The 54,541-nt window shown below is 66.6% G+C and carries 50 protein-coding genes and 1 riboswitch (2 of these 51 running past the window's edge); of the genes, 27 read left to right on the forward strand and 23 right to left on the reverse strand.

The window, feature by feature from the left end; translation table 11 throughout:
* A protein-coding gene (locus ACNFIA_RS13775) for a PA4642 family protein (protein ID WP_017519723.1) crosses the window boundary here: on the forward strand, window positions 1-4 show its 3' portion. 284 nt of this gene lie to the left of the window's left edge; 4 of the gene's 288 nt are visible here — the last part of the coding sequence; the start codon falls outside the window, past its left edge; the stop codon is at window positions 2-4.
* Window positions 5-185: 181 nt separating this feature from the next.
* A complete protein-coding gene (locus ACNFIA_RS13780) occupies window positions 186-587 on the forward strand; it encodes a VOC family protein (RefSeq protein ID WP_259757244.1) in 402 nt (133 codons plus the stop codon).
* Between the two features lie 55 nt (window positions 588-642).
* On the opposite strand, the gene mqo is transcribed toward ACNFIA_RS13780, so the two are convergent.
* Complete coding sequence (gene mqo / locus ACNFIA_RS13785) at window positions 643-2,136, reverse strand: malate dehydrogenase (quinone) (RefSeq protein WP_259757243.1); 1,494 nt, start codon at window positions 2,134-2,136, stop codon at window positions 643-645.
* 804 nt (window positions 2,137-2,940) lie between these two features.
* Here mqo and ACNFIA_RS13790 point away from each other — a divergent pair.
* On the forward strand, window positions 2,941-3,528 hold the full coding sequence (locus tag ACNFIA_RS13790) for a YajG family lipoprotein (RefSeq protein ID WP_259757242.1): 588 nt from the start codon (window positions 2,941-2,943) through the stop codon (window positions 3,526-3,528).
* 61 nt (window positions 3,529-3,589) lie between these two features.
* Here the strand turns inward: ACNFIA_RS13790 and ACNFIA_RS13795 are convergent, their stop codons facing one another.
* Window positions 3,590-3,796, reverse strand: coding sequence for a hypothetical protein (locus ACNFIA_RS13795; RefSeq protein WP_416785640.1), 207 nt, complete (start codon window positions 3,794-3,796; stop codon window positions 3,590-3,592).
* 263 nt (window positions 3,797-4,059) lie between these two features.
* Here ACNFIA_RS13795 and ACNFIA_RS13800 point away from each other — a divergent pair, with 263 nt between their 5' ends.
* Window positions 4,060-4,338 (forward strand): hypothetical protein, encoded by a 279-nt coding sequence (locus tag ACNFIA_RS13800; RefSeq protein ID WP_416785642.1) that lies wholly within the window; start codon window positions 4,060-4,062, stop codon window positions 4,336-4,338.
* 37 nt (window positions 4,339-4,375) lie between these two features.
* On the opposite strand, the gene ACNFIA_RS13805 is transcribed toward ACNFIA_RS13800, so the two are convergent.
* Window positions 4,376-5,536, reverse strand: coding sequence for a 1-acyl-sn-glycerol-3-phosphate acyltransferase (locus ACNFIA_RS13805; protein WP_259757238.1), 1,161 nt, complete (start codon window positions 5,534-5,536; stop codon window positions 4,376-4,378).
* A gap of 138 nt (window positions 5,537-5,674) precedes the next feature.
* Here ACNFIA_RS13805 and ACNFIA_RS13810 point away from each other — a divergent pair, with 138 nt between their 5' ends.
* The 3 genes from ACNFIA_RS13810 to ACNFIA_RS13820 are packed head-to-tail and all read left to right on the forward strand — an operon-like array spanning window position 5,675 to window position 6,768.
* Complete coding sequence (locus tag ACNFIA_RS13810) at window positions 5,675-5,857, forward strand: CPXCG motif-containing cysteine-rich protein (protein WP_192430807.1); 183 nt, start codon at window positions 5,675-5,677, stop codon at window positions 5,855-5,857.
* Window positions 5,857-6,123 carry a DUF2007 domain-containing protein gene (locus tag ACNFIA_RS13815; protein ID WP_259757237.1) on the forward strand — a complete coding sequence of 89 codons (267 nt, stop codon included), beginning with the start codon at window positions 5,857-5,859 and terminating at the stop codon, window positions 6,121-6,123. Before ACNFIA_RS13810 ends, ACNFIA_RS13815 begins: the two co-directional genes overlap by 1 nt.
* Window positions 6,124-6,156: 33 nt before the next feature.
* A complete protein-coding gene (locus tag ACNFIA_RS13820; protein WP_416785647.1) occupies window positions 6,157-6,768 on the forward strand; it encodes an SOS response-associated peptidase in 612 nt (203 codons plus the stop codon).
* A gap of 623 nt (window positions 6,769-7,391) precedes the next feature.
* Here ACNFIA_RS13820 and ACNFIA_RS13825 read toward each other — a convergent pair.
* Entirely contained in the window at window positions 7,392-9,524 is a 2,133-nt protein-coding gene (locus ACNFIA_RS13825) for a methyl-accepting chemotaxis protein (RefSeq protein WP_416785650.1), read from the reverse strand.
* Between the two features lie 428 nt (window positions 9,525-9,952).
* Between ACNFIA_RS13825 and ACNFIA_RS13830 the strand changes: the two genes are divergently transcribed.
* Window positions 9,953-10,774 carry a M48 family metallopeptidase gene (locus ACNFIA_RS13830; protein WP_259757233.1) on the forward strand — a complete coding sequence of 274 codons (822 nt, stop codon included), beginning with the start codon at window positions 9,953-9,955 and terminating at the stop codon, window positions 10,772-10,774.
* A 92-nt stretch (window positions 10,775-10,866) separates the two neighbouring features.
* Complete coding sequence (locus ACNFIA_RS13835; RefSeq protein WP_259757232.1) at window positions 10,867-11,850, forward strand: NAD-dependent epimerase/dehydratase family protein; 984 nt, start codon at window positions 10,867-10,869, stop codon at window positions 11,848-11,850.
* A gap of 697 nt (window positions 11,851-12,547) precedes the next feature.
* Here the strand turns inward: ACNFIA_RS13835 and ACNFIA_RS13840 are convergent.
* The 6 genes from ACNFIA_RS13840 to ACNFIA_RS13865 form a co-directional block, all read right to left on the reverse strand.
* Entirely contained in the window at window positions 12,548-12,991 is a 444-nt protein-coding gene (locus ACNFIA_RS13840) for a ketosteroid isomerase-related protein (protein ID WP_416785654.1), read from the reverse strand.
* A 99-nt stretch (window positions 12,992-13,090) separates the two neighbouring features.
* Window positions 13,091-13,672, reverse strand: coding sequence for a TMEM165/GDT1 family protein (locus ACNFIA_RS13845; protein WP_259757229.1), 582 nt, complete (start codon window positions 13,670-13,672; stop codon window positions 13,091-13,093).
* Between the two features lie 15 nt (window positions 13,673-13,687).
* Window positions 13,688-13,881, reverse strand: a riboswitch (yybP-ykoY riboswitch).
* A gap of 43 nt (window positions 13,882-13,924) precedes the next feature.
* Window positions 13,925-15,382: an amino acid permease gene (locus tag ACNFIA_RS13850; protein ID WP_259759727.1), complete on the reverse strand. Its 1,458-nt coding sequence runs from the start codon at window positions 15,380-15,382 to the stop codon at window positions 13,925-13,927.
* A 120-nt stretch (window positions 15,383-15,502) separates the two neighbouring features.
* Window positions 15,503-16,504 (reverse strand): class I SAM-dependent methyltransferase, encoded by a 1,002-nt coding sequence (locus ACNFIA_RS13855; protein ID WP_259757228.1) that lies wholly within the window; start codon window positions 16,502-16,504, stop codon window positions 15,503-15,505.
* Between the two features lie 51 nt (window positions 16,505-16,555).
* Window positions 16,556-17,320, reverse strand: a complete 765-nt coding sequence (locus ACNFIA_RS13860; RefSeq protein ID WP_416785658.1) for a DUF1835 domain-containing protein — start codon at window positions 17,318-17,320, stop codon at window positions 16,556-16,558.
* On the reverse strand, window positions 17,317-18,282 hold the full coding sequence (locus ACNFIA_RS13865; RefSeq protein ID WP_416785661.1) for a 2-hydroxyacid dehydrogenase: 966 nt from the start codon (window positions 18,280-18,282) through the stop codon (window positions 17,317-17,319). Before ACNFIA_RS13865 ends, ACNFIA_RS13860 begins: the two co-directional genes overlap by 4 nt.
* Before the next feature lie 220 nt (window positions 18,283-18,502).
* Between ACNFIA_RS13865 and ACNFIA_RS13870 the strand changes: the two genes are divergently transcribed.
* Together ACNFIA_RS13870 and ACNFIA_RS13875 are read left to right on the forward strand one after the other, a co-directional pair.
* Window positions 18,503-19,951, forward strand: a complete 1,449-nt coding sequence (locus tag ACNFIA_RS13870) for a DUF1266 domain-containing protein (RefSeq protein WP_416785663.1) — start codon at window positions 18,503-18,505, stop codon at window positions 19,949-19,951.
* An 81-nt stretch (window positions 19,952-20,032) separates the two neighbouring features.
* Complete coding sequence (locus ACNFIA_RS13875) at window positions 20,033-20,662, forward strand: LysE family translocator (protein ID WP_416785666.1); 630 nt, start codon at window positions 20,033-20,035, stop codon at window positions 20,660-20,662.
* A gap of 132 nt (window positions 20,663-20,794) precedes the next feature.
* Here ACNFIA_RS13875 and ACNFIA_RS13880 read toward each other — a convergent pair whose 3' ends face one another.
* Window positions 20,795-21,970: a thiolase family protein gene (locus ACNFIA_RS13880; RefSeq protein ID WP_416785668.1), complete on the reverse strand. Its 1,176-nt coding sequence runs from the start codon at window positions 21,968-21,970 to the stop codon at window positions 20,795-20,797.
* A gap of 258 nt (window positions 21,971-22,228) precedes the next feature.
* Here ACNFIA_RS13880 and ACNFIA_RS13885 point away from each other — a divergent pair, with 258 nt between their 5' ends.
* The 4 genes from ACNFIA_RS13885 (at window position 22,229) to ACNFIA_RS13900 (ending at window position 30,533) form a co-directional block, all read left to right on the forward strand.
* Window positions 22,229-23,911, forward strand: a complete 1,683-nt coding sequence (locus ACNFIA_RS13885; protein WP_416785669.1) for a fatty acid--CoA ligase — start codon at window positions 22,229-22,231, stop codon at window positions 23,909-23,911.
* A gap of 207 nt (window positions 23,912-24,118) precedes the next feature.
* Window positions 24,119-26,041 carry a DUF1302 domain-containing protein gene (locus ACNFIA_RS13890; protein ID WP_416785672.1) on the forward strand — a complete coding sequence of 641 codons (1,923 nt, stop codon included), beginning with the start codon at window positions 24,119-24,121 and terminating at the stop codon, window positions 26,039-26,041.
* Between the two features lie 166 nt (window positions 26,042-26,207).
* Window positions 26,208-27,575, forward strand: coding sequence for a DUF1329 domain-containing protein (locus tag ACNFIA_RS13895; RefSeq protein ID WP_259757220.1), 1,368 nt, complete (start codon window positions 26,208-26,210; stop codon window positions 27,573-27,575).
* A 231-nt stretch (window positions 27,576-27,806) separates the two neighbouring features.
* Complete coding sequence (locus ACNFIA_RS13900) at window positions 27,807-30,533, forward strand: LuxR C-terminal-related transcriptional regulator (protein ID WP_416785674.1); 2,727 nt, start codon at window positions 27,807-27,809, stop codon at window positions 30,531-30,533.
* A gap of 382 nt (window positions 30,534-30,915) precedes the next feature.
* On the opposite strand, the gene ACNFIA_RS13905 is transcribed toward ACNFIA_RS13900, so the two are convergent.
* The gene (locus tag ACNFIA_RS13905; protein ID WP_416785676.1) at window positions 30,916-31,788 is read right to left on the reverse strand and encodes a hypothetical protein; all 873 of its coding nucleotides are present in this window, start codon (window positions 31,786-31,788) and stop codon (window positions 30,916-30,918) included.
* Between the two features lie 162 nt (window positions 31,789-31,950).
* Between ACNFIA_RS13905 and ACNFIA_RS13910 the strand changes: the two genes are divergently transcribed.
* The gene (locus tag ACNFIA_RS13910) at window positions 31,951-32,889 is read left to right on the forward strand and encodes an alpha/beta fold hydrolase (RefSeq protein ID WP_259757216.1); all 939 of its coding nucleotides are present in this window, start codon (window positions 31,951-31,953) and stop codon (window positions 32,887-32,889) included.
* Between the two features lie 482 nt (window positions 32,890-33,371).
* On the opposite strand, the gene ACNFIA_RS13915 is transcribed toward ACNFIA_RS13910, so the two are convergent.
* A complete protein-coding gene (locus ACNFIA_RS13915; RefSeq protein WP_259757215.1) occupies window positions 33,372-34,211 on the reverse strand; it encodes a metal-dependent hydrolase in 840 nt (279 codons plus the stop codon).
* 122 nt (window positions 34,212-34,333) lie between these two features.
* On the opposite strand from ACNFIA_RS13915, the gene ACNFIA_RS13920 reads away from it, so the two are divergent.
* The 3 genes from ACNFIA_RS13920 (at window position 34,334) to ACNFIA_RS13930 (ending at window position 36,874) form a co-directional block, all read left to right on the forward strand.
* Window positions 34,334-35,353 carry an AraC family transcriptional regulator gene (locus tag ACNFIA_RS13920; protein ID WP_416785680.1) on the forward strand — a complete coding sequence of 340 codons (1,020 nt, stop codon included), beginning with the start codon at window positions 34,334-34,336 and terminating at the stop codon, window positions 35,351-35,353.
* Window positions 35,354-35,433: 80 nt separating this feature from the next.
* A complete protein-coding gene (locus ACNFIA_RS13925) occupies window positions 35,434-36,075 on the forward strand; it encodes an MBL fold metallo-hydrolase (RefSeq protein WP_416785683.1) in 642 nt (213 codons plus the stop codon).
* Window positions 36,076-36,160: 85 nt separating this feature from the next.
* On the forward strand, window positions 36,161-36,874 hold the full coding sequence (locus ACNFIA_RS13930; RefSeq protein WP_259757212.1) for an OmpA family protein: 714 nt from the start codon (window positions 36,161-36,163) through the stop codon (window positions 36,872-36,874).
* Between the two features lie 150 nt (window positions 36,875-37,024).
* On the opposite strand, the gene ACNFIA_RS13935 is transcribed toward ACNFIA_RS13930, so the two are convergent.
* The 4 genes from ACNFIA_RS13935 to ACNFIA_RS13950 all read right to left on the reverse strand — a co-directional run bounded on the left by ACNFIA_RS13935 (window position 37,025) and on the right by ACNFIA_RS13950 (window position 41,740).
* Window positions 37,025-37,933, reverse strand: coding sequence for an acyltransferase (locus ACNFIA_RS13935; RefSeq protein ID WP_416785685.1), 909 nt, complete (start codon window positions 37,931-37,933; stop codon window positions 37,025-37,027).
* A gap of 81 nt (window positions 37,934-38,014) precedes the next feature.
* Window positions 38,015-40,141 carry a phosphate acetyltransferase gene (gene pta, locus ACNFIA_RS13940; protein WP_416785688.1) on the reverse strand — a complete coding sequence of 709 codons (2,127 nt, stop codon included), beginning with the start codon at window positions 40,139-40,141 and terminating at the stop codon, window positions 38,015-38,017.
* Window positions 40,142-40,214: 73 nt separating this feature from the next.
* Complete coding sequence (locus tag ACNFIA_RS13945) at window positions 40,215-41,405, reverse strand: acetate kinase (protein ID WP_259757209.1); 1,191 nt, start codon at window positions 41,403-41,405, stop codon at window positions 40,215-40,217.
* A 2-nt stretch (window positions 41,406-41,407) separates the two neighbouring features.
* A complete protein-coding gene (locus ACNFIA_RS13950; RefSeq protein ID WP_416785692.1) occupies window positions 41,408-41,740 on the reverse strand; it encodes a DUF3565 domain-containing protein in 333 nt (110 codons plus the stop codon).
* On the opposite strand from ACNFIA_RS13950, the gene ACNFIA_RS13955 reads away from it, so the two are divergent.
* The 3 genes from ACNFIA_RS13955 (at window position 41,709) to ACNFIA_RS13965 (ending at window position 43,754) form a co-directional block, all read left to right on the forward strand.
* On the forward strand, window positions 41,709-42,194 hold the full coding sequence (locus tag ACNFIA_RS13955) for an FKBP-type peptidyl-prolyl cis-trans isomerase (RefSeq protein ID WP_259757207.1): 486 nt from the start codon (window positions 41,709-41,711) through the stop codon (window positions 42,192-42,194). The genes ACNFIA_RS13950 and ACNFIA_RS13955 overlap by 32 nt on opposite strands.
* A 218-nt stretch (window positions 42,195-42,412) precedes the next feature.
* On the forward strand, window positions 42,413-42,901 hold the full coding sequence (locus tag ACNFIA_RS13960; protein ID WP_259757206.1) for a glutathione peroxidase: 489 nt from the start codon (window positions 42,413-42,415) through the stop codon (window positions 42,899-42,901).
* Window positions 42,902-43,013: 112 nt separating this feature from the next.
* Window positions 43,014-43,754, forward strand: a complete 741-nt coding sequence (locus ACNFIA_RS13965) for a nitroreductase family protein (RefSeq protein WP_416785696.1) — start codon at window positions 43,014-43,016, stop codon at window positions 43,752-43,754.
* On the opposite strand, the gene ACNFIA_RS13970 is transcribed toward ACNFIA_RS13965, so the two are convergent.
* Together ACNFIA_RS13970 and ACNFIA_RS13975 are read right to left on the reverse strand one after the other, a co-directional pair.
* The gene (locus ACNFIA_RS13970; protein WP_416785698.1) at window positions 43,741-44,148 is read right to left on the reverse strand and encodes a tautomerase family protein; all 408 of its coding nucleotides are present in this window, start codon (window positions 44,146-44,148) and stop codon (window positions 43,741-43,743) included. The genes ACNFIA_RS13965 and ACNFIA_RS13970 overlap by 14 nt on opposite strands.
* Before the next feature lie 4 nt (window positions 44,149-44,152).
* On the reverse strand, window positions 44,153-44,458 hold the full coding sequence (locus ACNFIA_RS13975) for a carboxymuconolactone decarboxylase family protein (RefSeq protein ID WP_259757203.1): 306 nt from the start codon (window positions 44,456-44,458) through the stop codon (window positions 44,153-44,155).
* A gap of 107 nt (window positions 44,459-44,565) precedes the next feature.
* Between ACNFIA_RS13975 and ACNFIA_RS13980 the strand changes: the two genes are divergently transcribed.
* From ACNFIA_RS13980 to ACNFIA_RS13995, 4 genes are all read left to right on the forward strand, one after another.
* Window positions 44,566-45,453 (forward strand): LysR substrate-binding domain-containing protein, encoded by an 888-nt coding sequence (locus ACNFIA_RS13980; RefSeq protein WP_416785700.1) that lies wholly within the window; start codon window positions 44,566-44,568, stop codon window positions 45,451-45,453.
* A 90-nt stretch (window positions 45,454-45,543) separates the two neighbouring features.
* Window positions 45,544-46,134 carry a TetR/AcrR family transcriptional regulator gene (locus tag ACNFIA_RS13985; RefSeq protein ID WP_259757201.1) on the forward strand — a complete coding sequence of 197 codons (591 nt, stop codon included), beginning with the start codon at window positions 45,544-45,546 and terminating at the stop codon, window positions 46,132-46,134.
* Between the two features lie 82 nt (window positions 46,135-46,216).
* Window positions 46,217-47,329, forward strand: coding sequence for an NADH:flavin oxidoreductase (locus ACNFIA_RS13990; protein WP_416785702.1), 1,113 nt, complete (start codon window positions 46,217-46,219; stop codon window positions 47,327-47,329).
* A 354-nt stretch (window positions 47,330-47,683) separates the two neighbouring features.
* Window positions 47,684-48,643 carry a DegV family protein gene (locus ACNFIA_RS13995; protein WP_259757199.1) on the forward strand — a complete coding sequence of 320 codons (960 nt, stop codon included), beginning with the start codon at window positions 47,684-47,686 and terminating at the stop codon, window positions 48,641-48,643.
* A 3-nt stretch (window positions 48,644-48,646) separates the two neighbouring features.
* On the opposite strand, the gene ACNFIA_RS14000 is transcribed toward ACNFIA_RS13995, so the two are convergent.
* The 3 genes from ACNFIA_RS14000 to ACNFIA_RS14010 form a co-directional block, all read right to left on the reverse strand.
* Window positions 48,647-49,843 carry a glycosyltransferase family 4 protein gene (locus tag ACNFIA_RS14000; RefSeq protein ID WP_416785706.1) on the reverse strand — a complete coding sequence of 399 codons (1,197 nt, stop codon included), beginning with the start codon at window positions 49,841-49,843 and terminating at the stop codon, window positions 48,647-48,649.
* 83 nt (window positions 49,844-49,926) lie between these two features.
* Entirely contained in the window at window positions 49,927-50,667 is a 741-nt protein-coding gene (gene cysZ / locus ACNFIA_RS14005) for a sulfate transporter CysZ (RefSeq protein ID WP_416785709.1), read from the reverse strand.
* A 97-nt stretch (window positions 50,668-50,764) separates the two neighbouring features.
* Complete coding sequence (locus ACNFIA_RS14010; RefSeq protein WP_416785711.1) at window positions 50,765-52,696, reverse strand: diguanylate cyclase domain-containing protein; 1,932 nt, start codon at window positions 52,694-52,696, stop codon at window positions 50,765-50,767.
* 419 nt (window positions 52,697-53,115) lie between these two features.
* On the opposite strand from ACNFIA_RS14010, the gene trxB reads away from it, so the two are divergent.
* On the forward strand, window positions 53,116-54,060 hold the full coding sequence (gene trxB / locus ACNFIA_RS14015) for a thioredoxin-disulfide reductase (protein ID WP_416785714.1): 945 nt from the start codon (window positions 53,116-53,118) through the stop codon (window positions 54,058-54,060).
* A gap of 325 nt (window positions 54,061-54,385) precedes the next feature.
* Here trxB and ACNFIA_RS14020 read toward each other — a convergent pair whose 3' ends face one another.
* On the reverse strand, window positions 54,386-54,541 hold the final stretch of the coding sequence (locus tag ACNFIA_RS14020; protein WP_259757194.1) for a HopJ type III effector protein. Its footprint extends 183 nt past the window's final position; 156 of the gene's 339 nt are visible here — the last part of the coding sequence; its start codon lies beyond the right edge, outside the window; its stop codon occupies window positions 54,386-54,388.

Genomic DNA, 54,541 nt, shown 5'->3' on the forward strand with positions numbered 1-54,541 from the left:
CTGATCGCAGCGAGCCGCTGAAAAGCCCGCCATGTGCGGGCTTTTTCGTTCAGGGCGGTTCGCGAGCAAGCTCGCTCCTACAGGATGGGGTCGCTTTTCGTAGGAGCGAGCTTGCTCGCGAACGAACGCCAAATCCCCGCCTAGACTTCTCCTCAGAACGATAACGACAAGGCGAGGATGAAGCCGTGCACGTACAGCCCTATCTGTTTTTCCATGGCCGCGCCGATGAGGCCATTGCCTTCTACCAGCGCGCGGTGGGCGCGCAACTGGGGGCGCTGATGCGCTTCGAAGAGGCACCGGGCCCGTCGCCGGTGCCCGATGGCTGGCTGGACAAGGTGATGCACGCCAGCCTGCAGATCGGCGAGACGGAAGTCTTCTTGTCCGATGGCCGCGGCGAGCACAACGCCGCCTTCAATGGCTTCTCCCTGCACCTCACGCTGCGCAGCGTGGTCGCCGCGGAAAAGGCGTTCGCCGCCCTGGCGGAGGAAGGGCGCGTGGAGACGCCGCTGGAGAAGACCTTCTGGGCGCAACGCTTCGGCATGCTCACCGACCGGTTCGGCGTCGGCTGGATGGTCAGTTGCCAGTGAGTCCACGGAAACGAAAAAGCCCGCCGGATGGCGGGCTTTTTCATGAGCGCACGGCTCAGGACGCGGCGACGATCTGCAGGCGGTCGGCGGTCATCTGGTTGACTTCGCGGTAGGCCGCGGCGTCGGTCTCCAGCTGCTTCTCGCGGGCCGGGAAGATCTCCTTGAGCTTCGCGGTCCACTCGGCCGACTTGTAGCGCTCGGGGAAGCAGCGCTCCAGCAGGCCCAGCATGATCGACACGGTGACCGAGGCGCCCGGCGAGGCACCGAGCAGGGCGGCGATGCTGCCGTCCTGGGCCGCCACCAGTTCGGTACCGAACTGCAGGATGCCGCCTTTCTTCGGGTCCTTCTTGATGATCTGCACGCGCTGGCCGGCGGTTTCCAGACGCCAGTCGGCCGGATTCAGCTGCGGGTAGAACTTGCGCAGGGCCTCGATACGCTGGTCCATGGACTGCATGACTTCCTTCACCAGATAGCGGGTGAGGTCCATGTTGTCGCGGGCCACGGCGAGCATCGGCAACAGGTTGCTGGTGCGTACCGAGAGCGGCAGGTCGAGGAACGAACCGTGGCGCAGGAACTTGGTGGAGAAACCGGCGTAGGGGCCGAACAGCAGGGAGGTCTTGCCCTCTACCACGCGGGTGTCCAGGTGCGGCACGGACATCGGCGGGGCGCCCACTTCGGCCTGGCTGTAGACCTTGGCCTGGTGCTGCTTGACCACCTCGGGGTTGTCGCAGCGCAGCCACTGGCCGCTCACCGGGAAGCCGCCGAAGCCCTTGCTTTCCGGGATGCCGGACATCTGCAGTAGCGGCAGCGCGCCGCCGCCAGCGCCGAGGAAGACGAACTTCGCCTTGACCTTGCGGGCGTCGCCGGTCTGGGTGTTCTTGATGTCCACCAGCCAGCCGTCACCGTTGCGCTGCAGGCCCACGACCTTCTGGAAGTAGCGGACTTCGCTGCCTTCGCGGCTGGCGAGATAGCCCAGCAGCTGGTTGGTCAGGGCGCCGAAGTTGACGTCGGTGCCGCTTTCCACGCGGGTCATCGCGACCTGCTCGTCGGCCGGGCGGCCGGGCATGGTCAGCGGGGCCCAGTCGGCGATCTTCGCGCGGTCCTCGGTGTATTCCATCGAGGCGAAGGCGTGGTGCTGGCTGAGCAGCTCGAAGCGCTTCTTCAGGAACGGAATGTCCTTGCCGCGCACGAAGCTCATGTGCGGAACGGGATTGATGAAGTTGCGCGGCGCGCCGAAGGCGTCCTTCCCGGTCAGGTAGGCCCAGAACTGCTTGGACACCTCGAACTGGGCGTTGATGTTCACCGCCTTCTTGATGTCGATCGAGCCGTCGGCCGCCTGCGGCGTGTAGTTCAGCTCGCAGAGGCCGGCGTGACCGGTGCCGGCGTTGTTCCACGGGTTGGAACTCTCGACGGCCCCGGACTCCTGCAGTTCGACGATCTCGAGCTTGACGCCCGGATCGACTTCCTTGAGCAGGACAGCCAGGGTTGCGCTCATGATGCCGGCGCCGACCAGCAGCACGTCCATCGATTCGATTTCGTTCTGCGCCATTAACGCGTCTCCAAAACTATCAGCAGCCAGTTGTGACAGGGGACTTTCGCTCAGGTGCGTAAAAGTTGCCTGTCCGAATTCTTCTCAGGTCACGAAGGACCTTTCGCGAATGTGTCGGGCCGGGATCGGAGGAGGGGAAATGCGCACCTTCTCGGCAGTCCACGGCGGACATGTGCATCCGCTAGTGCATCCGAAAGTGGCGCTCAGGCGCGGCTTCCGGTGCCGAAAAAGCGATTCAGTGCTGCGGGGTCAGACGTCAATGGTGCTACCAACGCAAAACTCTTCATTGCTCGCCACACTCTCGTGAAGTAGTGAAAAACCTTCGATCACGCTCTTTTGGAGGCGTGAAGCTCAAAGGGGATCGTCGTCGCGGGCCGGTCCGGTCTCCGTACGGAGGGGAGCGGCTGCATCCTTGCCAAGTTCTGCGCAACGAACGTACAAAGCGCGACGGCCAGTGACCGAGGCGAGTGGCGACTCTCTTTGAGGGGTGGCAGCGGCGAGACACGGCGTGTCGGCATCGTGCGGGGCCCGACCAGGAGGCGTCCTTATAATCGGGGGGCGATTATAACGGCGAAACAGAAAAAAAAGCTCTGCACCTTAGACTTTTTTCCTAGTGTGTGCCCCTTGATTTGCCATTTGTGCCCCCTCCCGGTGCGTGTCGCCTGCGGGTGGGTCAAGGCGGCGTATCGACGCGTGGCCAGGGAACCCTGAGAACGGGTTCCGCGTCCAATGGCCAAGCGCTATCTGACCGCGCTGCCCGCCGGTATACTGCCGGCCATCGCTTAACCCCATGGAGAGATGAGCATGCTGCCTCGCCTGTTGCTCGGCTTTATCGCTGCCGCCAGCCTGACCTTGACCGGCTGCGCCCTCAGCCCGCAACAACTCAACCCGACGCCCGAATTCAAGGGGCCGGTCGCCGCCGTTGGCCAGGGCCAGCCGGTGGTGGTGCGTGTCGTCGACGGTCGCCCGAGCACCGCGCTGGGCACCCGGGGCGGCCTGTATTCGGAAACCAGCCAGCTGACCGTGCGCAGCGAAGACGTGATTCCCAAGCTGCAGCTGCAGGCCGAAACCGCCGTGCGCCTGCTGGGCTTCACCCCGTCGGCCAACGCCTACAACGCGCCGCAGCTGACCCTGACCCTGTCCGAGCTGAAGTACCAGTCGCCGAAAGAAGGCGTGTACGTCACCGAGGCCGACATCGGCGCCACCTTCCGCGCCGACGTGCAGAGCGGCACCCGTCGCTACAGTGGCCGCTACGGCGCTTCCACCAACCAGCGCTTCGGCATGGCGCCCAACCAGGCGACCAACACCAAGCTGGTGAGCGACGTGCTCAGCGATGCGCTGACCCGCGTGTTCAAGGACCCGACCATCGGCCAGACGCTGAACCAGCGCTGAGCGAACCGGCCATGAAAAAGCCCGCCAGTTGGCGGGCTTTTTCATGGGCCGCTGATAGCGGTCAGGCGGCCTGGCGATACGGGTCGACTTCGAAGAAACGCATGCGCTCGTCGGTTTCCGGCAAGTCCAGGTGTTCGTGGCCGCAGGCCTGGGTGTAGACCAGCCAATGGTCGTCCTGGACGTTGAACGAGAGTTCCACGACCACGGCTTCGATTTCATCGAGGTGGTCGATCAGGTAGGCGTTTTCGTGGGGGATGATGTCGAGCATGGCGAATCTCCTTGGCGAAAGACCGGATAGGCAACAGTCGTTGAAGCCAGCAACGTGCCAGGGCGCAGGAAAGGTCTTAGACCATTTCTCGATAATTCTTACGCTCGTCGTAAATAAGCGTTGTGCGCTGGCTGCAAGGGCGGCCCAGCGGATAAAATGCGCGTCGATTGTTTCTCATCCATGACGGGCCATGCCCGTTCGTCCAGACTGACCCCCGCTTTGCTTCGAAGTCGATGGTGTGCAGTTCTGAAGCGGAGGTTGTGATGTCGCTGCAGGCGCTCTGGAGTCTGTTCCAGGCCCATCCCGGTCGTATCGTGAACGACCTGGCCCTGTTCTTCGCCCTGGCCGGAGGCTGGCTGTTGCTGGCGACCCGCCGCCGTGAACGCCTTGCCCTGGCGCGCCTGGCCGCCGAAAGCGAGATTGCGCCGGTGCCGCTGGACAGTGTCGAGCCAACCGCGCGGATGAACCGCTTCTTCTACCGCTTCGGCTTCGCCTGCATGGGCCTGGCCGTGGCGGTGAGCTGGTACAGCACCCAGCTCTGAGCCGAGAAACGAAAAAGGCGCCCGAGGGCGCCTTTTTTCATGCCTGCTGCTTGAGCCGGTACTGGTTCAGCACCGGGTTGGCGTACTGCAGGATGAGGTGGCCGCGCTGCTCCGCGGGGCATTCGCCCAGGCGACGCTCCCATTCGGTGCGCGCGCGCTGCAGTTCCTCGGCCTTGAACAGGGTTTCGGCGCGGGGCACGTCGAGGGCCGCGTCGCGCAGGTCGGACGCCTCGTAGGCCAGGTAGTGCACCGGGAACAGCCGATAGTTGCCGAGGATCTGCCGGTCCAGTTCGGCGGCGAGCTGCTTGGCGTCGGCGAAGTTGCCGGTGATCTCCTCGCCGAAATTGATGTGCACCCGTCCCTTGTAGCCGGTGATGCCCTGCACGATGCTGCGATCGTCTTCGCCCGGCGCCTTCTTGTACTCGCCGGTGGTGGCGCGGGTGAACAGCTCGCGGGCCTTGGCGGCATCGCACGGGTCGTACTCGTAGCTGATCGACACCGGGATGAGGTGCAGCTCGCGGATGACGTCGGCGAACGGCTCGTCCTTGCGGCTCATGTGGAACATCTTGAGGATCGCCGAATCGGTGCGGTCGTCACCGTCCTTGGCGCGGCCCTCGGCCTGGGCGATCCAGATCGACTGGCCGTCGTTCCTGATCGAGTGGTTGATGTAGGCCGACAGGTTCTGGTACGCCGCCAGCTTCTCGCGGCGGCCGCTGATGGAGCGGTGCACGATGAAGCTCTTGTTCAGGCGCATCAGGTCGCTGACGAAGGGCTTCTGCAACAGGTTGTCGCCGATGGCGATGCGCGGCGTCGGCAGCTTGGCGTGGAAGATCGCGTAATTGCAGAAGGCCGGGTCCATCACGATGTCGCGGTGGTTGGCGATGAACAGGTACGCGCGGCCGGATTTCAGGCGCTCGACGCCGGAGTAGGTGACGCCGTCGGTGGCGTGCTCGATGGTCCGGTCGACGTAGGGCTCGAATTTGTCCTGCAGCGCGACGACGCTGCGGATGCCGGTGACCTCGCGGGCCAGCCGATGGGCTATAAGTGGTCTGAGCAGCCAGCCGAACGGTCCGGACAGACGCGGGAAACGGTAACGCGCCAGCGCGCCGAGAAAGGCGTCATCGCTCAGCAGGCGTTGCAGGACAGCCGGGACTTCGGCGTCATTGTACGGTCGGATGGCTTCGAACTCGCCCATCATGCTCTCTAATGAATTTTTCGGGGTGTCACGGCCGGGCCGCGACGTAGACGGCTCGGAAGGGGCCCAATGAACGGACGGTCCGGCTGGGCACCCAAAAAGACCGCGCGATTATAAACGGAAGTCACGGGGGAACCAGCGATGCTCGAAAGTCAGGCGTATTCCTGCCCCTATTGCGGCGAGCCGGCCGAGGCCGTACTCGATCTCTCCGGGGGCGACCAGAGCTACTATGAAGATTGCCCGGTGTGTTGCCGGCCGATCCTGTTCCAGCTTCACACCGATGGTGTGGAGTGGACCCTGGAAGTCCAGCGCGAGGACGACTGATGCAGCGAATCTACGAACCTGCCGACCTGATCGAAGCCGAACTGCTGGGCGGCATGCTGGCCAACGAGGGCATTTCGTCGCACCTGGGCGGCCGCCACCTGGTCGGCGGCATCGGCGAGCTGCCGGGGCTGGGGCTGCTGCACCTGTGGGTGGAGGATGAGGTGGCCGAGCGGGCGCGGGAGCTGATCGCCGCGTACAATGCCGCGCAACCCTTGCCGGGTGCCTTCGATGATCACGAGGGAGGCCCTGGCGTCCTGCTGTGCTGACCGCCGTCCACGTCCTGCGATGACCCTCCGCCCATGACCAGCCGTTATGCCCTGTTCCGCTGGAACCGCGAGCTTGCCGACAGCGCCGGCTTCCCGGCTGACCTGCAGCCGCAGTGGAGCGTCGCGCCCGGCGCGCGGGTGCTGATGCTGCGCGAGGAGGAAGGCCGGCGCCAGGCCGACCTGGCGCGCTGGGGCCTGACCCCGGCCTGGCTGAAGGACCTGTCGCGCACCCCGGCCCATGCCCGCGCGGAAACCATCGCCGAACAGCCGATGTTCCGTGACGCCTTCGCCCAGCGCCGCTGCCTGCTGCCGGCCAACGGCTTCTACGAATGGCGCGGGGTGCGCAAGCGCCCGCACTGGATATCCGGTGGCGGGCTGATCTGTTTTGCCGGGGTGTGGGAGGCGTATCCGGTGCAAGGCCACATCTATTACAGCGTGGCGATGCTGACCCAGGCGGCGGGCGAGATGCGCCGGCCGCTGATCCTCGATGTGCAGGAGCAGGCGCAGTGGCTGTCGAACCAGACGCCCATGGCGCGGCTGCTGGAATTGCTGCAACTGCCCCAGGCACGGCTGCGCGAGCAGGCGCTGGCGAACTTTGTCAACGATCCGGCCTGCAACGGGCCGGAGTGCTTGACGCCGGCGTGATATGGCGGGCCAAGCCCTGCCCTCACCCTAGCCCTCTCCCGGAGGGAGAGGGGACCGATCGATGCAGGATGAAACCTTGGCATCAGCCGGCACGGACGGCTCCCTCTCCCTGGGGAGAGGGCTGGGGTGAGGGGGAAGGACGGCAGCGGGGACGCTAGGACCGTAGGGCGGATAACCCGGAACGGGTTATCCGCCGATTGCCCCACGCGGATAACGCTGGCGCGTTATGCACCCTACGCCTGAATCGAATTCCCCGTAGGAGCGGACCTTGTCCGCGAAGGCTTCTTCCCGCCGGGCCAGGTGCGTGGGTGGTTCGCGAACAAGGACTAGGGCGTCCCCCTCGGTCCTACGAAAAGCGGCGCCGCTTCTGCTCGTTAGATTCGCAGGACCGTAGGGCGGATAACCCGGGGCGGGTTATCCGCCGATTGCCCCGCGGTGGATAACGCTGGCGCGTTATGCGCCCTGTGACCTGATCGGGGGGAGGATAAACTCGTGGCATCAGCCGGCACAGACGGCTCCCTCTCCCTGAGGGAGAGGGTTGGGGTGAGGGGGCTTCGCCGTGGGGCGGGTTCGCGAGCAAGCTCGCTCCTACAGGGGCGAGCGCCCGGCCAGGCCGAACAACCTTACACCTTGAACTGATTCACCAGCCGGCGCTGCTGCTCGGCCAGCTTGGTCAGCTCGGCGCTGGCCTGGGAGGCTTCGTCGGCGCCGCCGGCCACCTGGTTGGCGACCATGCCGATGTTGCTGACGTTGCGGTTGATGTCCTCGGCCACCGCGCTCTGCTCCTCGGCGGCGCTGGCGATCTGGGTGTTCATGTCGTTGATCACCGACACCGCCTGGGTGATCGACTCCAGCGCCTGGGCCGCTTCGCCGGCGTGGCGCACGCTGTCCTCGGTCTTGTCCTGGCTCTGCTGCATCACCTGCACCACTTCGCGGGTGCCGTTCTGCAACTGCTGGATCATCGACTGGATTTCCTCGGTGGCCTGCTGGGTTTTCTGCGCCAGGTTGCGCACCTCGTCAGCGACCACCGCGAAGCCGCGGCCCTGCTCGCCAGCGCGGGCCGCCTCGATGGCGGCGTTGAGCGCCAGCAGGTTGGTCTGCTCGGCGATGCCGCGGATGGCCACCAGGATCGCGTTGATGTTCTCGCTGTCGCGGGCCAGCGACTGGACCACGCCCACGGCGCGGCCGATCTCGCTGGCCAGCGCCTGGATCGCCTCGGAGCTGCTCTCGACGATGCGCTTGCCGTGGTGCGCAGCCTGGTCGGCGTGGTTGGCCGCTTCGGCCGCGTGGGTGGCGTTGCGCGCGACGTCCTGGGCGGTGGCCGTCATCTCGTGGACGGCGGTGGCCACCAGCTCGATTTCCGCCAGCTGCTTCTGCACGCCCTGGTTGGTGCGGATGGCGATGTCGGCGGTGTGCTCGGAGGAATCGCTGACGTGCTGCACCGAGGTCACCACCTGGCCGATCATGCCCTGCAGCTTGCCAAGGAAGGTGTTGAAGCCCTTGGCGATGGAGCCCAGTTCGTCGGCGCGGTCGCTGCTCAGGCGGCGGGTGAGGTCGCCTTCGCCCTGGGCGATGTCGTCGAGCATGCCCACCAGTTGGCGCAGCGGACGGGCGATGCCGTGGCCGACCAGCCAGATGACGACCAGGCCGATGGCGGCGATGATCAGGCCGACCAGGGTCATGCCCAGGGTGTCGCTGTCGCGCTGGGCCTTGAGGTCGCTCTGCAACCGGTTCAGGTCACCCAGCACGGCGCCTTGGGGCAGTTGCAGCATCAGCGTCCAGCGCGCGCCGGAGTCGGCGATGGTGAAGGGCAGGAACAGCTCGATGTGGCCGTGTTCCTTGTCCACCGAGGTCAGCGGCTGGTCGAGGGTGAGCTTGGTCAGGTTGGCCACTTCGTTGGCGTCCAGCACACTGCTGGCCGGCTCGCCGAGCTTGGCCGGGTCCTTGGTGTAGGCGACCAGGCGGCCGTTGGTGGAGATCAGCGCCATCTCGCCGGCACCGTCATACAGCTGGCTGTCGGCGGCCTTGAGCAGGTCCTGGATGAAGTCCAGCGACAGGTCCACGCCGACGGTGCCCTTGAACTGGCCCTTGACCATGATCGGCGCGTTGAACGAGGACATCAGCACCATCTTGCCGCCCATCTCGTAGGGCGCCGGGTCGATGATGCAGGGCTGGTGCTTCTCTTTCGGGCACAGGTAGTACTCGCCCTCGCGCACGCCGGTGGGCTGCATCTTCTGGCTTTCCAGGGTGTCGCCCATGGCTTCCACGGTCAGGCTGCCGTCCTTGCGGTACCACCAGGGCATGAAGCGGCCGCTGGCGTCGTAGCCGGGCAGGCCGACGTACTGGCTGTCGTTGCCGGCGAAGGCGTTGGGTTCCCAGCCGGCGAAGGCGTCGAGCAGCTTGGGGTTCTGCGCCACGGTCTGGCGCAGCAGGTTGGACATGCCGGCGCGGCCGATGCCCAGCAGCGGCTGGCCGTTGGCGTCGGTTTCATCCAGCAGGGCGTTGGTGCTGGCCAGCTCGCGGGCGATGGTAAGGGGGTATTCCAGCTCCCGCTGGATCTGGCTGACCTGGCCGCGCGCCAGCGCCACCAGGCGCTCATTGATCACCTGCTCGAGCAGCGCCTGGGTGCGTTCCTGCACCAGCGCCTGGGTCCGCGAGCCGGCGAACAGCGCATACAGCACCAGCGCCGCGACCACTGCCAGAACGCTGGCACCAGCCAGCGCCACCACGGAAAACTGGATCGACTTGAATTTCATACGCGTACCCGGAATGTGCCAGAGACCTGCTTGTCTATCTGTATCGGCAGGCCCCGGGATTTTCCTTAGGCGGCCGTTGTAATGGGTTGTAACGCCGCTGTTGGCTGCCTGTTGCAGGATTGTCGGCGCTGACCGGGAGGTCTAGCATGTGATGTCAAAATGAAATTATCGGGTCGCGCACAGCGCTCAAGGCTCGCCGTTTTGCCGGCGGGCGGAACGCTGTGGCGACGCTCGCGCGGCTGTGCACCGAGGGTTTGCCCAGGCGCAGCGCGAACACCACGACCGGTGGCGCAGGGCGTCATCCGGTGAGCCGGTCCGCTTTCCTAAGTCACTGCTGCACCGGCTGTTTCCTGCCAGTTGCCGGGCATCGGGGGTGGGCCTACCATGCGCGCTGTTCGTGGGAGATTGCATTGTTTCGGGAGAGCAACATGCCCAGAGTATTTCGTGTCGCAGGCCTGGCCGCAGCCCTGCTCCTCACCGCTTGCCAGCAGGTGAACACCACCAGCGGCGGGGTCGTCGGCGTCGATCGCAAGCAGAACATGTTCAGCATGTTGTCCAGTGCGCAGGTCGACCAGATGTATGCGCAGTCCTACCAGCAGACGCTCGGCGAGGCCTCCAAGGCCGGCAAGCTGGATGCCAGCAGCAGCGACGCCAAGCGCGTGAAGGCCATCGCCGCGCGGTTGATTCCGCAGACCGGCGCCTTCCGCTCCGACGCGCCGTCCTGGCAGTGGGAAGTCAACGTGATCAAGAGCGACGAGCTCAACGCCAACTGCGGTCCGGGCGGCAAGATCATCGTCTACACCGGGCTGATCGATCAGCTCAAGCTCACCGACGATGAACTGGCCGCCGTGATGGGCCACGAGATCGCCCACGCCTTGCGTGAGCACGGCCGCGAGGCCATGTCCCGCGCCTACGCGGAGCAGATGGGCCTGGGCATCGGTGGCGCCTTGCTGGGGCTGGGTCAGAACAGCGTGGACCTCGCCCACCAGGTGGTCGAGTACAGCCTGACGTTGCCCAACAGCCGGCAGAACGAGAACGAAGCCGACCTGATCGGCCTGGAATTGGCGGCGCGAGCCGGCTATAACCCCAACGCCGCGATGACCCTCTGGCAGAAGATGGGCCAGGCATCGAACGGCGAGGCGCCGCCGGAAATCCTCAGCACGCACCCGGCGGACAGCACGCGGATGGCCAACCTGCAGGCCGCCATCCCGAAGGTCATGCCGCTCTACGAGCAGGCCAAGGCCCGCTGAGCATTGGTTTTGCAGCAGTGGTTCGTGATTCTCTCGAACGGCCAAGGGCGGCGTAAGGTTGCGCCGCCCGATCCAGTGAACAGGGAGCACCCGTGAAAATCGCTGTACTCGGAGCCACCGGGCTCCTGGGCCACCATGCCGCCCGCGCGATCAAGGCGGCCGGCCACCAGTTGGTGCTGATCCATCGACCCTCGTCGCAGATCCAGCGCCTGGCCTACCTCGAGCCGGAGTGCCGGGTTGCCGAACTCTTCGATCACCAGGGGATGGCCCGCGCGCTCAGTGGGTTGGACGCGGTGATCTTCAGCGCCGGGTATTACCCGGTGCGCCCCCGTCGCTGGCAGGAGGAGGTCGCCAGCGCGCTGGACCTGACCAATCACTTCTACGCCGCCTGCCTGCAGGCGAAGGTGCCGCGCATCCTCTATGTCGGCTCCGCCTTCGCCATGCCCTTGCACCCGCAGGGGCTGCCAGGGCACGAGGGGCTGTTCTACGAAGGGCTGCCCACCGGCAAGAGCGCCTACGTGATGTGCAAGTGGGCGCTGGATGAACAGGCCCGCGAGCAGGCTCGCGGCGGATTGCCGGTGGTCATCGGGATTCCCGGCATGGTGCTGGGCGAGCTGGACATCGGCCCGACCACCGGCCGCCTGATCACTGCCATCGGCCGCGACGAGATGCTTCACTACGTGCCGGGCCGGCGCAACGTCATCGACGCCTCCGAGGCCGGGCGCGGTCTGCTCATGGCGCTTGAGCGCGGACGGGTGGGCGAGCGCTACCTGCTCACCGGGCACAACATCGAGATGGCCGCGCTGACCGCCACCATCGCCAAGTTGCTGGGCAAGCCGGCGCCGACCCCGATGCCGCTGCACCGTGCCCGTGCGCTGGCCACCCTTGGCCGCTGGCGCTACCGCCTGACCGGCAAGATGCCGCTGCTGGACGACACGGCGATCGAAGTCATGGCCGGCGGGCAGTTCCTCGATGGCCGCAAGGCGCGCGAGGAACTGGGCTTCGAATCCCATGTGCCGCTGGAGGACACGCTGGAGCGGGCGATTTCCTGGTTCCAGGCCAACGATTACCTCTGAAGCGGGCTCAACCCCTCTGTGGAGGAGCGGAGTTTCTCCGCGACCACCTTGCCTGAGCCCCGGCCTGCCGGCCGGATTCGCGGATAAGATCCGCTCTTGCAAGAGCCCCTCACCCTAACCCTCTCCCGCAAGCGGGAGAGGGGACCGTTCGGCGCAGGAGGAACCCACGGTGTCAGCCGGCATGGTGTAGGAGCGAGCTTGCTCGCGAACCGCACGGCACCGAGTGGCGCCTTGTTCGCGAGCAAGGGCTGGGCGTCCCCCTCGGTCCTACGAAAAGCCGCTGCCGGGCAGGCTCGGGTTCCCCTTGTAGGAGCGGAGCTTCTCCGCGATCACCTTGCGGCGGTGCCTTGCCCGAGCCCCGGCCTGCCGGCCGGATTCGCGGATAAGATCCGCTCTTGCAGGAGCCCCTCACCCTAGAGGGGACCGTTCGGCGCAGGAGGAACCCACGGTGTCAGCCGGCACGGTGTAGGAGCGAGCTTGCTCGCGAACCGCACGGCACCGAGTGGCGCCTTGTTCGCGAGCAAGGGCTGGGCGTCCCCCTCGGTCCTACGAAAAGCCGCTGCCGGGCTGGCTCGGGTTCTCCTTGTAGGAGCGGGCCATGCCCGCGATCGCGCGCATGGCGCGCTCCGGCAGTTCGTGGACGTGGGTGACAGGCGCACAGAAAAAAGCCCGGCTCATGGCCGGGATTTTTCGGGGTTCAGGGCAGCGCCTTTTCGGCGAACGAGCGGTTGGGCAATCCCATCTGTGCGCGGAAGCTTTCCATGTCGAACAGCGTACACAGCTCCTGCACCTGGTTCTGGCTGTTGAACACCCAGAAGCCCATGGCCGAGATGCTGACGATACGGTCGCTGACCGGATACCCCAGCACCGGGCGGGCGATGCTGCCCATCAGGGTGCTCCAGGTGAAGACCTTGTGGCCCTCGCGGATGCATTCCTCCACCGCCACCTCCAGGTCTTCCATGCCACTGCGAATCTCCTCCACCAGCGCGCGGTAGCCGGCGTTGTCCAGCGGCTGGGCGGTGAAGGCGCTCTTGTAGATGAAGTCCGGGCTGTGCAACTGCTCCACCAGCGCCAGGTGTCCCTTGTTCCAGGCCAGGTCGATGTGCTGGCGGGCAATCTTCTTCAGGTCTTTTTCCGGCATGGCGACATCCTTTGTCGGGGAGGCTCAGGCGCCACTGTGTATCGCGGGCGATACACAGGCATTGGCCGGCGCGCCAGCCCCCCGACGAAAAGCGGCCGCTCAGAGCACCCCGGAGAGCTTCAGCGCGTGGTAGACGGCGGCCAGGCCGAGGACGGCGAAGGCAGCGGCGGCCAGGCGGCGGATCAGGTTCAGCGGCAGGCGTTCGGCGGCGAAGTTGCCGGCCAGTACCACCGGTACGTTGGCGATCAGCATGCCCAGGGTGGTGCCGATCACCACCAGCCAGAAGTGCGGGTACTGCGCGGCCAGCATCACCGTGGCGACCTGGGTCTTGTCGCCCATTTCGGCGAGGAAGAAGGCGATCAGGGTGGTGAGGAACGGGCCGAATTTCTTCAGCGAACCTTCTTCGTCGTCATCGAGCTTGTCCGGAATCAGGGTCCAGCCGGCGACGGCGAGGAACGACACGGCCAGTACCCAGCTCAGGGTGCTTTCCGAGAAGAACGAGGCGACCCAGCTGCCAACGGCGCCGGCGGCGAAGTGGTTGGCCAGGGTGGCGGCGATGATCCCGGCGATGATCGGCCAGGGCTTGCGGAACCGCGCGGCGAGGACGAGCGCAAGCAATTGCGTCTTGTCGCCGATTTCCGCCAGGGCAACGATCAGGGTAGGGACGAAGAGGGATTCCATCAGGCTTCCTAAGGGGCGGGTCGACGAATCACCATGACACGCGCCACCTGCCCGCCCCGGGTCAGGTTGCTCGTGTCATAGGTCTTGTCAAACCCCGGCCTGAACGCTGCAGGCCTGGATCGTACGCGCCATGGTCTGCGGACCAAGTGTGTTGACGCGTACCGGGCGAGCTGGGCGCTCGCGGGAGACTACTCCCCTAGGACGGGGCGCATTCTGCCCAAGTCGTAGGACTTGGGCAAGCCGCTTGTAGGATCAATCGTGCTTCGGACGAATGTCCATTTCCTCGTAGCGCACGAAGCGGGTGCCGTTCTTGAACCGGTAGCCCAGCCAGATCGCCAGGAACAGCGGGATGGTGATGTAGGTGGCGACCAGCCCCGCCCAATCCACGTGCTCGCCGACGAAGGCCTGGTAGTTCTGCCCCAGGGTGATGATCAGGCACAGGGTGAAGGCGAACAGCGGGCCGAGGGGGAACCACTTGGCGCGGTAGGGCAGGTCATCGAGGTTGCCGCCCTGGACGACGAAGCCTTTGCGGAAGCGGTAGTGCGACACCGCGATGCCCAGCCAGACGATGAACCCGCACATGCCCGAGGCGTTGAGCAGCCAGGTGTAGACGGTCTTGTCGCCGATGAAGCTGGTGAGGAAGCACAGCGCGCCGATCAGCGTGGTGGCATAGAGCGCATAGCGCGGCACGCCGCTCTCGGACACCTGGGTGAACAGGCGCGGCGCCTTGCCCTGGGTGGCCATGGTGTAGAGCATCCGGGTCGAGGCGTACATCCCCGAGTTACCCGCCGAGAGGATCGCCGAGAGGATCACCGCGTTCATCACGCCGGCCGCGGCGGCAAGGCCCGCGCGCTCGAACAGCAGGGTGAAGGGCGAGGTGCTGATGTCGGTGCTGTCGGTCTTGAGCAGGTTCGGATCGGTGTAGGGGATCAGCATGCCGATGACGAAGATCGACAGGATGTAGAACATCAGGATTCGCCAGAACACCTGGCGGATGGCAATCGGAATGGACTTGCGCGGGTTCTCCGACTCGCCCGCGGCGACGCCGATCAGCTCGGTGCCCTGGAAGGAGAAACCGGCGATCATCGCCACCCCGATCATTGCCTGGAGGCCGCCGACGAAGGGCGCATCCCCCGTGGTGAAGTTGCTGAAACCAGGGCTGTCGATGCCGTGCATGATGCCGATGATGCTGGCCAGGCCAATGCCGATGAAGATCACCACGGCCACCACCTTGATCAGCGCGAACCAGAACTCGCTCTCGCCGAACCCCTTCACCGAGAAGAAGTTGAGCATGAACATGATGGCCAGGAAGCCGGCGCTCCAGTACATGCCGGCGACCTCCGGGAACCAGAACTTCATCACCAGCTGCGCGGCCACCAGCTCGGCGGCGATGGTCACCGCCCAGTTGTACCAGTAGTTCCAGCCCATGGCGAAGCCGAAGCCATCGTCGATGAAACGGCTGCCGTAGGTGCAGAACGAGCCGGAGTCGGGGATGTACGCCGCCAGCTCGCCGAGGCTGGTCATGAGGAAGAACACCATCAGGCCGATCAGCGCATAGGCCAGCAGCGCGCCGCCGGGGCCGGCGGTGGCGATGGTGCTGCCTGAGGCGACGAACAGGCCGGTGCCGATGGAGCCGCCGATGGCGATCATGTTCAGGTGGCGCGGCTTGAGGGAGCGCTTGAGATGATGCGGCTTCTCCTTCGGCCCCATGGCGAATGTCAGTTCGACGTCATCTTTGATTCTGCGATTCACGGGTGTCCTCGATAGTTCAGGGCGAGCGGCGATGCGCCGATCCGGGCGGGCTCGGTGGAGTGTAGTGCGAGCCGTGGATCAGCGCCGGGCGCTGTAGATTCGGAAGCCGTCGGCCTCGGCCAGAGTGCGGCAGGGGCCCAGGTGCTGTTCGATCAGCGGCGGGTATTTCAGGAAGCTGTTGGCCACCAGGCGCAGCTCACCGCGGGGCGCCAGGTGGCGGGCCGACTGGCGCAGCAGCTGTTCGGTGGCGGCGTAGCTGGTGTGCACGCCCTGGTGGAAGGGCGGATTGCTGACGATGGCGGCGAGATCCTGCGGCGCGGCGTCGATGCCGTCGCCGGCGATCACCTCGCCCTCCAGGCCATTGGCGGCCAGGGTCAGGCGGCTGCTTTCGACCGCGAAGGCATCGACGTCCAGCAGGGTTAGCCGGCTCTGTGGATAACGTCGCTTGAGCGTGGCGCCGAGTACCCCGGCGCCACAGCCGAAGTCCAGCAGATGGCCGCTTGGCAGGTCGGCTAGGTGTTCCAGCAGCAGCGCGCTGCCGCGATCCAGCCTGCCATGGCTGAACACGCCGGGCAGGGTGATGACCTGCAGCGGGCCGTCGGCCAGCGGCAGTTCGTAGCGTTGCGCCAGGCCATGCAGGTCGGGCGCGGCCGGCGCGCCGTCGATGTGGGTGTGCCACAGCTGGCAGTGACGGGCGCTGTCCAGCTTGCTGGCGCGGCCGAATTCGCCCAGCTGCTTGCTGGCGCGTTCGACGCCGGCGCGTTTCTCGCCAACCAGGTACAGCTCACCATCGGGCACGGCGCTGGCCAGGGCGGCCAGCAGGTAGTCGGTCAGCTCGCGGGACTTGGGCAGGAACAGCACGGCGGCGTCGAACTGGCCCGCCGGCGGCGTGGCGCCGAAGTGGCAGCGGCCGGTATGGCGGTTTTCAAGCTGTCGGGCATCGCCGGCGTGCCAGCTCCAGCCCTGGGCATGGGGTAGCTCGCCGAGCAGGCCGTCGGCGGGCAGGCCGGCGAGCAGGACGCGGCCCTGGAAGCGCTCGATCTGGCGCAGCAGCACTTCACTGGTGGGGGCGTTGGACATGCGGCCTCCTCGAAAAAGGGCGCGAGTTTAGCAGGGCTGCCGCGGCCGGGCCTAGGCGAGCCGCACCTCGGCGTTCTTCCAGAAGTCGTCGCCGCGCAGCTGCAATACGCCTGCCGCGACCTGTTCGCGCAGGCGCCAGGCGGCCAGCAGGTCGCTGACGAACAGGCCGTCGACATAGGCCATGGTCGGGCCGATCAGTGATTGCACCGGGCGCCAGGATTCGCTGGCGCTGTCCAGCAGGATGCGGTCGATGTGCGCATAACCGGTGCCGCTCAGTTGACCGTCCAGCCACAGGCGCAGCTCGGCGTTCTGGGCCAGCGCCTGCTGCCAGTCGGCGCCCAGGCGCTGGCGCTCGGCGGCGTCCAGTTCGTGGCTGGCGGCCAGGGCGTTGGCCAGCTCCACGGGTTTGAGCATGGCGATGGCGTGACGGTCCTCGCTGCGGCACTGGCCGCTGCCGGCGCCGACGCTGCGCACGCTCACGTGGGCCGGCAGGAGCGCGCAGACGCGGCGCAGCAGCAGTTGCTCGCTGGCGCTGTCGCCGTGCCAGAGGGTGATGCTGGCGGCGTCCGGGTTGCGCAACCAGGTGGCGTCGCTGGCCAGTTCGCTGGCGATGGCCCGCTCCCGCAGGACGTCGCCGCCCAAGGTATGCCAGAACGCGGCGCGCTGCTGGCAGGGCGGCTGATCCACATCGCCCAGCGGGCCGACGGCCAGGTCGTCCGGCATTACGCGGATTTTCTTCTCGGTCAGCACGCCGTCGGCCACTGCCCGGCGCAGGGCCTCGGCGGCGCCATCGCCGCACACCAGGTGCAGGCTCATGCTGCCACCACCCGGCGCGGCTCGCCGGCGAGGAAACCGGCGGCGTTCTCGCTCAATTGGCCGACGATGCGCTGCCGGGCTTCACGGCTGCCCCAGGCGCTGTGCGGGGTGAGGATGAAGCGCGGGATATCGCCGGCCAGCAGCGGGTTGCCGTCGCGCGGTGGCTCGACGCTGAGCACGTCGAACGCCGCGCCGCCCAGGTGGCCGCGGCGCAGGGTATCGGCCAGCGCCTGCTCGTCCACCAGCCCGCCGCGGGCGGTGTTGATCAGGAAGGCGCCGGGTTTCATCAGGTCCAGTTCGCGCTGGCCGATCAGGTTGCGCGTGGCGTCGGTCAGCGGGCAGTGCAGGGTCAGAGCGTCGACTTGCGGCAACAGCTCGTCCAGCGCCAGCCGATCGGCGCGCGCGGGGCGGCCCGGCAGCGCGCCCAGCAGCACGCGCATGCCGAAGGCCTCGGCCAGTTTTGCCACCGCGCCGCCCAGCTCGCCGTGGCCGAGCAGGCCGAGGGTCTTGCCTTCCAGCTCGACGATGGGGAAGTCCAGCAGGCAGAACTGCGGGGCCTTCTGCCAGCGGCCCTCGCGGATCGCCGCCTGGTAGTCCGGCAGGCGGGTGGCCAGGGCGAGCAGCAGCATCAGGGTGTGCTGCGCCACCGACGGGGTGCCGTAGCCCTGGCAATTGCTCACGGTCACGCCGTGGCGGCGCGCGGCGTCGAGATCGACGTTGTTGGTACCGGTGGCCGCCACCAGGATCAGCTTGAGTTGCGGGCACTGCGCGAAGACATCGGCGTCGATCCGCGCCTTGTTGGTGATCGCTACCTGCGCCCCCTGCAGCCGCTCCGCCACCTGGTCCGCCGTGCTGCCCGCGTGCAGCAGCAGTTCGCTGAACACCGCGCGCAGCGGTGCCAGGTCGAGGTCACCGAGGTCGAGGGAGGCATGGTCGAGGAAGACGGCGCGAGCAGGATTCATGAGCGATGACACCTTGATCGAAAGGGCGTGATGAAGGGGATTCTCGGCACAACCGGTGGCGAGGACAACCCGGTCTGCCCGCAGACGGAGGCCCGGAATGGCGATTCAGTGATGGTAGTTGTTTGAGTGAAAAGTCTGACAGGCGTTTCGGGTTTCCCTCATCTGCGCGGTGGCGGCGACTTCGTAGAGTCCCCTCATCGACGATTCGAGGTGACTCACGATGATGGGGTGGATCCTTTCCGGCCTCGGTGCCGCCGGCCTCACCGCGCTGGGCTTCATGGGCGCATGGGCCTGGTCCCGGGCGGGGGCGCCCGTGGCTCACGCCGGTGCTCAGCGGAACAATCGGGTGTATTCGGCAGGTACCGAACCCCTGTTGTGCTTCGGCGCGCTGATGGCGGCGTGCAGTGTCGGGGACGGCAGCGCGCCGCCGCACGAGCAGTTGCAGCGCTGGGGCATCCGCGATGCCGGGTCGGCGCGCAGCATCCTGCAGGACCTGTTCATGCAGGCGCAGAGCCGCACGCTGGACGATGACTTCCTGCGCTTGCAGCGCAAGGAGCCGAGCGCCTTCGACGGCGAACAGCGGTTGCGCTGGAAGCAGGCCCGACGCGCGTGGAGCCGGGCGGGGCTGCGTGTTCCGCAGGACCTGTCGATGTCCGCCTATGAACTGGAGCGCATCGCCTGGCTGGCTCGGCGCAGTCATGCCTGTGCGTATCTGGACGAGTCGGCGTTCTGGCTGACCCTGACCTGGGTGGCGGAGGCCGCGCGCCGCACCTTCACCGACTGGCAGGCCTACGCCGCCTCGTTCGTGCTCGCGCGCGCCGTGCTGCTGCGGGAGGAGTGCTCTGCCGGCGAAGCCATCAGGGCATTCAAATCCCTGCTGGACGACCCGCGTGGCGCGCCGGCGGGCCTATGGCGCAGCCACCCCTTGGCGGAGATCGAGGTGCGCGATGTGCTATTGCAGCTGGAACGCTACGACGCCGCGCCGCAGCGCCCGTCGCGCGACGCCTTGCTCGCCTTCGGCGCGCTGATCGCCACTTGTGGCGGCGCGCGCATCGACCGGTTGGCCATTGCGCCGCATCAGCACGAGCAGCACCGGCAGTGGCTGGCGCGGCACTGGCAGGCCGCCGATTCGGTGCAGGTGCGCAAGCGTTTGGCGTGGCTGCTGGAGACCGGCAGCCGCAGCCGTCTCGACGCGATTCTGCGGCAGGCTGCCAACGCGGAAGGGGCTTCGCCGCCCGCGGGCGGGCAAGGCAGCCCCGCCGCCCGTTACGAGCAGGGGCGGCGCGCCTTACTCAAGGCGGGGCACGACCCTGAGTGCATCGATCATTGTCGCAGCGTGCTGGGCTACGACCTGGAGCGCGCGGCGTTCGGCGCCCGGCTGGCGTTCAGTGCGGGGCTGCTGGATGAACAGCGCCTGTGGAATGCCCTGCGGCATATCGCCCGCCTGGCGCGCGACGCCTTCGAGAGCTGGGAGGATTACCTGGTGTCGGTGGTGCTGGGGCATGCCCTGGCGAACGACAACCGACAGGCGAGCCAACAACTGATCCGCAGCGCAACGACGCTGCTCGACGGCATCTGTCCGTTCCCCGAATACCGCTCGCCCTGGCAGGCCTGCAGCCTGGCGCGCCTGCCATTGCTGCACAGCGTGCCTCAAGCCGTCGCGCAGTGAGCGGTCGTGCGCCGTTGCCCTTGTCGCGCCCCCGGCGATTCGTATAGAACCTGAGCTTTTCCACGGGTATTCGGAGGCGCGATGTACTGGGCGGAATTTCTCACGGTGGCGTTCATTCACCTGCTGGCGGTGGCCAGCCCCGGCCCGGATTTCGCCGTGGTCGTGCGCGAGAGCGTGACCCACGGCCGGCGCGCCGGCACCTGGACGGCCCTGGGCGTGGGCAGCGCGATCTTCCTCCACGTCACCTATTCGCTGCTGGGCATCGGGCTGATCGTGTCGCAGTCCATCGTGCTGTTCAATGCACTGAAATGGCTGGCGGCGGCCTACCTGCTGTACATCGGCTTCAAGGCGCTGCGCGCGCGCCCGGCGGGCCCGGCGGCCGCCGAAACGCTCGCCGCGCCGGTAGCCCGCAGCGCGCGCGGCGCCTATGTCGCCGGCTTCGTCACCAACGGTCTGAACCCCAAGGCCACGCTGTTCTTCCTCTCGCTGTTCACCGTGGTGATCAACCCGCACACACCGCTGGCGGTGCAGGCCGGTTACGGCGTTTACCTGGCGTGCGCGACCGCCGCCTGGTTCTGCCTGGTGGCGCTGCTGTTCAGCCAGCAGCGCGTGCGCGCCGGCTTCGCCCGCCTCGGCCACTGGTTCGACCGGCTGATGGGCGTGGTGCTGATCGGCCTGGGGATCAAGCTGGCGTTCACCGAACTGCGCTGAGGATCGCTTTTCGCAGGAGCGAGCTTCTCGAGAACAGCTTCGCGGCGGGGCGGGTTCGCGAGCAAGCTCGCCCCTGCAATGCACCATGAAAAAGGGGCGCCTCGGCGCCCCTTTTTCATGTGCGGCCCGGGATCAGACCAGCTCGATCGCCACTGCGGTGGCTTCGCCGCCGCCGATGCACAGCGAGGCCACGCCGCGCTTGCCGCCCTTCTTCTGCAGGGCGTTGATCAGGGTGACGATGATCCGCGAGCCGGTGGAGCCGACCGGGTGGCCCTGGGCGCAGGCGCCGCCGTAGACGTTGACCTTGGCGTGGTCCAGGCCGTGTTCGCGCATGGCGAGCATGGTGACCATGGCGAAGGCTTCGTTGATCTCGAACAGGTCCACGTCGTCCTTGCTCCAGCCAGCCTTCTTGAACAGGTTGGTCATGGCGCCGATGGGGGCCAGGGTGAACTCGGCCGGGTCCTGGCTCTGGGTGGCGTGGGCGACGATCTTCGCCAGCGGCTTCAGGCCACGGCGGGCGGCTTCCTCTGCGGTCATCAGGACCAGCGCGGAGGCGCCGTCGGAGATGGAGCTGGCGTTGGCGGCGGTGATGGTGCCGTCCTTGCGGAACGCCGGACGCAGGCCGGGAATCTTCTCCAGGTTGGCGGTCAGCGGCTGCTCGTCGTCCTTCACCACAGTCTCGCCCTTGCGGGTGGTGACGGTGACCGGGACGATTTCCGATGCCAGCGAGCCGTCGGCGATGGCGGCCTGGGCGCGCTTGAGCGATTCGATGGCGTAGGCGTCCATTTCTTCGCGGGTGACGTTGTATTGATCGGCGGTTTCCTGGGCGAAGGAACCCATCAGGCGGCCGGTGCGGGCGTCTTCCAGGCCGTCGAGGAACATGTGGTCCTTGATCTCGCCGTGGCCCATGCGCAGGCCGGTGCGGGCCTTCTCAAGGACGTAGGGGGCATTGGACATGCTCTCCATGCCGCCGGCGACCATCACGCTGTTGGTGCCGGCCTTGAGCAGGTCGTGGGCCAGCATCACGGCCTTCATGCCCGAGCCGCAGAGCTTGTTGATGGTGGTGCAGCCGGTGGCGGCGGGCAGGCCTGCGTTCAGCGCCGCCTGGCGGGCCGGGCCCTGTTTCAGGCCGGCGGGCAGTACGTTGCCCATGATCACTTCCTGCACGTCCGCGGGCTGGATGCCGGCACGGGAAATGGCTTCACGGATGGCGATGGCGCCCAGGTCGACGGCGGAAACGCCGGACAGGCTGCCCTGGAAGCCGCCCATGGGAGTACGGGCGCCGCTGACGATGACGATCTCGGACATGAAACTAACCTCTTCGCTCTTGTTGTAGAAGTCCGCACGGGGCCGCGTGCTCGGCGGCCGCAGGCCCATGCGTGCTCCGGGTAAAAGGTACCGGTCGTGAACGACCGGGCGCGGGGATTCTACCGCGTGACCGGATGTGGCCAAAGAGTCATCGGCAAATCACTCTTTTGACTGATGAATGGACACCCGCGGCGCTCTAGAGTCGGTCTCATCCTCATAAGACTCAACTCGACGTCCAGCCTTGAGAGTGCGCACGCCATGCTGAAAACCCGTGTTATCCCTGCTGCACAGAACGCCTATCAGTACCCGCTGTTGATCAAAAGCCTGCTGCTGTCGGGCAGCCGTTACGAAAAGGGCAGGGAGATCGTCTACCGCGACACCGTGCGTTACAGCTATGCCACCTTCAACGAGCGCGTCGCCCGGCTGGCCAACGTGCTCAGCGAGGCCGGCGTGAAGGCCGGTGACACCGTGGCGGTGATGGACTGGGACAGCCACCGTTACCTCGAATGCATGTTCGCCATCCCGATGATCGGCGCGGTGCTGCACACCATCAACATCCGCCTCTCGCCGGAGCAGATCCTCTACACCATGAACCACGCCGACGACCGCTTCGTGCTGGTCAACAGCGAGTTCGTGCCGCTCTACCAGGGCATCGCCGGGCAACTGACCACGGTGGAAAAGACCCTGCTGCTCACCGACGGCGCCGACAAGAGCTGCGCGCTGCCCAATTGCGTGGGCGAGTACGAGACCTTGCTGGCCGCCGCCAGCCCGCGCTATGCGTTCCCCGACTTCGACGAGAACTCGGTGGCGACCACCTTCTACACCACCGGCACCACCGGCAACCCCAAGGGCGTGTACTTCACCCACCGCCAACTGGTGCTGCACACCCTGGCCATGGCCTCGACCATCGGCAGCCTGGACAGCATCCGCCTGATGGGCACCAACGATGTGTACATGCCGATCACCCCGATGTTCCACGTACATGCCTGGGGCGTGCCCTACGTGGCGACCATGCTGGGGGTGAAGCAGGTGTATCCGGGGCGCTACGAGCCGGAACTGCTGTGCAAGCTGATCCGCGAGGAGAAGGTGACCTTCTCCCACTGCGTGCCGACTATCCTGCAGATGATGCTCAATGCCGCCAGCGCCAAGGACCACGACTTCGGCGGGCTGAAGATCATCATCGGCGGCAGCGCGCTCAACCATGCGCTGTACGACGCCGCCAAGGCGCGCGGCATCCAGCTCACAGCCGCCTACGGGATGTCCGAGACCTGCCCGCTGATTTCCTGTGGTTACCTCAACCAGGAACTGTGCGCCGGCAGCGAGGACGAGCGCACCACCTACCGCATCAAGGCCGGGGTGCCGGTGCCGCTGGTGGAAGCGGCGATCATGGACGAGCACGGCGAGTTCCTCCCGGCCGACGGTGAATCCCAGGGCGAACTGGTGCTGCGCGCGCCGTGGCTGACTCAGGGCTATTTCCGCGAGCCGCAGAAGGGCGAGGAACTCTGGGCCGGCGGCTGGCTGCACACCGGCGACGTGGCAACCCTGGACGGCATGGGCTTCATCGACATCCGCGACCGCATCAAGGATGTGATCAAGACCGGCGGCGAGTGGCTGTCCTCCCTGGAGCTGGAAGACCTCATCAGTCGTCATCCGGCGGTGCGCGAGGTGGCCGTGGTCGGCGTCCCCGACCCGCAATGGGGCGAGCGCCCGTTCGCCCTGCTGGTGCTGCGTGATGGCCAGGCGCTGGACGCCAGGGCGCTGCGCGAGCATCTCAAGCCTTTCGTCGAGCAGGGCCACATCAACAAGTGGGCGATTCCCTCGCAGATCGCCGTTGTTACTGAAGTTCCCAAGACCAGCGTCGGCAAGCTCGACAAGAAGCGTATCCGGGTAGACATCGCCCAATGGCAGGAAGCCGGCAGCGCTTTCCTCTCCACGGTGTGACCGACGACCGGCAAGTCACGGTTTTCGCGCGCCGTGCCAAGCAAGCGCTTGGCACGGCGCAGCCCAGTGGCGACGCCGCCTCAGCGCCAGCGCAAGCGTCTAGTCAGGGGCTTTGTAAGCGAAATCACACTTTCGAGCGATCAAGGCGGTCAGGTCGCTGGATATAGTCGGTGTTACTCATAACAAAAAACACATGGAGTAGCGTCGATGAAAACCATGAAACATATCTGGCGCCTCGCGCGGCTGCCGCTGGCAGTCAGCCTGGCGTCCTCGCTGGCGGCTCCGGCTTCCGCCGTCAGTTTCAACATCGGGGAAATCGAAGGTTCGTTCGACTCGACGCTGTCCGTGGGGGCCAGCTGGTCGACGCAGAATCCGAACAAGAACCTCATCGGCGTCAACAACGGCGGCAAGGGCCTGTCCCAGACCTCCGACGACGGCCACCTGAACTACAAGGCCGGCGAAACCTTCTCCAAGATCTTCAAGGGCATCCACGACCTCGAGCTGAAGTACGAGGACACCGGCGTGTTCCTGCGCGGCAAGTACTGGTACGACTTCGAGCAGAAGGACGAGAGCACCGAGTTCAAGCCGCTGTCGGACCACAACCGCAAGGAAGCCGCCCAGGCCTCCGGCGCGGAGCTGCTCGACGCCTTCATCTACCACAACTACACCATCGGCGAGCTGCCGGGCACCGTGCGCCTGGGCAAGCAGGTGGTGAACTGGGGCGAGAGCACCTTCATCCAGAACGGCATCAGCGTGATCAACCCGTTCGACGTCACCGCCTTCCGCCGTCCGGGCTCCGAGATCAAGGAAGCCCTGGTGCCGGTGAACATGTTCTACCTGTCGCAGAACCTCACCGACAACCTGTCCGCCGAAGGCTTCTACCAGCTGGAGTGGGACCAGACGGTGGTCGACAACTGCGGCACTTTCTTCTCCCAGCCGGACGTGGTGGCTGACGGCTGCACCCAGAACCTCGCGGTGCTGACCAACAACGCGGCATCGATCCGCACCCTGAACGGCCTGCTCGGCCCGAACCTGGCGGTCACTCCGTCGCCGTGGAACGAAGGCCTGGTGGTCAAGCGCGGCCCGGACCGCGACGCCCGCGACAGCGGCCAGTACGGCTTCTCCCTGAAGTACTTCGCCGACAGCCTGAACACCGAGTTCGGTGGCTACTACATGAACTACCACAGCCGCCTGCCGATCTTCTCCGGCCGTGGCGCCGACACCTCCAAGGTCGCGCAGATCAACCAGCTGATCACCAACATCGCGCGGATCAGCCCGTCCCTGGCGGCCCAGGCTGGCGCGGCGGCGATGGCGGGCAACTCCAGCTACTTCATCGAGTACCCCGAAGACATCCGCCTGTACGGCCTGAGCTTCTCCACCACGCTGCCCACCGGCACCGCCTGGCAGGGCGAGATCAGCTACCGGCCGAACGCCCCGGTGCAGCTGAACACCACCGACATCCTGTATTCCGGCCTGGACCCGGTGTCCATCGGCGGCAACCACGTCTACGACAATGCCTCCGTGCTGACCGGCAATGCCGGCCAGGACCTGCACGGCTACCGCCGCAAGGAAGTCACCCAACTGCAGACCACCTTCACCCACTTCTTCGACCAGGTCATGGGCGCCGAGCGTCTGACCCTGGTGGGCGAAGTCGGCTGGACCCACGTCGGCGGCCTGGAAAGCCAGAACAAGGCACGCTACGGCCGTGACCCGGTCTTCGGACCCGGCCCGCTGAACGGCTCCCTCAACGGCATGGCCACCTGCGAGGCGCTCAACGCCTCGACCCTGGGTACCCCCAACGCCAACAACGTCAGCCGCAACTGCGAAAGCGAAGGCTTCACCACTGCCGACTCCTGGGGCTACCGCGCCCGCGCCATCTGGGACTACAACGACGTCTTCGCCGGTGTGAACCTCAAGCCCAACGTGGCCTGGTCCCACGACGTCGACGGCTACTCCCCCGGCCCGGGCGGCAACTTCGAGGAAGGCCGCAAGGCCGTCAGCCTGGGTATCGACGCCGACTACCTGAACACCTACACCGCCAGCTTGGCGTACACCAACTACTTCGATGGCAAGTACTCCACGGTCGACGATCGCGACTTCGTCAGCCTCAGCTTCGGTGTGACCTTCTAAGCCGGCCGTTCAACCGGCAAGCGGCCCGCCCTTGCGGCGGGCCACCCGCGCGGCCGGGTGACCTGGCCACGCGAGCAGCAGACAAGACCCGCGACCCGCCCTGGCAGCAGCATCCGGCTGGGGCGGCCATCGCGGCGGGCAAAGACTCAACGAGGACGACAAACGCATGAGAACAACAAAGATCCTGCTGCACACGGGCGCCCTGGCGCTCAGCCTCATCGCCTCCCAGGTGATGGCGGCCGTCTCTGCCGATGAAGCGGCCAAGCTTGGCACCACCCTGACCCCGATGGGCGCGGAAAAGGCCGGCAACGCCGACGGCAGCATCCCGGCCTGGACCGGCGGCCTGCCCAAGAATGCCGGCACCGCCGACAGCAAGGGCTTCCTCAGCGACCCGTTCGCCAACGAGAAGCCGCTGTTCACCATCACCGCGCAGAACATGGACCAGTACAAGGACAAGCTGACCCCTGGCCAGCAAGCCATGTTCAAGCGCTACCCCGACACCTACAAGATGCCGGTGTACCCGACCCACCGCACCGCCACCGTGCCGGCCAACGTGCTGGAGGCGACCAAGAAGAACGCCACCTCCACCAAGCTGCTGCAGGGCGGCAACGGTCTGGAGAACTTCCAGGTGGCCAACCCCTTCCCGATTCCGAAGGACGGCCTGGAAGTCATCTGGAACCACATCACCCGCTACCGTGGCGGCCATGTTCGCCGTCTGGTGACCCAGGCCACCCCGCAGGTCAACGGCTCCTACTCGCTGGTGTATTTCCAGGACGAATTCGTCTTCCGCACCGACCTGAAGGACTACGACGCCAGCAAGCCGAGCAACGTCCTGTTCTACTTCAAGCAACGCGTCACCGCCCCGGCGCGCCTGGCCGGTAACGTGCTGCTGGTGCACGAGACCCTCGACCAGGTGAAGGAACCGCGCCTGGCCTGGCTCTACAACGCCGGTCAGCGCCGCGTGCGCCGCGCCCCGCAAGTCTCCTACGACGGCCCGGGTACCGCCGCCGATGGCCTGCGGACCTCCGACAACCTGGACATGTACAACGGTGCGCCGGACCGCTACGACTGGAAACTGGTGGGCAAGCAGGAGCTGTACATCCCGTACAACAACTACAAGATGGACGATCCGAAGCTGAAGTATTCGGACATCATCAAGCCTGGCCACCTCAACCAGGACCTGACCCGCTACGAGCTGCACCGCGTATGGCACGTGACCGCCACCCTGAAGCCGGGCGAGCGCCACATCTACGCCAAGCGTGACTTCTTCATCGACGAGGACACCTGGCAGGCCGTGGAGATCGACCACTACGACGGTCGCGGCACCCTGTGGCGCGTGGCTGAGGCCTTCAACCAGTACTACTACAACTACCAGGTACCGTGGTACACCGCGGAAACCCTGTATGACCTGCTGTCCGGTCGTTACCTGGTGCTGGGTCTGAAGAACGAGGAGAAATCCGCTTACGACTTCAACTACAGCGCTTCGGAAAGCGACTTCACCCCGGCAGCGCTTCGCCAGGAAGGCGTGCGCTGATCCCCCGATCCCCACGGGTGGTTCCGCGGTGAGAAAAACCGGCCTTCGGGCCGGTTTTTTTATGGCGGATCATCCACCGGATGAATGAAGGGCTGAATCCAGAGAGCCTTCTGGTCACATTGTGGGCAAAGGTAACAAAATCGGCTTCTAATCCCGCCCGCGAGCGGCTAGGCTCGGTCAACAGTGTGCCTTTCGTTGACCGCTATAAGAGCTAGAGCAAGAGCCAGGCCGATGACCGACTTCTCGACTCTGCCCAGTCTGACCGATGTCCCCCCCAGCACGGCCGGCAGCCGCTTCTTCCGACCGCCGCTGCCGCATGGCCATGTCGCCCGTTCGCGCCTATGCCAGCGCATGGCGGCCGGGCTCGAAGGACGGTTGATCCTGGTGTCCGCGCCCGCGGGCTTCGGCAAGAGCTCGCTGGCCATCGAATTCTGTCAGACCCTGGAAAGCCAGTGGCGCAGCCTGTGGCTGGGCCTCAGCGCCCGCGACAGCGACCCCGGGCGTTTCCTCGAACGCCTGCTCGAAGGCCTGCGCCTGCATTTCCCCACCCTGGGCGAAGAGGCCCTGGCCCTGCTGAAAATGCGCCAGCGCCATCAGCCCTTCGCCTTCGAAGCCTGGCTCGACGACCTGCTCGATGAACTGGTGGACAGCCTGTCCGTCGACCGCCCGCTGCTGCTGGTGCTGGATGACTACCACCTGGCCCAGGGCGCGGTGCTCGACCGCTGCCTGCAGTTCCTCCTCAACCACCAGCCCGCCGGCCTGGTGGTGCTGGTCACCAGCCGCCAGCGGCCGGACTGGCACCTGGCGCGCCTGCGCCTGTCGCGGCAGCTGCTGGAGTTCAGCGAACAGGACCTGCGCCTGACCGTCGAGGAAACCGCGCAACTCGTTTCGGCCAACGGCGCACAACTGGACGACAACGCCCTGGACAACCTGGTCGAGCGCAGCGAAGGCTGGATCGCCGGGCTGCGCCTGTGGCTGCTGGCCCATGGCGACGAACTGGCGGCGAACGTGCCGGATCTGTCCGTGCATGGTGCCGAGGAGCTGATCCGCGACTATCTGCTGGAAGAGGTGATCGACAAGCAGTCGCCGGAGGTCCAGGTGTTCCTGGCCCAGACCGCGCGCTTCGAACGCTTCTCCGCCGAACTCTGCGATGCGCTGCGCGATGCCCACGACAGCGCGGCCATTCTGCGCCACCTGCAGCAGCACCAGGTGTTCCTGGTGCCGCTGGACGAGCAGGGCCAGTGGTTCCGTTATCACCATCTGTTCTCCGACCTGCTGCTGGCGCGGCCGCTGCCCGGCTCCGGGCCTTCGGCGGCGGCTCTGCACCTGCGCGCGTGCCGCTGGTTCAGCGCCCAGGGGCTGTTCGACGATGCGGTGGAGCAAGCCCTGCGCGCGGGCCACCCGGAAGTGGCGGCGAGCCTGGTGCAGAGCCTTTCCGAGGAACAACTGCTGGCCGAGCAGAACGTCGCCACGCTGCTGCGCTGGAAGATGGACCTGCCCGACAGCCTGCTGGCCAGCACGCCGCGCCTGATCGTGCTGTACAGCTGGGCGCTGGCACTGGCCTGCCAGCTGGACGCCGCCGAAGAGCTGGGGGCGCAGTTGTCGCGCTTCCTGCCCGCCGCTGACATCGCCACCCAGCGTGACCTGCTGGCGCAATGGCAGGCGCTGGCGGGGGTGATCGCCCGCGGTCGTGGCGAGATCGAGGCGGCCGAGCGGCACTGCGAAGAAGCCATGCACGGCCTCGGCCCGGAGCGTTTCGGGCCGCGCCTGCTGTGCCTGTCGACCCTGAGTAACCTGGCCATCGTGCGCGATGACCTGTGGCGTGCGCGCGGGCTGAATCGCGAGGCCCTGGAACTGGCGCAGCGCTTTGGCAATCCGCTGTTCGAAGCCATGGTGCATTACGACCGTGCCCGTGTACTGCAGGCGCGCGGCGAAGTGCTGCGCGCCGAGGAAGAGGTGCGCCAGGGCCTGGCGCGGCTGTCCGGTCTGTCGTCCCAGCGGCGCTACGCGGTGCGCGGTCGGCTGATGCTTTACCAGGGCTACCTGCGCAGCCTGGCCCTGCAGCCGGATGAGGCGCGCAAGTGCCTGAAGGCGGGCATCGAGGAAGCCCGCGCCTGCCGCGATATCAGCCTGGTAATCGGTTTTTGCGTGCTGGCCAGCCTGGAAGGGCGGCTGGGCAACTACACCCGCGCCTTCGCCCACCTCGCCGAGGTGGAGCGGATGATGCACGTCTGGGACGTGCCGCCGGTCTACTACCTGTCGGCGATCACCCTGATCAAATGCGAACTCTGGCTGGGCCAGGGCCAGGTCGAACTGGCCACCGCCTGGCTGGAGCGTCTGCGCGACACCTACACCGGCGACCAGCCGGCAACCCCGCCGGAATGTTCGCCGCAGCTGCCGCGCAACGTGGAAATGCTCCAGGCCCAGCTGGAGCGCCATGAAGGCCGCCTGCAGGATGCCGAAGCGCGCCTGCGCGCCGTGGCCAGCGGTGCCCTGCAGGGCGGCGCGCAATTGCAGGCGCGCTTCGCCCAGGGCCAACTGGTGGCTTTGCTGCTGCAGGATGGCCGCGAGCGCGAAGCCTCGTTCGAGTTGGGCGAGTGCCTCAATGGGCTGGCCGTCGGCCTGCTGATCCCGCTGCATGAAGTGCTGCTGCAGCATCCGGAATGGCTGCGCGAGCAACTGGCGGTGCGGGCTCCCTCACCGGCCATCGAGGCCCTGCGCGAACGCTTGCCCGCCCTGCCGGAGCGCGGCGCAGTGCTCGCCGACTGCCTGAGCGGGCGTGAGCTGGCGGTGCTGGAGCTGATCGCCCAGGGCTGCTCCAACCAGGAGATCAGCGAGCGCCTGTTCATCTCCCTGCACACCGTGAAGAGTCACGCCCGCCACATCAACGACAAGCTCGGCGTCGAACGCCGCACCCAGGCGGTGGCGCGGGCGAAGGAGATGGGGCTGTTGCGGTAGGGGCGGCTGTCTTCTGAAAGTCCGTGCCTGTGTTTCCCTCTCCCTAACCCTCTCCCTGAAGGGAGAGGGGACTGGATCGGTGCCGGTTGAAGCTGCGGCGTCAGCCGACTCGGATTGCTCCCTCTCCGTTCGGAGCGGGGCGCGTAGCCAGGGCTGGGGCGGAGTGGCGGTGCCAACTGTAGGAGCGGGCCATGCCCGCGACAGCGCCCGGAGGGCGCTCCTGCGATTGAGTTCTACACATCAGCGTCCACCGGTAACGGCCAAATCCGCCGCGCAGGATTTCGCGGGCATGGCCCGCTCCTACAAACCCGGAGCGGAGCACACAGGCACGGGCTGTCAGAAGAGGACGGTTGCTCCGACAGATCACGGGTACCGCTCCGGTTCACATTCCCGTCTTCTTCTCCGCCTCCGGCGGTGCACTCAGGTCCAGCCCCTTGGGCACCGGCTGCCCCTTGGCCGGAGCGGCCAACTGCTTTTGCACATCCGCCTGGATCGCCTGCAGCACTGGCAGCAGGTCGCGCATGTTCTCGCGCACTTCCGGATAGGCGTGCTTCTGCGCCAGCTCATCCACGCGCATCAGCAGTTGCACGCGCACCTCGGGCGGCAGGTGGATGAAGAGTTCCGGCAACTGCTTGGCCAGTTCCGCGCTGTACAGCACCAGGTCCTGGCGGTCGAACTGCGCGGTCAGGCCGAGGTAGTCCAGCGCGCTGCTGGTCAGCATCGAGGCGGCGGCCTTGGCTTCCTGCATGCCCTGCAGGCGCACCGGGTTGCGCTGTTCGCTCTGCGCCAGGGTCATCCAGAACTCCACCGTCAGGTTGAACAGGATCGCCTGTTCGCGCAGCGAGTAGCTCATCAGCCCCAGCGCCTCGGCGCCATAGGGCTGCTTGGCGGCGCGGAAGTTGAAGTACAGGCGCATCAGCTCCTTGAGCTTGAACAGCACCTCGCGCGCCTCGTTCTGCCGCAGCTCCAGTGGCGCGTAGATGTTCAACTGCGGGCGGAAGTTCTCCTCGCTGACCATGCGCTGGTAGATCGGCCCGGTGAACTCGCCGCTGCGCCGGGGCAGGCCGTTGGCCTGGGTTTCGTCGATCTTCTTCAGCGCATCGATCAGCACCTGGTAGTCGGCGCTGGTCCAGGGGCGCTGGATATCGGGAATCTTCTGGCCCAGGTAATACAGGTCGGCGGACAGGGCAGGGCGGCACAGGAGTAGCAACAGCACGGCCAGCGGCCACAGCGAACGGCGAGTGAGGATCGGCACGAACGGGCTTTCCTTGCGCGGGGGCGGGTCGGGCTAGGTTAGCGGGGCACGCAGCCTGCGTCATCCCGTTGCGGGCCTCGACACTACCTAGGTTGGGCGCGGTGCCGCAGGCGCTGTGGTGTGATGGCGCTTCAGAACAACAAGCACGGGAGTCACTCGTCCATGACCGCCACATTGTCTGTGCAACCGCCGCTGGCCGAGGGCCTGGCCCGCTACGGCTTCGGCGCCCTGCCGCTGGCCGCCCTGAAGGCCCGCTACGCCTCGCCCGAGTCCGGTTCGAAGTTCATCACCGTCGACGGTTTCGACATCCACTACCGCGACGAAGGCAGCCCGGACAAGCCGGTGCTGGTGATGGTCCACGGCGTCATGGCCTCGCTGCACACCTGGGACGGCTGGGTCGCCGAGTTGTCTTCGCACTTCCGCATCATCCGCCTCGACGTGCCGGGCTTCGGCCTCACCGGCGGCGGCCAGGACCGCGAGTACGACGGCGAGCGCCTGGTGAAGGTGTTCGGCCTGTTCCTCGACCGCCTGGACCTCAAGCAGGTCTCCATCGCCGGCAATTCCCTGGGCGGCTACATCGCCTGGAACTATGCGCTGGCCAACGCCCACCGCGTCGAACGGCTGATCCTCATCGACCCGGCCGGCTACTACATGCAGAAGGTCCCGCTGATGATCGCCAGCGCGGTGCTGCCCGGCGCCGGCATCATGATGCCGATGTGGATGCCACGCGCCCTGGTGGCCCAGGGCATCAAGGAAGTCTACGGCGATGCGCGCAAGATCAAGCCGGGGGTGATCGACCGCTACTACGACATCAGTCGCCGTCCGGGCAACCGCCGCGCGATGATCGATATCTTCCGCGTGCTGGTGAAGGCCAACCGCGAGGAACTGCCCACCACGCCCAACCGCGTGGCCGGCTTGAAGGTGCCGACCCTGCTGATGTGGGGCGAGCGAGACCGCTGGATCTCGCCGCGCCACGTGCCGATGTGGCAGCGCGACGTGCCGGGCATCGAGGTGAAGGTCTACCCCGGCGTCGGGCATATCCCGATGGAGGAAATCCCCGAGGAATCGGCGGCGGATGCGCTGCGCTTCCTGCATGCCTGAGTGTTGATCTCGTGATGAAACAGCCCGGCCATGTGCCGGGCTTTTCGTTGCGCCGAGTTGCTCTGGGTAGGAGCGAGCTTGCTCGTGAACCGCCGGAGGTATGGGGTTTCAACCAGAGAGCTTCGCGAGCAAGCTCGCTCCTACAAAAGCCATGCAGAGCCGGGGCATCCCTGCTTGGGAGACGCCGATCGAGGATGAATCCGCTCCTACGCTGGGCCAGGCGACGGGGCCAACGTGTAGGAGCGGGCCATGCCCGCGATCGCGCGCATGGCGCGCTCCTACAAGGGCGCCCCCGAGAAGCCGCGATGCCCGATGCGTAGGAGCGGACCTTGTCCGCGAATCCCGCCGGCAGCTCGGTGTACCCGCTGGGCGCGGTTATCGCGCAGAAGCCCCGCTCCTACGAAAACCCAAACGCCTCCACGCACCAGCAGAAACGACACCGCCCCGACAGAGCGGGGCGGTGTTCGTAAAGCGCTGAGGGATCAGCCCGCGTGCGCCAGCGGCTGCGGATCGTATTCCTTGCGCACCTCGTAGAGCACATCGAGGTTGTTGTGCTGCCACGGATGGAAGTCGGAGCGGAAGAAGTCCAGGTACTCCCGCAGCAGCGGGCGGAATATGCCGTGCTTGCCCCAGGTCCATTTGATGCCGTCGCGCCAGACGCGCCAGTTCCACAGCAGGCCGTCCACCTTGAGCATGTGCACCAGGCCGCGGAAGGTATCCAGCACGAAGAAGAAGGTCGCCATGCGCATCGCCCGACGCAGCAGCGTGCGGCTGCCGCAGACCTGGTTGTAGACGTCGAAGGCCACCGCCTTGTGCTCGGTCTCTTCCAGCGCGTGCCAGCGCCACAGGCGTTGCATCACCGGGTCGGCGCCTTCCATGGTGCGCGGGTCGGTCAGCAGCCCGTTGGCCATGATCGCGGTGATGTGCTCCAGCGCGGCGGTCGCCGCCAGTTGGCGCTTGGCCGGGAACTTCTTCTGGGTGAAACGGATGCGCGCCTGGGCACGCTTCTCGATGGCGGTGACGTCGTAGCCCAGGTCGCGCAGGCGCTGGCTGTAGGTCAGGTGCTCGCGGCTGTGGTGGCCTTCCTGGCCGATGAAGCCGCGGATCTGCTCCTTGAGCACCGGGTCGCTGATCTGGTCGCGGAACTGCCGCACCGAGTCGATGAAGAAACGCTCGCCGTCGGGGAACAGCACCGACATGGCGTCGAACAGATGGGACTTGAAGGCGTCTCCACTATGCCAGTGACGCGGCAGCGGATCGGGCAGATCGAAGTCCATGTGCCGGGGCTTGATCTCCAGTCCTGCGGGGGTAGTGCTGGCCATGGCGGCTCCAGTGTTGTGGTTATCCATGGTCAGTACTCTGGGCTTGTAGGGAAAGCGTCACAAGGTTATTGTCTGCCAACTTTCCGGTCATATCCGGCCAGTGGTCAACCATAAGAAGAACGATGAAACAACCGCTCAATTTCACCGCCGAACTGGTGCCCGTCGCCTATGCGCAGGCGCTTCTGGACCTCGCCGAGGAACTGGGCGTGCCGCGCACGCGCCTGTTCGAACTGGCCCGCGTGCGCCCCGAGGTGCTGCAGAGCCCCAACGGGCGCCTGTCCTTCATCGACTTCAACCTGCTCGCCGGCGCCGCCCTGGCGCACTGCAACGAGCCGGCCTTCGGCCTGCTGCTGGGGCAGCGGCTGAACGTGTCCACCCACGGCATCCTCGGCTACGCAGTGCTGTCGAGCGCCAACCTCGAACGCGCCATCGCCTTCGCCCTGAAGTACTACCGCGTGCTTGGCCTGGCCTACGACCTGGAGATGGTGGAGGACGGCGGCGTGTCCTACCTGCGCGCCAGCGAGTCGATCCCCCTCGGGCCCATGGGCCGCTTCGCCGCCGAGGGCCTGATGACCAGCCTGCACACCATCGCCCGCTTCCTGGTGGGCGAGCCGCTGCAGGGCGTCAGCGTGGGCTTCGCCCATGCCAGGCCCGCCTATGTCGAGCGTTACGTCGAGGTGTTCGGCGCCGAGGTGTCGTTCGACCAGCCGTTCCACTTCATCGGCCTGCCCAGCGAGTATCTGGCGCGGCCCATGGCGCTGGCCAACCCGGCCACGGTGCAGATGTGCGAGCAGCAGTGCGAGGCGCTGCTGGCCACGCTGGACGTCCAGGAAGGCCTGCTGACCCGCATCCGCCGCCTGCTGCTGGCGCGCCCCGGCGAGTTCCCGGACCTGGAGAGCGTCGCCGCCGACCTGCACACCAGCGGCCGCAGCCTGCGTCGACATCTTTCGAACCTGGGCACCACCTACCAGGAGGTGCTCGACGACGTGCGCAAGCGCCTGGCCCTGCAATACCTCACCACGACGCACCTGCCGCTCTACGAAATCGCCCTGCTGCTGGGCTTCAACGACCCGTCGAACTTCCGCCGGGCGTTCCGCAAGTGGACCGGCAAGCTGCCCACGGACTATCGCCAGGGCGATTGAGCCGACGGCCCATCGACTCGCCAGGGCAGGGGGAATCGGCGAAAATGCCGGCCGCGTATTCCCAACCGAGCGAGTCTTCGATGAGCGCACAGCCTGCCCTGATCCGCGAAACCTTCCCTGTCGGCCCGTTGCAGTGCAACTGCACGATCATCGGCGATCCGCTGACGAAGAAGGCCATCGTCGTCGATCCGGGCGGTGACCCCGAACTGATCCTGCAGCGCCTCGACGCGCTGGGGCTCAAGGTGGTCAGCATCATCCACACCCATGCGCACCTGGATCACTTCCTCGCCTCCGGGCAGATGAAGGAGAAGACCGGTGCCACCCTGCACCTGCACAAGGACGACCAGTTCCTCTGGGACAACCTGGAAATGCAGTGCCGCATGTTCGGCGTGCCCTACACGCCGGTGCCGTCGCCGGACCAGTGGCTGGCCGATGACGAGGAACTGGCCTGCGGCTGCGGCGTGGCGCTGCACACGCCGGGGCATACGCCCGGCTCGATGAGCTTCTGGTTCCCCCAGGCAAAACTGCTGATCGCCGGTGACACCCTGTTCCGCCGCAGCATCGGCCGCACGGACCTGTGGGGTGGCGATTACGCCACGATCGAGCGCTCGATTCGCCATCGCCTCTATTCGCTGGACGAAGAGGCGACCGTGGTCACGGGTCACGGCCCGGATACCAACCTGGGCGATGAGATGCGCGAGAATCCCTTCATCCGTGCTTAAGGTTGCTACGGAATTATTTGCACGACCTAAGCTCTAATCAGCCGCCCACTAATGGGTGTTGCGCTATTTCGAGGAGTCATCCGACATGTTCACCGCACGTAGTCTGTCCATGGTTGCGGCTGCGACCGCCCTTGCCCTCATGGCCGGTTGCGCTTCCCAGAACCCCTATGACCCCAACACCCAGGCCCCGCCGGCCGAAGGCGGCATGAGCAAGACCGCCAAGTACGGTGCACTGGGTGCGCTGGCCGGCGCCGTCGCCGGTGCCGCGATCAACCACGACAACCGTGGCAAGGGCGCGATGATCGGCGCCGCCGCCATCGGTGCCGCCGCCGCCGGCTACGGCTACTACGCCGACAAGCAGGAAGCCAAGCTGCGCCAGCAGATGCAGGGCACCGGTGTGCAGGTCGAACGCCAGGGCGATGACATCAAGCTGATCATGCCGGGCAACATCACCTTCGCCACCGATTCGGCGAACATCGCGCCGTCCTTCTACACCCCGCTGAACAACCTGGCCAACTCCTTTAAGGAGTTCAACCAGAACAGCATCGAGATCGTCGGCTACACCGACAGCACCGGCAGCCGCCAGCACAACATGGACCTGTCCCAGCGTCGTGCGCAGTCGGTGGCCGGCTACCTGACCTCCCAGGGTGTCGATCCGTCCCGTGTCAGCACCCGCGGCATGGGCCCGGACCAGCCGATCGCCTCCAACGCCGACGCCAACGGCCGCGCGCAGAACCGCCGCGTGGAAGTGAACCTGAAGGCCCTGCCGAACGCGCAGACCCAGCAGTACCAGCAGTAAGCGCCGCCCATGAAAACACCCGCCGATTGGCGGGCTTTTTCGTTGCCGCAGAGATCAGGACGTGACTTGTAGGAGCGGGCCATGCCCGCGATCGATTTCCGGCGCGATGCGGGGCCCATCGCGGACGGAGTCCGCTCCTACAGAAGCCGGTCAGGCTCTGGCAGGGAATTCGTGGTGCAACTGCGCCAGCAACTGGTCCTTGCGCTCCCACAGCTGGTTCACCCACAGCTGGAACTCGGCGCGGTAGCCCTCGTCCTGGTCGTAGCTCTTGCCGACGAACTGGCGGGGGATTTCCATTTCCTCGAAACGCACCACCACCGAGCGCAGGCGGCCGGACAGCAGGCACCAGAAGGTCGGGCGGCCATCGGGGTAGTGGATGGTCACGTTCACCAGGGTGCGCAGTTGTTCGCCCATGGCGTCGAGGACGAAGGCGATGCCGCCGGCCTTGGGCTTGAGCAGGTGGCGGAACGGCGAGTTCTGCTCGTCATGCTTGGCCTGGGTGAAGCGGGTGCCTTCGAGGAAGTTGAAGATCGCCACCGGAATGCGGCTGAACTTGGCGCACGCCTTGCGGGTGGTTTCCAGGTCCTTGCCTTTCTTTTCCGGGTGCTTGGCCAGGTACGCCTTGGTGTAGCGCTTCATGAACGGGAAATCGAGCGCCCACCAGCACAGGCCGATCACCGGAACCCAGATCAGCTCCTGCTTGAGGAAGAAGCGCAGCAGCGGAATGCGGCGGTTGAGCTGGTACTGCAGGACGAGAATGTCCACCCAGCTCTGGTGGTTGCTGGTCACCAGGTACGAATGGTCGTACTCCAGGCCTTGCAGGCCCTGCACGTCCCAGCCGGTGCGGCGGACCAGGTTCATCCAGCCCTTGTTGCAGGCGATCCAGCCTTCGGCGATCAGGCTCATGATCTTGCTGCACACCTGTTGCGCGGCGGCGAAGGGCAGCAGCAGCTTGACGATCGACATGGACAGCAGCGGAATGCACCAGCACAGCGTGCTCACCACCAGAAGCAGGGTCGCGAGGATGCCGCGCAGGGTGTGCGGAAGGAAACTCAACATCGAGGAATGGTCCTTGTACGTAGGCGCCCGGCCAGCCGGGCGCGTGATGCGTTCGTGGGCACATCCCTCGTGCCGCGGTTGTCAGCCGTCCTTGTCGCTGTCCGCCTGGATCGCGGTGAGTGCGATGGTGTAGACGATGTCGTCCACCAGCGCCCCGCGGGACAGGTCGTTCACCGGTTTGCGCAGGCCCTGCAGCATCGGCCCGATGCTGACGCAGTCGGCGCTGCGCTGGACCGCCTTGTAGGTGGTGTTCCCGGTGTTCAGGTCGGGGAACACGAACACGTTGGCGCGTCCGGCCACCGGGCTGTCGGGCGCCTTCTGGCGGCCCACGCTGGCGATGGCGGCGGCATCATACTGCAAGGGGCCGTCGATCAACAGATCGGGGCGTTTTTCCCGCGCGATGCGCGTAGCTTCGCGGACTTTCTCGACATCTGCGCCGGTTCCCGAGTCGCCGGTGGAGTAGCTGATCATCGCCACCCGCGGGGTGATGCCAAAGGCCTGCGCCGAGGCCGCACTCTGCAGCGCGATCTCCGCCAGGTCACTGGCCGAAGGATCGGGATTCACCGCGCAGTCGCCATACACCACCACCTGGTCGGGCAGCAGCATGAAGAACACCGAGGACACCAGGTTGTAGCCCGGCGCCGTCTTGATCAGTTGCAGGGCGGGGCGGATGGTGTTGGCGGTGGTGTGGATGGCGCCGGACACCAGGCCGTCCACTTCGTCGAGGGCGAGCATCATGGTGCCCAGCACGACGTTGTCTTCCAGTTGCTGCTCGGCCATCGGCGCGTTCAGGCTCTTGCCCTTGCGCAGCTCGACCATGGGTTCGACGTAGCGGCTGCGCACCAGGTCCGGGTCGACCACTTCCAGGTCCTCGGGCAGCACGATGCCCAGCATCTGCGCCACCGCCTGTACGTCGTCGGGCTTGGCCAGCAATACGCAGCGGGCGATGCCGCGGGCGTGGCAGATGGCGGCGGCCTGCACGGTGCGCGGCTCGCTGCCCTCGGGCAGGACGATGCGCTTGCCGGCGCGGTTGGCGCGCTGGGTCAGCTGGTAGCGGAACACCGGGGGCGACAGGCGCAGTTCGTGGGGCGCGCCGCAGCGGTCCTTGAGCCATTCGAAGTCGATGTGCTCGGCGACGAACTCGGTCACGCGCTCGGCGCGTTCGCGGTCGTCCACCGGGATTTCCTTGTTCATCCGCGACAGGTCGCCGGCGGTGTCGAACGAGCCGGTCTTCACCGTCAGCACCGGCAGGCCGCTCTGCAGCGCGCTGCGGCACAGTTCGAGGATGCGCGCGTCCGGCGTCAGGCCCGAGCACAGCAGCAGGCCGGCCAGCGGCACGCCATTCATGGCGGCCAGGCAGGCGGCGAGGATGATGTCGTCGCGGTCGCCCGGCACCACCACCAGCACGCCCGGCTTGAGCAGGTGCACGGTGTTGGGCGCCGAGGGCGCGCAGAGGATGATCTTCTGCACGCGGCGTTGTTCGTAATCGCCGGCGTTCAGCACGCTGGCGTCCAGCAGGTCGGCCACGTCGCGGGTACGCGGGGCGTTCATCTCGTCCTGCCAGGGGATGCAGCCGAGCAGGCGCACGTCGCCGTCGCGCAGCAGCGGCGAGTGTTCCTTCAGGCGCTCGCCGAACAGCCGCGCGGCTTCCTCGGCGTCACGCGGCATGTCCTCGCGCTCGCCGCCACGCACTTTGTTCACGATCAGGCCGGCCAGGTGCGGGTCGCGCGGGCCGCCGAACAGCTGGGCGAGGATCTCGATGCGGTCGGACAGCTCGCCCACCGTCTCGTTGTCCGGTGCGGAGACGAGGATCACCTCGGCGTCCACGCTGCGCGCCAGGTGCGCGTTGATGCGCGCGGCGTAGCTGGCGTGCTTGGTCGGCACCATGCCCTCGACGATCATCACGTCCTTGTCCACGGCGGCGCGGTTGTACATGCCGACGATGTCTTCGAGCAGTTCGTCGAGCAGGCCATCGCCGAGCATGCGCTCGACCTTGGCCAGTGACAGCGGGGTGGGCGCGTTGAGTCCGTGGGTGCGCGCGACCAGTTCGCTGGAGCGCTCCGGGCCATCGTCGCCGGCATGCGGCTGGGCGATGGGCTTGAAGAAGCCGACCTTCAGGCCGGCGCGTTGCAGGGCGCGGATCAGGCCCAGGCTGGTGGACGTCAGGCCGACACCGAAACCGGTCGGCGCGAGGAAGAAGGTGTGCATCCGGGCTCCTTAAGCCGTGCGGGAGGGGCGCTGCCCTTGTGGGGTAGCGCCCTTGATCAGGTTCGATGAATCTTCAGTCGAGCACGGCCAGGGTGTCGAGTGCGATCTGCTTTTCCTCGTTGGTGGGGATCACCAGCACGCGGGGGTGGCCCGCCAGGTGGATCGGCCCGCCGACGCCGCGCACGCAGCGGGCGTTGGCTTCGCCATCGAGTTCGAGGTTGAGCACATGCAGGTGCTTGACCGTGAGGTTGCGCACCAGCGCCGAGTTCTCGCCGATGCCGCCGGTGAAGATGATGCCGTCCAGCCGTGGCAGTGCACAGGTCAGCGAGGCCAGGGACTTGGCCAGTCGGTAACAGAATACTTCGATGGCCAGCGCGGCATTGGCGTGGCCCTGTTCGCGGGCGTTCTCCAGGGTGCGCATGTCGTTGGACAGGCCGGACAGGCCGAGCAGGCCGCTGTCGTGGTTGAGCATGTGGTCGATCTTTTCCAGGCTCCAGCCCAGGGTGCGAGCCAGGTGGCTGTGCAGGTTCGGGTCGACGTCGCCGGAGCGGGTACCCATCATCAGGCCTTCCAGCGGGGTCAGGCCCATGCTGGTGTCGCGGCTCTGGCCGTTGGCGATGGCGCAGGTGGAGCTGCCGTTGCCCAGGTGCGCGGACAGCCAGTAGCTGTCGCCCACCGCCAGCCCGCTCATCTCGGCTGCCTTGTGGCTGACGTAGCGGTGGCTGGTGCCGTGGAAGCCGTAGCGGCGCACGTGCTGTTCGCGGTACAGCGGCTCGGGGATGGCGTAGCGGTAGGCGCGCTCGGGCAGGCTCTGGTGGAAGGCGGTGTCGAACACGGCGATGTGCGGCAGGTCCGGGTAGAGCGCCATGGCGGCGTCGATGCCCACCAGGTTGGCCGGGTTGTGCAGCGGCGCCAGGGGCGAGGTCTCGCGGATGGCGTTGAGTACTTCGTCGGTCAGGCGCGAGGCCTGGGTGAAGCGCTCGCCGCCGTGCACCACGCGGTGGCCGATGGCGTGCAGTTCGCCCTGGGCGGCCTGGGCCACCAGCGGCAGCAGGCGGGCGAGGGCGGCCTTGTGGTCGGCGCCGGGCAGCTCCAGGGTCTGCGGCTGTTCGTCGGTCTCGCCCTGCCAGCGCAGGCTGGCGCCGTTGGCGCCGAGGCGTTCGGCCAGGCCGTGGAGAATGAAATCGTCGCGTCCTTCTCGAACCAGAGCGAACTTGATCGACGAACTGCCGCAGTTGATCACCAGGATGTTGCGAGCCGGCATGCCTACTCCTTGTTGCTGTCGGAATCCTTGGCGCACCAGCCGCAGGGGAACTCGCGGCCGATCTGCGCCGTGCGCTGCTGCGGGTCCAGCACCCAGGGCCGCGACTGCCAGGGCGGCTGATGGCGCAGGTGCTGGGTGTGGCCGCAGGACAAGACTGCCACCCAGTGGCCGTCCTCGTCCTGATGAAAGTCAAGCAGGCGCGGCGGGCCCGCGTTATCCCGTCCGTCCGTCTTCGGGTCGCATTCGGGGGCGTCGCCGCGTAAACTTAGGCGCTCAACTTCTATATCGGATAGGTTTCGAACCATGCAGATCGCGGCCAACAAGGCGGTTTCCATCGACTATACCCTGACCAACGACGCAGGTGAGGTCATCGACAGCTCCGCCGGCGGCGCTCCGCTGGTCTACCTGCACGGTGCCCACAACATCATCGGCGGCCTGGAAAAGGCCCTGGAAGGCAAGCAGGTCGGCGACCAGCTGGACGTGACCGTCGAGCCGGCCGACGCCTATGGCGAATACAGCGCCGAGCTGGTCGCCACCCTGACCCGCGAGATGTTCGAAGGCGTGGACGAGCTGGAAGTCGGCATGCAGTTCCATGCCTCCGCTCCGGACGGCGGCATGCAGATCGTCACCATCCGTGACATCGACGGCGACGACGTGACCGTCGACGGCAACCACCCGCTGGCCGGCCAGCGCCTGAACTTCAAGGTGAAAGTGGTCGACATTCGCGACGCTTCCGCCGAAGAAGTCGCCCATGGCCACATCCATGGCGAAGGTGGTCATCACCACTGATCGCTGTCACCGGTCGCCCATCGACCGGGTGAAGCCATCAGGGAGCTGCTAAGCTCAATCGGGAAAGGCGCCTTCGGGCGCCTTTCTCTTGCAAGTCGCTGTTATTGCAATGAATGCCAGGGCATTTTTCCCGCATCGACTGGGATTGCGCAGCACGACGGACGCGTTGTCCGCTCCCTGCGCGGGCACGGTGTGCCTACTTCTTCAAGGAGCAAGCAATGAGCGCTTTTCACGATCTGACGCTGCATGGTCTCGACGGCCAGGATCTGCCGCTGGCCCCGCTCAAGGGCAAGGTCGTGCTGGTGGTCAACGTCGCCTCGAAATGCGGCCTGACCCCGCAGTACGCCGGTCTGGAGAAGCTCTACCAGCAGTACAAGGATCAGGGGTTCGTGGTACTGGGCCTGCCGTGCAACCAGTTCGCCGGGCAGGAGCCGGGCAGCGAAGCCGAGATCCAGTCGTTCTGCGCGCTGAACTACGGGGTCAGCTTCCCGATGTCGGCCAAGCTCGAGGTCAACGGCTCCGAGCGCCATCCGCTGTACCGCCTGCTGGCGGGCGAGGGCGCCGAGTTCCCCGGCGACATCACCTGGAACTTCGAGAAGTTCCTCCTCGGCCCGGACGGCCGCGTGCTGGCGCGCTTCAGCCCGCGCACCACGCCGGATGATCCGGCGCTGGTGCACGCCATCGAGAAGGCGCTGGGCGCCGCCTGACCTCGCCGGCGGGAGAGGGCGCTTGCGCCAATCCCGCCGGCATTTTTACCCTGCGTCTTGTTCCTCGCCCGTCGGGGCGGCTTAATCGGGCGACCTGCTTCCGGAGCCTGCCATGAGCCGTTTCGCTGCCGAATCCGCTTGCCTGCCCGCCACGCCCGACGCCTTGCGCGCCCTGATCGAGCAGCGCCGCGCGGTGCGCCGTTTCCTCGCCGAGCCGGTGCCCGACGCGGTCCTGCGCGACTGCCTGGAGCAGGCGGTGCTGGCACCCAATGCCTGCAACCTGCAGCCGTGGAGTTTCCAGGTGATCCGCGATGCCGAGCTGCGACGGCAGCTGGTGCCGGTGTGCCTGGGACAGAACGCGGCGCGCACGGCGCCGGTGCTGATCGCCGTGCTGGCGCGCCCGGACACCTGGCGCGAGTCCTGTGCGGCGATCCTCGACCAGTGGCCGGAGCCGCAGGTGCCGGACAAGGTGCGCGACTTCTACCAGCGCACCGCGCCGTTCCAGTACAACCAGGGCGCATTGGGCCTGCGCGGCTTGTTCAAGCGCGCGCTCTACGCGGTGGTCGGCCTGCGCCGCGCGCTGATGCGCCAGCCCAACAGCCACGCCCAGATGCGCCTGTGGGCGGTGAAGTCCACCGCGCTGGCGGCGCAGAACCTGATGCTCGCCCTGCAGAGCCACGGCTACGCCACCTGCCCGATGGAAGGCTTCGACGAAGTGCGGCTGCGCAAGGTGCTGCAGATACCCCCGCGCGCGGTGCCGATCATGCTGCTGGCCGCCGGGCGGGCCGCCGACAATGGCGTCTACAACCCGCGCCTGCGTTTCCCGCTGGAACAGCGCGTCAGTTGGCACTGAGCGCATCGGGGCGCGTCAGCACGCCCATGCGCCCGCCGCCGAAGGACCAGTCGTCCGCCTCGCTGGTGGTGATCTGCACCATCACGTCCTCGCTGGCGATGCCCAGCCGCTCGCCCAGCAGTGCGTTCAATCGGCGGTAGAACGCCTGCTTGGTCTGCGAGTCCCGCGGGCGCCCGATGGTGATGGCGATCAGCACGAAATCGTCGCTGCGCGGGCCGCCCAGGTAATGGCGGTTGAAGACGAATTCCTCCGCCTCGTGCTGGTGGATCATCACGAACTGGTCGCCCTCGGGCACGTTGAAGGCGTTGTGCATGGCGTCGTAGACGGTGTCGGCGAGTTCGCGCAGGTACTTGGCTTGCTTGCCCTTGCGCAGGGAGATGCGGACGGTCGGCATGGTGTCATTCCTCTTCGAGACGGTTGAGAGCGGAAGCGGCCGTCGGCCAGCCGCTGTAGAACGCCAGGTGGGTGATCAGCTCGACCAGTTCCTCGTGGGTCAGACCGTTGTCGCGCGCCAACTGCAGGTGAAACGGCAACTGCTCCAGGCGCCCCATCGCCACCAGAGCGGCGACGGTGGCCAGGCTGCGCTCCCGGGGCTTGAGCTGGGGGCGTTGCCAGAGATCGCCGAACAACACCTCGTCGGTGAGCTGCGCCAGTTTCGGCGCCCGGCGATGCAGGTCGGGGGACGCCTGGGGTGGAAATGCCATGGTGCCGTTCCTCTTCTGTGGCTTGACGAGTTCAGGCTAGCTCGGCAAGTTGATTCGGAAAATCAGGAAATATTTGATCGATAGTTCGAATAATTGGGATGGTTGCCATGGCGCGCGTGAACTTCGACCTGGATGTACTGCGGACTTTCGTCACCGGCATCGAGCTGGGCAGTTTCGCTCGCGCGGCGGATCGCCTGGGGCGCTCCACGTCTGCGGTCAGCGCCCAGTTGAAGAAGCTCGAGGAGCAGGCCGGCACCCCGGTGCTACGCCGCGAAGGGCGGGGCATGGCGCTGACCGAAGCGGGCGAGACGCTGCTGGCCTACGCCCGCCGCCTGCTGGAGTTGAACGACGAAGCGGCCGGTGCCCTGCGCGGCGGCGCACTGGAAGGCCGGGTGCGCCTCGGCCTGCAGGAAGACTTCGGTGAAACCCTGCTGCCCGCCGTGCTGGCGCGCTTCGCCCGCGCCCACCCAAAGGTGCGTATCGAAGTGCGCACGGCGCGCAACCAGCAGCTCATCGACGGCGTGCGTGATGGCGCGCTCGACCTGGCGCTGGCCTGGGAGACCGGCGAGCGCACGGCGCACATGGAACGCATCGGCGCGGTGGCGCAGTGCTGGATCGGCGCGCCCGATGCGCTGCCGGCCCCCGGCGCGCAGCCGTTGCCGCTGGTGATGCTGGAGGCGCCGTGCCTGCTGCGCAGTGCGGCCACCGCCGCGCTGGATCGGGCCGGCATTGCCTGGCGCGTGGCGTTCACCAGCGCCGGCTTGTCCGGTATCTGGGCGGCGGTCGGGGCGGGGCTGGGCATCGGCCTGCGCACGCCCATCGGCTTGCCGGCCAGCGTCGCGCGGCTGGATGCCGAGCGCGCCGGCCTGCCGGCGATGGCACCGCTGGGCCTGTGCCTGCACCGTGGCGACGCCGAGCCGGACCCGGTGGTCGAGCGTTTGCGCGAGCTGCTCCAGGAAGGTGTCGCTGAACTGCTGGACAGAACGCCTGCATAGCCCGGCAACGTGCCGATCCATTTCTGACGGAAAATCACTGCGATCAATGGTGCTGGCAAAAGCGAGACGACCGGTCATATTCTTGCGCCCATGAACAGCATCCGACTCGACAAGCGCGACCTGATCCTCGCCAAGGGCTCCCTGGCGATGACCCGCAGCGGCTACCACGGTACCGGCGTGCAGGACATCGTCCAGGCCGCCGGCATCCCCAAGGGCTCCTTCTATCACTACTTCCAGAGCAAGGAAGATTTCGCCCTGCAGGCGCTGGAGCACCTGTATGCGCCGCGCCTGGCCCGCTACGCCGAGGCGCTCGGCAACCCGGCGCTGGGGCCGCGCGCGCGCATCCTCACCTATTACCGCGAACTGCTGGCGCACTTCGCCCGCCAGGAGAAGCTCGAGTACCACTGCTTCATCGGCAGCCTGAGCTTTGAAATGGCCGAACTGTCACCGGCCATCGCCGAGCGTGTGGACGGCATCCTGCAGCAGTCCATCGACACCCTGCGCGCCTGCCTGGCCGACGCCCAGCGCGCCGGTGAGTTGCCGGCGACGGAGAACGTCGAGTCCCTCGCCGAGTTCATCGGCAACGCCTGGCAGGGCGTGCTGGCGCGGATGAAAGTCAGCGCCTCGCTACGGCCTGTGGAACGTTTTATCGAGCGCCTGGAGCACCTGCTTCAGGCCTGAACTGCCTGAGTCATCCCAACCTTCATCGGCCTTTTTATCCAAGAATGAGACGACCGGTCGCCTGGTCGTCATGGAGACTGCAATGACTGCATCCGTCGATACCCTGTTCTCGCCCTTCCGCCTGGGCGGCCTGGAACTGCCTACCCGCGTCGTGATGGCGCCGATGACCCGCAACTTCTCCCCGGGCGGCGTTCCCCACGCCCAGGTGGTGGAGTACTACCGCCGCCGCGCCGCCGCTGGCGTCGGCCTGATCGTCACCGAAGGCACCACGGTCAACCACAAGGCCGCCAACGGCTACCCGAACGTGCCGCGCTTCCATGGTGAAGATGCCCTGGCCGGCTGGAAGCAGGTGGTCGATGCCGTGCACGCCGAAGGCGGCAAGATCGTCCCGCAGCTGTGGCACGTCGGCGCTGTGCGTCGCCTGGGCACCGAGCCGGACGCCAGCGTTCCGGGCTACGGCCCCAGCGGCAAGGAAAAGGACGGCACCGTGCTGGTCCATGAGATGACCAAGGATGATATCCAGGACGTCATCGCCGCCTTCGCCCAGGCCGCCCGCGACGCGAAGGCCATCGGCATGGATGGCGTGGAAATCCACGGCGCCCACGGCTACCTGATCGACCAGTTCTTCTGGGACGGCAGCAACAAGCGCACCGACGAGTACGGCGGCAGCCTGGCCAACCGTTCGCGCTTCGCCATCGAGCTGATCCAGGCCGTGCGCGCGGCGGTGGGCCCGGACTACCCGATCATCTTCCGCTTCTCCCAGTGGAAGCAGCAGGACTACAGCGCCCGCCTGGTGCAGACCGCCGAGGAGCTGGAAGCCTTCCTCAAGCCGCTGTCGGATGCCGGCGTGGACATCTTCCACTGCTCCACCCGCCGCTTCTGGATTCCGGAATTCGAAGGTTCCGACCTCAACCTGGCCGGCTGGACCCGCCAGCTCACCGGCAAGCCGACCATCACCGTCGGCAACGTCGGCCTGGATGGCAGCGAGTTCCTGGCCTTCTTCGGCAACACCGAGGAAGTCGCCCAGCCGTCGGGCATCGATGGCCTGCTGGAGCGCCTGAACAAAGAAGAGTTCGACCTGGTCGCCGTCGGTCGCGCCCTGCTGGTCGACCCGGACTGGGCGGTGAAAGTGCGCGACGGCCGCCTGGCCGACATCAAGCCGTTCAGCCGCGAGGCGCTGACGTCGCTGGCCTGATTCGCGCAGTGAAATGAAAAAGCCCCTGGCGCCGACGGTGCCAGGGGCTTTTTCGTGTGCCGAACCGTTCGCGCGGACGCTCGTTGTAGGAGCGGGCCATGCCCGCGATCGCGCGCATGGCGCGCTCCTACAGGTCAGCTCCGGCATTTCCCGCGCCTCCCGTTCTAACCGGCAGTCTGCGCTTCATTTATGGTAGTGCATAAATTTCTTGAATGGTCTGAAAGCACCGTCCTAGGCGTTTACAAATCTTTTCCGAGACCCACCTTTCCGCATGCTGACTTCCCAGTCCGAAACGGGCAGAGTATGACCGCGTTCACACAACAATAGGCCGGGAGACGGCCATAGGAGTAAGACATGCGGATCGGCTTGGTGGTCGATGCAACCTGCGACCTTCCCCCGGAATTTCTTGCTGCCAACAACATTCGCGTGCTGCCCATCGGTATCCGCGTGGGCGAGCGTCGCATCATCGATGACCGCGATCCCGACACCACCCTCCGCTTCTATTCCCAGGACCTGCCCAAGGTCGGCCCCGAAGACGGCAGCGAACCGCTGACGCCGGCGCAGACCCATGACTGGTTCCTCGAGCAACTGGTCACCGACTTCGACTACGTGATCTGCCTGACCGTGACCCGCCAGCGCAGCCCGATCTTCGAGAACGCCACCCAGGCCTCCTTCAGCCTGCTGCAGAGCTACAAGGAACGCCGCGCCGCTGCCGGCATCGCCGGGCCGTTCGCGCTGCGGGTGATCGACAGCCAGACGGTGTTCGCCGGTCTTGCCGTGCTGGCCGCCGAAGGCGTGCGCCTGCTCGGCGAAGACCAGCATCCCAACGCCGTGCGCACCCGCCTGGAACAGCTCAGCCAGCAGATGAACACCTTCCTGGTCGCCAGCGACCTGGGGCACATCCGTCGCCGCGGCTTCCAGAAGGGCGACCGCAGCAGCATCGGTGACCGTCTGCGTGGCGCCTTTCTGGGCATCGGTTCGATGCTCGACATGAAACCGGTGCTCAGCCTGGTGCAGGGCGAGGACAAGCCGGTATCGGTGTCGCCGAACTACGAGAAATCCGCCGAGCGCCTGCTCAACTTCGCCCGTGCGCGGGTCGAGGCGGGCGAGTTGCTGGCCCCGCAGATGTGCCTGAGCTATGCCGGCGACCCGTCCGCCCTGCGCGATCTGCCCGGTTTCGCGGCGCTGGAGGATGCCTGCGAGGCGAAGGGCATCCAGGTGCACCTGGCGATGCTCAGCCCCACCGGCGGCATCAACCTCGGCGCCGGCGCCATGAGCCTGTCGTTCGCCGCCGAGCCCAAGCCGTTCGCCTGATCGCTACTTGTGCGCTTCAGGATGGCCCAGGCCGCCAGGGTTCCTCCCCGGCAACGCGGTGCGGCAGGCTTCCTGCAGATACCCTTCGAAGCGCTCGATGACCGTGTCCCACGCCTGGTGAATGGCGTGGTGACGCGCGTTCAGGCGCACCCGGCGCAGGCGCTCGGGGTCCTCCAGCAGCCAGCTCGCCGCCTCGAAGAAGCTCTGGTCCTCGCCCGGCACGCCGAGCACGCCGTTGTGCCCATGGCGGATGTGCTGGCCGGCCGCGGCCTGGTCGAAGGCCACCACGGCCAGGCCTGAGGCGAGCGCTTCGAGCACCACGTTGCCGAAGGTTTCCGACTGGCTGGGAAAGAGGAACAGGTCGCCGCTGGCGTAGTGCCGGGCCAGTTCCTCGCCGCGCTGCAGACCGCAGAACAGCGCATCCGGCAACTCCTTGCGCAGCGCGTTGCGTTGCGGGCCGTCGCCGACGATCACCAGGCGCAGCCTGAGTTGCGGGTGCGCCGCGCACAGCGCGCGAAAGCTGCTGCCCAGCAGCGACAGGTTCTTCTCCGCCGCCAGCCGGCCGACGTGCAGCACGGCGATGTCGCGCTCGCCCAGCCCCCATTCGCGGCGCAGCGCTTCATCGCGCCGGGCGGGGTTGAACAATTGGCTGTCGACGCCGCGCGACAGCTGCGCCAGGCGCTCGAAGCCGCGCCGCTGCAGTTCCAGGGACTGGCTCGCACTGGGCACCAGGGTCTGCTGGGTGCGGTTGTGGAACCAGCGCAGGTACAGGGTCACCAGGCGCATCAGCGGGCCGAAGCCGTAGTGCGCGCTGTACTGCTGGAAATTGGTGTGGAAGCCGCTGATCACCGGGATGTGCAAACGCCGCGCGGCGCGCAGGGCGGCCAGCCCGAGCGGGCCTTCGGTGGCGATGTAGAGCACGTCCGGGCGCAGGTTCTTCCAGTGGCGCAATAGCTTGTGCAGGCACGACTGGCCCCATTGCAGGCCGGGGTAGCCGGGCAGCGGCCAGCCGCGGGTCAGCACCAGCTCGCTGTCGCTGTGGCGGCCTTCGTCGCCCTGCTGTCGCGGGCGCACGACCTGGATCTGGTGGCCGAGACGCAACAGCCCTGACGCCAGGCGGCCGAGGGTGTTGGCCACACCGTTGATTTCCGGTGGAAAGGTTTCGCTGATCAGCGCAATGCGCAGGGGAGTCGTGGTCATGCTCGCAGTGTCACGGCGCGCGGTGGCGCGCCGATGACAGTGCGATGATCGATCGGTGACAGCCGCTCAGCTGCGGCGCCCGGTCATTTCACCAGGGCGTTTTCGCCGCCTTCGCGCACCCAGAACAGCACCGCGCCGGCCACGGCGGCGGGCATGGCGACCAGGTTGACCACCGGGATCAGCAGCGCCAGGTAGGTGATGCCGCCAAAGCCCATGCACGCCCAGCGCTTGCTGCGCAGCCAGGCGAGCATCTCGTTCCAGCCCAGCTTGTGGTTGTCCGCCGGGTAGTCGATGTACTGCACGGCCATCATCCACACGCCGAACAGCAGCCACAGCGGGGTGGCGATCAGGTTCAGGCCGGGGATCAGGCTGAGGATGAACAGGCCGATGGCGCGCGGCAGGAAGTAGCCGAGCTTGCGCAGTTCGCGGCCGATGGTGCGCGGCACCATGGCCATCAGCTCGGCCCAGCTGAAGGCGGGAAAATCGTCCTTGCCGCGCACCACCACTTCGACCTTCTCCGCGAGGAAGCCGTTGAACGGCGCGGCGATCAGGTTGGCCAGCAGGGTGAAGGTGAAGAACACGATCAGCAGCACCAGCACGACGAACAACGGCCAGAGGATGAACTGCAGGAAGCTCAGCCACTCGGGCAGGGTCGGCATCAGGGCGTTGACCCAGTGGCTGAACTGGTTGACGGCGAAGCCGATCAGGCCGACGAACAGCAGGATGTTGATGCTCAGGGGCAGCAGGACGAACAGCCGCAGGCCGGGGCGCATCATCAGTTTCAGGCCTTCGCTGAGGTATTGCGGGCCGCTCAGGGTGGACATCGGCATCTCCAGGGTTGAACCGTAGGCGACCTTAGCAGACCCGGCGGACGGCCGGCGAGCCGTCTGTTTTGCCGAGTATGTGTTCTCGCGCCGATGCTCAGGCCGCCGTGTAGCGGTGGCAGCGGTTGCGTTCCTGCTTGGCCTGGTACATGGCGATGTCGGCGGCGCGGGTGAGGGCGTCGGCGTCGCCGGCGTCCTGCGGGTAGAGAGCGATGCCGATGCTGGGGGTGACGAAGTCGATCACCTGGCCGCCCAGGTGGTAGGGCGTGCCGAGCACGGCCAGCAGGCGCAGGCCCAGGGCGTCGGCCTGGTCCGGTTCGGCGTTCTCCAGCAGCACGGCGAACTCGTCGCCACCCAGGCGGAAGGCCTGGTCCGGCTGGCGCAGGCTGCCGCGCATGCGTTCGCCGACGGTACTGAGCAGGGCGTCGCCGATGGCGTGGCCGAAGCGGTCGTTGACCTGCTTGAAGCGGTCCAGGTCGATGTACAGCAAGGCCACCCGGTTGCTGTTGGCGATCGCCCGTGGCAGTTGCTCGTTGAAGGCCTTGCGGTTGCCCAGTTGGGTGAGGGTGTCGCGAAAGGCCAGGTCCAGGAGCTGCTTCTGGTACGCCACCTGGTCGCTGATGTCGCGCAGGATGCCGCGGAAGCCCTGGAATTCGCCCTGGGCGTCGCGGATCGCCGAGAGTCGCGTCTCGCAGTTGACCAGCCGGCCGTCGCGGCGCTTGAAGGGCGCGGAGAAGGTGGTTTCCTGTTCGTCGTCGCGGGCCTGCTCGTAGAGACTGCGGGCGCGCAGCAGGTCCGCCTCCTGCAGCAGGATGCCGAAATGCTGGCCGCCCAGTTGCTCGGCGCTGTAGCCGAGCATGCGGCACAGCGCCGGGTTGAGGGTGCGGATGATGCCGTGGGTGTCCATCTCGAAGAAGCCGTCGCGGATCGCATCGAGAATCGCCCGGTCGCGCGCCTCGCTCTGTTCCAGGCGGTCGAGCATGTCGTTCATTTCGTGGGCGAGCTGGCCCAGTTCGTCCGCGCCCTGCGGGCTCAGGCGCGAGGGCGTGTCGTCCTGGCCGATGACCGCAACCTCGCGGTTCATGGTGGTGACGCGGCGGATGATGCGGAACTCCAGGGCCACGTAGGCGAGCAGGATGGCGCCGCCGAGCAGGGCGAGGGTCAGGTAGAGGAACAGGCGCACGGCCTGCTGCCCCTGCTGGTACAAGGGGCGCGGGCTGGTGAGTTCCAGGCGCAGCTGCGGCCGGCCGAGGGAATCGAGGTAGAGCAGCGACATCTGCTGGCTGTTCTCGTCCAGCAGGCGCCGCGGACTGATCAAGGTGGCGCCGCGCCCGGTGGGGATGTTGAGGGTGCGCCAGTCGTTTCCTTTCACCTCGTCCTGCACCAGGCGCAGGCTCGCGCCCATCTGCGTCTGCAGGTTGGACATGCGCTCCTGGTCGAGCAGCACGCCAACGATCACCGCACCGGCGGGCTCGGCGGTGCCGGCGGTGTTGCTGATGGGATAGCTGAGCAGCAGCTGCGGGATGCCGTCGATCTGCAGCAACTGGTCGAGACTGTGGCGCGGGTCGCCATCGATCTTCAGCGCGCCCAGTTCCAGGGCCGTGCGCAGGATGTTCCGGCGCAGCTGGTCAGGCGTGGGCACCGGTTGTTGGGGGAAGCGTTTGCCCAGTTCGTCGAGCTTCCACTGCTGGGCGAGGATCTGGCCGCTGCGGTCGACGTAGAGGACGTAGTCGAAGCCGAGGATGCCCAGCAGGTCCTGGTCCAGGTTGTCCTCGACGAAGCGCGACTGCGGCTGGTGCATGAACTGGTAGCTGGCGTCCCACCAGGCGTAGCTGTGGACGATGTCGAGGTTGCGCTGTTTCTCGTAGGCGACGCGGTTATGCACGATGCGCACCTCGTCGGCCAGGCGCTGGCGGTCGCCGCGGTCGAAGCGGTCGAGCAGGATCATGTCCGACAGCAGCCAGACCCCGCCGAGGCTCGCGACGAACAGGGGCAGGCACAGCCACAGCAGGCGGGCGCGAAGGTTCATGGTGGTTCGGGTGACCTTTTTTCTTGAGTCTAGCCATCCAGGCACGTGGGTGCCCGCTGCATAGGGGCAGCCTATGGAGGGCATTGAGATTGGGCATTTCAGCAGGACGCGGTGGCGGCGGTAAGCTGCGCGCCATCTGCTATCGAACGAGTTCGAGGGTCGATCCGCCGCACCCTGACCTATCTCAAGGAGCGACGGGCGACTGCGGAAATCCCTGACTTATCTCAAGGGATTTCCAGCGTTCTGCAGGACAATGCGAACTGTGACTTGGGTCACACCGCATTGCCCACGGTCTCCGGGCCATGCGGACCGCGCAAGAAACCTTTACGTGGAGCTGCCGCCCTCCCAACCTTCCCCCTGGTGCTTTGGCAGCTCCCTTTTCTTTGCCCGACTCATCCACCTCAGCACTGGAGACTGTCATGTCCGATCGTCACGCGCGCGTCATCATTCTGGGTTCCGGGCCCGCCGGCTATAGCGCCGCGGTCTATGCCGCCCGCGCCAACCTCAAGCCGTTGCTGATCACCGGGATGCAGGCGGGCGGCCAACTGACCACCACCACCGAAGTCGACAACTGGCCGGGCGACCCCCACGGCCTGACCGGCCCGGCGCTGATGCAGCGCATGCAGGAGCATGCCGAACGCTTCGAGACCGAGATAGTCTTCGACCACATTCACGCCGTGGATCTGGCTGGCAAGCCCTTCGTGCTCAAGGGTGACAGCGGCACCTACAGCGCGGACGCGCTGATCATCGCCACCGGCGCCAGCGCCCGTTACCTGGGGTTGCCGTCGGAAGAGGCGTTCATGGGCAAGGGCGTATCCGCCTGCGCCACCTGCGACGGCTTCTTCTACCGCAACCGCGAGGTGGCCGTGGTGGGCGGCGGCAACACCGCCGTGGAGGAGGCGCTGTACCTGGCCAACATCGCCAGCAAGGTCACCCTGGTGCACCGCCGCGAGAGCTTCCGCGCCGAGAAGATCCTGCAGGACAAGCTGCGGGCGCGCATCGCCGAAGGCAAGATCGAGCTGCGCCTGAATGCCCAGGTGGAGCAGGTGCTGGGCGACGACATGGGCGTTACCGGCGTGCGCCTGCGCCACAACGATGGCGAGACCTCGCAGCTGACCGTCGATGGCCTGTTCGTCGCCATCGGCCACACGCCCAATACCTCGCTATTCGAAGGCCAACTGGCGCTGAAGGACGGCTACCTGGTGGTCAACGGCGGCCGTGACGGTAACGCCACCGCGACCAGCATTCCCGGTGTCTTCGCCGCCGGCGACGTGGCCGACCACGTCTACCGCCAGGCGATCACCTCCGCCGGCGCCGGCTGCATGGCCGCGCTGGATGTGGAGCGTTACCTGGATTCCCTGTAACGGCCCGAAGAGCCGGCGTGCAGGAAGGGGCCCCGCTTGCGGGGCCTTTTTCTTGCCCATTCGGATACTTCGTAGGAGCGAGCTTGCTCGCGAACCTGCCAGGCACGGTGCGGGACTCGTTCGCGAGCAAGCTCGCTCCTACCATATTTGGCGCCATGCGTACTGCCGAACCGACGCCCATTCAGCTCCCGGCACCGATCCCCATTGTAGGAGCGGGCCATGCCTGCGATCGCGCCCGCGGCGCGCTCCCACAGGGGAGCTCCGGTCCGATGTTCCAAGAAAAAAGCCCCGCTAATGCGGGGCTTTTTCATGGAGCGGAAGAACCTCAGCCGCGACGCGACAGCGGTTGGCGTTCGAAGTTGACGCCGGCCAGGCCGGTGACCTGCAAGGCACGGATGTTGGCATGGTCGGTGCCTTCGGGATTGTCGCGCACGGCGCGGTAGTGCTCGCCGAAGGCCAGCAGCGACTCTTCCTCGCTCAG

This window comes from Pseudomonas sp. NY15437, from assembly GCF_048068435.1.
GTDB classification, from domain to species: Bacteria; Pseudomonadota; Gammaproteobacteria; order Pseudomonadales; family Pseudomonadaceae; genus Pseudomonas; species Pseudomonas nitroreducens_B.

Bases quoted from the DNA above. Each gene is read 5' to 3' on its own strand.
- mqo (WP_259757243.1), bottom strand. From the start codon at position 2,136: ATGGCGCAGAACGAAATCGAATCGATGGACGTGCTGCTGGTCGGCGCC.
- ACNFIA_RS13790 (WP_259757242.1), top strand. From the start codon at position 2,941: ATGCTGCCTCGCCTGTTGCTCGGCTTTATCGCTGCCGCCAGCCTGACC.
- ACNFIA_RS13795 (WP_416785640.1), bottom strand. From the start codon at position 3,796: ATGCTCGACATCATCCCCCACGAAAACGCCTACCTGATCGACCACCTC.
- ACNFIA_RS13800 (WP_416785642.1), top strand. From the start codon at position 4,060: ATGTCGCTGCAGGCGCTCTGGAGTCTGTTCCAGGCCCATCCCGGTCGT.
- ACNFIA_RS13805 (WP_259757238.1), bottom strand. From the start codon at position 5,536: ATGATGGGCGAGTTCGAAGCCATCCGACCGTACAATGACGCCGAAGTC.
- ACNFIA_RS13810 (WP_192430807.1), top strand. From the start codon at position 5,675: ATGCTCGAAAGTCAGGCGTATTCCTGCCCCTATTGCGGCGAGCCGGCC.
- ACNFIA_RS13815 (WP_259757237.1), top strand. From the start codon at position 5,857: ATGCAGCGAATCTACGAACCTGCCGACCTGATCGAAGCCGAACTGCTG.
- ACNFIA_RS13820 (WP_416785647.1), top strand. From the start codon at position 6,157: ATGACCAGCCGTTATGCCCTGTTCCGCTGGAACCGCGAGCTTGCCGAC.
- ACNFIA_RS13825 (WP_416785650.1), bottom strand. From the start codon at position 9,524: ATGAAATTCAAGTCGATCCAGTTTTCCGTGGTGGCGCTGGCTGGTGCC.
- ACNFIA_RS13830 (WP_259757233.1), top strand. From the start codon at position 9,953: ATGCCCAGAGTATTTCGTGTCGCAGGCCTGGCCGCAGCCCTGCTCCTC.
- ACNFIA_RS13840 (WP_416785654.1), bottom strand. From the start codon at position 12,991: ATGCCGGAAAAAGACCTGAAGAAGATTGCCCGCCAGCACATCGACCTG.
- ACNFIA_RS13845 (WP_259757229.1), bottom strand. From the start codon at position 13,672: ATGGAATCCCTCTTCGTCCCTACCCTGATCGTTGCCCTGGCGGAAATC.
- ACNFIA_RS13850 (WP_259759727.1), bottom strand. From the start codon at position 15,382: ATGGGGCCGAAGGAGAAGCCGCATCATCTCAAGCGCTCCCTCAAGCCG.
- ACNFIA_RS13855 (WP_259757228.1), bottom strand. From the start codon at position 16,504: ATGTCCAACGCCCCCACCAGTGAAGTGCTGCTGCGCCAGATCGAGCGC.
- ACNFIA_RS13860 (WP_416785658.1), bottom strand. From the start codon at position 17,320: ATGAGCCTGCACCTGGTGTGCGGCGATGGCGCCGCCGAGGCCCTGCGC.
- ACNFIA_RS13865 (WP_416785661.1), bottom strand. From the start codon at position 18,282: ATGAATCCTGCTCGCGCCGTCTTCCTCGACCATGCCTCCCTCGACCTC.
- ACNFIA_RS13870 (WP_416785663.1), top strand. From the start codon at position 18,503: ATGATGGGGTGGATCCTTTCCGGCCTCGGTGCCGCCGGCCTCACCGCG.
- ACNFIA_RS13875 (WP_416785666.1), top strand. From the start codon at position 20,033: ATGTACTGGGCGGAATTTCTCACGGTGGCGTTCATTCACCTGCTGGCG.
- ACNFIA_RS13880 (WP_416785668.1), bottom strand. From the start codon at position 21,970: ATGTCCGAGATCGTCATCGTCAGCGGCGCCCGTACTCCCATGGGCGGC.
- ACNFIA_RS13885 (WP_416785669.1), top strand. From the start codon at position 22,229: ATGCTGAAAACCCGTGTTATCCCTGCTGCACAGAACGCCTATCAGTAC.
- ACNFIA_RS13890 (WP_416785672.1), top strand. From the start codon at position 24,119: ATGAAAACCATGAAACATATCTGGCGCCTCGCGCGGCTGCCGCTGGCA.
- ACNFIA_RS13895 (WP_259757220.1), top strand. From the start codon at position 26,208: ATGAGAACAACAAAGATCCTGCTGCACACGGGCGCCCTGGCGCTCAGC.
- ACNFIA_RS13900 (WP_416785674.1), top strand. From the start codon at position 27,807: ATGACCGACTTCTCGACTCTGCCCAGTCTGACCGATGTCCCCCCCAGC.
- ACNFIA_RS13910 (WP_259757216.1), top strand. From the start codon at position 31,951: ATGACCGCCACATTGTCTGTGCAACCGCCGCTGGCCGAGGGCCTGGCC.
- ACNFIA_RS13915 (WP_259757215.1), bottom strand. From the start codon at position 34,211: ATGGCCAGCACTACCCCCGCAGGACTGGAGATCAAGCCCCGGCACATG.
- ACNFIA_RS13920 (WP_416785680.1), top strand. From the start codon at position 34,334: ATGAAACAACCGCTCAATTTCACCGCCGAACTGGTGCCCGTCGCCTAT.
- ACNFIA_RS13925 (WP_416785683.1), top strand. From the start codon at position 35,434: ATGAGCGCACAGCCTGCCCTGATCCGCGAAACCTTCCCTGTCGGCCCG.
- ACNFIA_RS13930 (WP_259757212.1), top strand. From the start codon at position 36,161: ATGTTCACCGCACGTAGTCTGTCCATGGTTGCGGCTGCGACCGCCCTT.
- ACNFIA_RS13935 (WP_416785685.1), bottom strand. From the start codon at position 37,933: ATGTTGAGTTTCCTTCCGCACACCCTGCGCGGCATCCTCGCGACCCTG.
- pta (WP_416785688.1), bottom strand. From the start codon at position 40,141: ATGCACACCTTCTTCCTCGCGCCGACCGGTTTCGGTGTCGGCCTGACG.
- ACNFIA_RS13945 (WP_259757209.1), bottom strand. From the start codon at position 41,405: ATGCCGGCTCGCAACATCCTGGTGATCAACTGCGGCAGTTCGTCGATC.
- ACNFIA_RS13955 (WP_259757207.1), top strand. From the start codon at position 41,709: ATGCAGATCGCGGCCAACAAGGCGGTTTCCATCGACTATACCCTGACC.
- ACNFIA_RS13950 (WP_416785692.1), bottom strand. From the start codon at position 41,740: ATGGAAACCGCCTTGTTGGCCGCGATCTGCATGGTTCGAAACCTATCC.
- ACNFIA_RS13960 (WP_259757206.1), top strand. From the start codon at position 42,413: ATGAGCGCTTTTCACGATCTGACGCTGCATGGTCTCGACGGCCAGGAT.
- ACNFIA_RS13965 (WP_416785696.1), top strand. From the start codon at position 43,014: ATGAGCCGTTTCGCTGCCGAATCCGCTTGCCTGCCCGCCACGCCCGAC.
- ACNFIA_RS13970 (WP_416785698.1), bottom strand. From the start codon at position 44,148: ATGCCGACCGTCCGCATCTCCCTGCGCAAGGGCAAGCAAGCCAAGTAC.
- ACNFIA_RS13975 (WP_259757203.1), bottom strand. From the start codon at position 44,458: ATGGCATTTCCACCCCAGGCGTCCCCCGACCTGCATCGCCGGGCGCCG.
- ACNFIA_RS13980 (WP_416785700.1), top strand. From the start codon at position 44,566: ATGGCGCGCGTGAACTTCGACCTGGATGTACTGCGGACTTTCGTCACC.
- ACNFIA_RS13985 (WP_259757201.1), top strand. From the start codon at position 45,544: ATGAACAGCATCCGACTCGACAAGCGCGACCTGATCCTCGCCAAGGGC.
- ACNFIA_RS13990 (WP_416785702.1), top strand. From the start codon at position 46,217: ATGACTGCATCCGTCGATACCCTGTTCTCGCCCTTCCGCCTGGGCGGC.
- ACNFIA_RS13995 (WP_259757199.1), top strand. From the start codon at position 47,684: ATGCGGATCGGCTTGGTGGTCGATGCAACCTGCGACCTTCCCCCGGAA.
- ACNFIA_RS14000 (WP_416785706.1), bottom strand. From the start codon at position 49,843: ATGACCACGACTCCCCTGCGCATTGCGCTGATCAGCGAAACCTTTCCA.
- cysZ (WP_416785709.1), bottom strand. From the start codon at position 50,667: ATGTCCACCCTGAGCGGCCCGCAATACCTCAGCGAAGGCCTGAAACTG.
- ACNFIA_RS14010 (WP_416785711.1), bottom strand. From the start codon at position 52,696: ATGAACCTTCGCGCCCGCCTGCTGTGGCTGTGCCTGCCCCTGTTCGTC.
- trxB (WP_416785714.1), top strand. From the start codon at position 53,116: ATGTCCGATCGTCACGCGCGCGTCATCATTCTGGGTTCCGGGCCCGCC.